The 47,784-nt window shown below is 64.6% G+C and carries 27 protein-coding genes (1 of these 27 running past the window's edge); 25 read left to right on the forward strand and 2 right to left on the reverse strand.

Annotated features, from left to right (window positions below; all coding sequences use genetic code 11):
- From HZB53_17905 to HZB53_18025, 25 genes are all read left to right on the forward strand, one after another.
- On the forward strand, window positions 1-833 hold the 3' portion of the coding sequence (locus HZB53_17905) for an ATP-binding protein (protein ID MBI5879528.1). Its footprint begins 1,306 nt before the window's first position; 833 of the gene's 2,139 nt are visible here — the last part of the coding sequence; its start codon lies off the left edge, out of view; it ends in the stop codon at window positions 831-833.
- A gap of 789 nt (window positions 834-1,622) precedes the next feature.
- Window positions 1,623-2,453 (forward strand): DUF4255 domain-containing protein, encoded by an 831-nt coding sequence (locus tag HZB53_17910; protein ID MBI5879529.1) that lies wholly within the window; start codon window positions 1,623-1,625, stop codon window positions 2,451-2,453.
- A gap of 169 nt (window positions 2,454-2,622) precedes the next feature.
- A complete protein-coding gene (locus HZB53_17915) occupies window positions 2,623-4,296 on the forward strand; it encodes a phage tail sheath family protein (protein ID MBI5879530.1) in 1,674 nt (557 codons plus the stop codon).
- A gap of 49 nt (window positions 4,297-4,345) precedes the next feature.
- Window positions 4,346-4,804 carry a phage tail protein gene (locus tag HZB53_17920; GenBank protein MBI5879531.1) on the forward strand — a complete coding sequence of 153 codons (459 nt, stop codon included), beginning with the start codon at window positions 4,346-4,348 and terminating at the stop codon, window positions 4,802-4,804.
- Window positions 4,805-4,877: 73 nt separating this feature from the next.
- Window positions 4,878-5,246: a phage tail assembly protein gene (locus HZB53_17925; GenBank protein MBI5879532.1), complete on the forward strand. Its 369-nt coding sequence runs from the start codon at window positions 4,878-4,880 to the stop codon at window positions 5,244-5,246.
- Window positions 5,240-5,422 (forward strand): hypothetical protein, encoded by a 183-nt coding sequence (locus HZB53_17930; GenBank protein MBI5879533.1) that lies wholly within the window; start codon window positions 5,240-5,242, stop codon window positions 5,420-5,422. Before HZB53_17925 ends, HZB53_17930 begins: the two co-directional genes overlap by 7 nt.
- Window positions 5,423-5,431: 9 nt before the next feature.
- Entirely contained in the window at window positions 5,432-5,614 is a 183-nt protein-coding gene (locus tag HZB53_17935) for a hypothetical protein (GenBank protein MBI5879534.1), read from the forward strand.
- Between the two features lie 10 nt (window positions 5,615-5,624).
- Window positions 5,625-6,083 (forward strand): phage tail protein, encoded by a 459-nt coding sequence (locus HZB53_17940; protein MBI5879535.1) that lies wholly within the window; start codon window positions 5,625-5,627, stop codon window positions 6,081-6,083.
- A 9-nt stretch (window positions 6,084-6,092) separates the two neighbouring features.
- Window positions 6,093-9,662: a hypothetical protein gene (locus HZB53_17945; GenBank protein MBI5879536.1), complete on the forward strand. Its 3,570-nt coding sequence runs from the start codon at window positions 6,093-6,095 to the stop codon at window positions 9,660-9,662.
- A gap of 15 nt (window positions 9,663-9,677) precedes the next feature.
- Entirely contained in the window at window positions 9,678-10,394 is a 717-nt protein-coding gene (locus HZB53_17950; GenBank protein ID MBI5879537.1) for a peptidoglycan-binding protein, read from the forward strand.
- Between the two features lie 20 nt (window positions 10,395-10,414).
- Window positions 10,415-12,202, forward strand: a complete 1,788-nt coding sequence (locus tag HZB53_17955) for a VgrG-related protein (GenBank protein MBI5879538.1) — start codon at window positions 10,415-10,417, stop codon at window positions 12,200-12,202.
- Window positions 12,203-12,211: 9 nt separating this feature from the next.
- Window positions 12,212-12,511, forward strand: coding sequence for a PAAR domain-containing protein (locus tag HZB53_17960; GenBank protein ID MBI5879539.1), 300 nt, complete (start codon window positions 12,212-12,214; stop codon window positions 12,509-12,511).
- A gap of 147 nt (window positions 12,512-12,658) precedes the next feature.
- Entirely contained in the window at window positions 12,659-13,075 is a 417-nt protein-coding gene (locus HZB53_17965) for a GPW/gp25 family protein (protein MBI5879540.1), read from the forward strand.
- Window positions 13,075-15,186, forward strand: coding sequence for a putative baseplate assembly protein (locus HZB53_17970; protein ID MBI5879541.1), 2,112 nt, complete (start codon window positions 13,075-13,077; stop codon window positions 15,184-15,186). Before HZB53_17965 ends, HZB53_17970 begins: the two co-directional genes overlap by 1 nt.
- Entirely contained in the window at window positions 15,183-16,247 is a 1,065-nt protein-coding gene (locus HZB53_17975) for a hypothetical protein (protein ID MBI5879542.1), read from the forward strand. The genes HZB53_17970 and HZB53_17975 overlap by 4 nt, the downstream gene beginning before the upstream one ends.
- Before the next feature lie 28 nt (window positions 16,248-16,275).
- Window positions 16,276-17,436 (forward strand): DUF4159 domain-containing protein, encoded by a 1,161-nt coding sequence (locus HZB53_17980; GenBank protein ID MBI5879543.1) that lies wholly within the window; start codon window positions 16,276-16,278, stop codon window positions 17,434-17,436.
- Window positions 17,433-19,073 (forward strand): methyltransferase regulatory domain-containing protein, encoded by a 1,641-nt coding sequence (locus tag HZB53_17985; protein MBI5879544.1) that lies wholly within the window; start codon window positions 17,433-17,435, stop codon window positions 19,071-19,073. The genes HZB53_17980 and HZB53_17985 overlap by 4 nt, the downstream gene beginning before the upstream one ends.
- Window positions 19,074-19,084: 11 nt before the next feature.
- Window positions 19,085-20,743 (forward strand): class I SAM-dependent methyltransferase, encoded by a 1,659-nt coding sequence (locus HZB53_17990; protein ID MBI5879545.1) that lies wholly within the window; start codon window positions 19,085-19,087, stop codon window positions 20,741-20,743.
- Window positions 20,740-21,603, forward strand: a complete 864-nt coding sequence (locus HZB53_17995) for a hypothetical protein (protein ID MBI5879546.1) — start codon at window positions 20,740-20,742, stop codon at window positions 21,601-21,603. The genes HZB53_17990 and HZB53_17995 overlap by 4 nt, the downstream gene beginning before the upstream one ends.
- Window positions 21,604-21,635: 32 nt before the next feature.
- Window positions 21,636-22,508: a hypothetical protein gene (locus HZB53_18000; protein ID MBI5879547.1), complete on the forward strand. Its 873-nt coding sequence runs from the start codon at window positions 21,636-21,638 to the stop codon at window positions 22,506-22,508.
- Between the two features lie 64 nt (window positions 22,509-22,572).
- Window positions 22,573-28,809, forward strand: a complete 6,237-nt coding sequence (locus tag HZB53_18005; protein ID MBI5879548.1) for a DUF11 domain-containing protein — start codon at window positions 22,573-22,575, stop codon at window positions 28,807-28,809.
- Window positions 28,810-28,842: 33 nt separating this feature from the next.
- Window positions 28,843-29,640 carry a hypothetical protein gene (locus tag HZB53_18010; protein MBI5879549.1) on the forward strand — a complete coding sequence of 266 codons (798 nt, stop codon included), beginning with the start codon at window positions 28,843-28,845 and terminating at the stop codon, window positions 29,638-29,640.
- A gap of 17 nt (window positions 29,641-29,657) precedes the next feature.
- Window positions 29,658-32,801 carry an FHA domain-containing protein gene (locus tag HZB53_18015; GenBank protein ID MBI5879550.1) on the forward strand — a complete coding sequence of 1,048 codons (3,144 nt, stop codon included), beginning with the start codon at window positions 29,658-29,660 and terminating at the stop codon, window positions 32,799-32,801.
- A 65-nt stretch (window positions 32,802-32,866) separates the two neighbouring features.
- Entirely contained in the window at window positions 32,867-45,016 is a 12,150-nt protein-coding gene (locus HZB53_18020) for a DUF11 domain-containing protein (GenBank protein ID MBI5879551.1), read from the forward strand.
- A gap of 14 nt (window positions 45,017-45,030) precedes the next feature.
- Window positions 45,031-45,588, forward strand: coding sequence for a hypothetical protein (locus HZB53_18025; protein ID MBI5879552.1), 558 nt, complete (start codon window positions 45,031-45,033; stop codon window positions 45,586-45,588).
- Window positions 45,589-45,669: 81 nt separating this feature from the next.
- Here the strand turns inward: HZB53_18025 and HZB53_18030 are convergent, their stop codons facing one another.
- Both HZB53_18030 and HZB53_18035 read right to left on the reverse strand, forming a co-directional pair.
- Window positions 45,670-46,155 (reverse strand): GerMN domain-containing protein, encoded by a 486-nt coding sequence (locus HZB53_18030; GenBank protein MBI5879553.1) that lies wholly within the window; start codon window positions 46,153-46,155, stop codon window positions 45,670-45,672.
- 542 nt (window positions 46,156-46,697) lie between these two features.
- Complete coding sequence (locus HZB53_18035; protein ID MBI5879554.1) at window positions 46,698-47,513, reverse strand: diaminopimelate epimerase; 816 nt, start codon at window positions 47,511-47,513, stop codon at window positions 46,698-46,700.
- Window positions 47,514-47,784 lie beyond the last annotated feature (271 nt).

The raw sequence follows: 47,784 nt of genomic DNA on the forward strand, positions 1-47,784 counted from the left end.
ACTCCAGCCCCGGACTGACCGGCCAGGCGCGCAAGATTCGCCCGCGCTTCACGTGGAGCGATATTGTGCTGCCCGATGAGCAGTCTGCCGTCCTGCGCGAGATCATCGCCACCGTGCGCGGGCGGCCGCAGGTGCTCGGCGAATGGGGGCTGGGCCGCAAGCTGACCGCGAGCGAGGGTGTCGCGGTGCTGTTTGCGGGGCCGCCCGGCACTGGAAAGACGATGGCCGCCGAGGTCATCGCCTCGGAACTGGGACTCGATCTGTACAAGATCGAGCTGTCGTCGCTTGTCAGCAAGTACATTGGCGAAACCGAAAAGAACCTGGAACGCATCTTCATAGAAGCCGAAACCAGCAACGCGATTCTCTTCTTCGACGAGGCCGACGCCATTTTCGGCAAACGCTCGGAAGTCAAAGATGCACACGACCGCTATGCGAATATCGAAATCAGTTACCTGCTGCAGCGCATGGAGGGTTACGACGGGGTCACCATTCTGGCGACCAACTTGCGCGCCAACCTCGATGAAGCATTTACGCGCCGCCTGCAGTTCGCCATCGACTTTCCGTTCCCGGACGACGCGTACCGCCTGCGCATCTGGCAGACATTGTTCCCCAGCTCCGTGCCGCGCAGCGCGGATGTCGACTTTGAGGTGTTGGCGCGCCGGTTCCGGTTGTCCGGCGGCAGCATTCGCAACATCATCGTCAGCGCGGCGTTTCTCGCGTCCGGCGCCGGTGGGGTTGTCACGATGGACCACCTGCTGCACGGTACGCGCCGCGAACTGCAAAAGATGGGACGCCTGTTGCGCGAGGGCGATTTGCAGACCAGCCAAACGTGATCGACAGGGCGTGCGTCAAAGCCTTGCACACCCTCTGCAACACATTGCCCCTGCGCGCGGGCGACGCGCCGCCCGTCGCTCCACCCACGAGCCATGCGCACGATTGATCCGACGATTCTGTTGACTGCCGTCGTGAACCACCAGCGTAGAACCGTGGAGGGCGCCCCGACCGACAGCAATTCTCATTTTGGCCTTGGGCGGGTACTTTCCATTGCTGGCGTGCTATGAACTGGCCCCCCTGGTGCTTGTCACGCATGCTGGCTCGCCAAGAAAGCGGCGTTGCCCTCTCCGTTAGCTTTTCCCCTGCTCCCCCGCGCGCGCGGGGGAGCAGGGGCCAGGGGATGAGGAGGCAACCTGGCGGCCGACTCCAAAATGAGAATTGCTGCCGACCGAAATATCCATTTGCATTTGTTGTGTGTTTGCTGTAGACTAGCCCGCATTGGCCGAGGGGCAACTCCCGTAGCCAATGCGCCCCTTGGGAGGGGGATGCGAAGTACCGCGCAGGACGCGCGGGTGGAGTTCGTTTGGTCGTCATGGTCACGGCCGAATATCAACTCACCCGCATCTTTTATTTGCGTGCACCCGCAGGCCGGCGTCGAGACGTTCACGGCAGATCGGCACGGCGCGCAGCGAGCGCACGCTTCCTCTCCCCACGGTTCGCGTATCTTGTTGGTCGCAGCACGTTGGCACTCAGTAGAAGCAACATAACACGATCACGTTGTTGCTCATGCATCCAGGTCGCCGGGCGGCGTCGTTCCGGCCCGGCTGCCATCGGCGCTCAATCGATCTATGTTTGACGATCTCGACGAAGTCTTGCGACAATTGCTGGTCCGCGAACTGCCGATCAAGAATGGCGACGTGGACATCGCATTCAACAAGCCCAACCGCGAGTGGTCGGGTCGCTTGAGCCGCCCCACGCTCAACATGTACCTGTACGATCTGCGCGAGAACATCAAATTGCGCCAGCACTCGATGGGCGCATCGACCATTTCGCGAACCGACGCACTGGTCACCCAGCGCCGCAATCCCCTGCGCGTCGACCTGCGCTACCTAATCACCGCCTGGGCCACCGAACCGGAAGACGAGCACCGCCTGCTGGCGCGCGTGCTGCTCGCGCTGTTCCGCAGCCCCGAACTGGCGGTGGGGTCGCTACCCGAGGCATTCCGCGACCAGCCGGCGCCGATCACACTGCAGGCCGCGCAAATGGAAGACATGCAGAACCCGGCCGACTTCTGGGGCTCGATGGACAACGAGTGGAAGCCGGGCATCGCATGCGTTGTGACCATGGCGCTGAATCCGTACCAGGCATTCACCGGCCCGCTGGTATCCACGGCGGAGATCCGCCTCGGTCAGAGCCGTGCACCGCACACGCGCACGCTCGACGGCGCGCCCGAAATCATCATCGGCATCGGCGGCATGTTGCGCAGCGCCGAGCCGCTGCGCAACCCGCGCCTGCGCATCCTCGAGCGCGCGCTCAACGCCGCCGTGCAGGACGACGGCCGCTTCGTCATCTTCGGGCTGGACGATGGTGACTACACGCTTGAACTGACGGCCGACGGTCGTCCGCCCAGCCGGCACCGCATCAGCGTGCCCGCCAAATCGTATGAAATCCAACTCTAAGGTCATCACATGCCACGGCGCGGCCGCCTGCACGGGAGAACGGGCGTCCGCTGCGTGGCACCCGATGCGCCTTGCGAAAGGGGGTGGATCGGGAAGCCCACACCATTTGTTTCAGGCAGCACACTAAACCTGCAACCCACCGTAAGCTTATTCCGAAAGGAGCAATGCCTTGCCAGAGTATCTTTCACCCGGCGTGTACATGGAGGAGGTCGATCGCGGCCCCAAGCCTATTGAGGGGGTTGGCACCGCAATGGCCTGCTTCGTCGGTTTCACCGAGAAGGCGCAGTTGTCCGAGCGCGTTAGCGGCGATCTGGTCACGCGCGATCTGCTGAACCGGCCCCAGTTGGTCACCAACTGGAGCCAGTACGCCGAGCGCTTCGGCGGTTTCGTCGATGGCGCTTACACGCCGCACGCGGTCTACGGCTACTTCCTGAACGGCGGCAGCCGCTGCTACGTTGTCAGCGTGCGCACGATTCCCCGCGCGCAGGCCGCCCTGCTCGGCAGCGACGGCAAGCCGCAGTTGCTCGTCCGCGCCAAAACAGCGGGCTTCGGCGGCGCCAAGCTGCGTGTGTCCGTTACGGGCGCGACGCAGGTCGCCGCGCCTGCCGCGGACAAGAAGCCCGCAGCAGCGAAAGGCAAAGAAGGCGACGGCCCCGACACACCGCCCGCTCCGGCCGCGCCGGCTGCCGGCGGCGGCGGCTTCACTCTGACGGTTGAGCGCGAGCGCTCGGGCGGCGGCTGGCGCGCCGAGGAGACGCTGAAGGACATCGCGCTCGGCGAAGTGACGCGCGAAGACGGCAGCAAGGGCATCGCGGTGATGTACAAAGATAACCGCGGCTCGTCGCTGGTCGACGTCATTGTACCGGACAACGCGACAGCCGTCGCCAGCCTGTACCCGCGCGAGCAGAGCCAGACGCTTTCGATTGAAGCCAACCTCCTGCCGGCCCCGGCCCTCTCGGAGTTCCAGGGCAACGTCGAGGAGCGCACGGGCATCGAAGGGCTCGAAGAGCTCGACGATGTGACGATGGTCTGCGTGCCGGACCTGATGACGAGCATGCCCGGCCAGAAGCTGGACCTGAACATGGTCAAGGGCGTGCAGACGGCCATGATCGCGCACTGCGAGCGCATGCACGACCGCGTCGCCATCATCGATCCGCCGCCCGGCATGTCGCCGCAGGCGATCAAGAAGTGGCGCATGGACACGGCCGGCTATGATTCGTCCTACGCGACGCTGTACTACCCGTGGGTCGAGATCATGGATCCGCTGACCAGCCAGCCGCGGCAGATTCCGCCCAGCGGCCACATGGCCGGCATCTGGGCGCGCAGCGACAACACACGCGGCGTCCACAAGGCGCCCGCCAATGAAGTCGTGCGCGGCGCGACCGGCCTCGCCTACAACATGACCAAGGGCGAGCAGGACACGCTCAATCCCAACGGTGTCAACTGCATTCGCGCCTTCCCCGGCATGGGTATCCGCGTCTGGGGCGCGCGCACGCTGGCCAGCAACCCGTCGTGGCGGTACCTGAACGTACGCCGCCTGTTCAACTTCGTCGAGAAGTCGATCGAGCGCGGCACGCAGTGGACGGTCTTCGAGCCGAACGACCAGTTGCTGTGGGGCGCCATTCGCCGCGACGTGTCGAACTTCCTGACCGTCGTCTGGCGCGACGGCGCGCTGTTCGGCCTCGCGCCGGGCGACGCGTTCTACGTCAAGTGCGACGAGGAACTGAATCCGGCGGCCTCGCGCGACCTCGGCCGGTTGATCATCGAGATCGGCATCGCGCCCGTCAAGCCGGCCGAATTCGTGATCTTCCGCATCAGCCAGTGGTCCGGCCCCGGCGCATAGTACGCGCCCACGGGATTTCACTTTTCATCCATCAAGGAGAGATTGACAGATGGCAAAGAACACAGGGCGCGATAGCGATCCGATTCCGAGTTTTTCGTTCGTGCTCGATTTCCAGGGCACCATCAGCGGCGCGTTCTCGGAGGTCGGCGGCATCGGATCGGAGAACGAGGTCATCGAGGCCAAGAACGTGGGACAGAAGGGCCAGGAGTACATCGTCAAGGTGCCGGGCCGCTTGAAGTGGACGGAAATCACGCTCAAGCGCGGCATCACGGACACGATGGACATGTGGGAGTGGCGGATGTCCGTCGAGCAGGGCGCCATGGCTAAGGCGCGCAAGAACTGCTCGATCACGATGTATGACCGCAATTTCAAACCGGCGGCGCGCTGGGACCTGGTCAACGCCTGGCCGTCGAAGATCACCGGACCGAGCGTCAAGTCGGACAGCAACGAATTCGGCGTCGAGGAAATGGTCTTGCAGCACGAAGGCATGAAGCGCGTGTCGGTCTAGTCGCGCTGGCGTGTGGCCGGCGGCGTGCGGGGTTGCCCGTGCGCCGCCGGTCGTGCGCAGAACGGGCACCCGGATGGCACAACAAACGGAGTTCGAGTTCGAGTTGCCGGTCGGATTCACCGACGCAGACGGCAACCTCCACCGCCGCGGAGTGATGCGCATGGCGACCGCCATGGACGAGATCGCCCCGCTGCGCGACGTGCGCGTGCGTTCCAACCAGGCGTATCTCGCGGTCGTGCTTTTGGCGCGCGTGATCACCCAGCTCGGTACGCTGACCAGCGTGCCGACAACGGTGATCGAGAACCTGTATGTCGCCGATCTGGCGTACCTGCAGGCGCTCTATCGCCGCATTAACGAGGATGGCAAGAGCATCATCAGCCTAACCTGCCCCCACTGTCAGAATTCGCATGAGGTCGACCTAGCCGACCTGGGGGGATCGTAGGCTACCCGCTGGACCGCCTGCACCAGGAGGTAGCCTATGTGGCGTATCATTTTCATTGGCCGCGCGGTGAGATTCTCGAAATGGAGCACGCCGAGCGCCAGCGCTGGGTCGCGGAAATCGCCGGCATCAACCGCCGGCTAAGCGCGGACAGCACCAACGAGCAGGCAGAAACATAGCACGTTCCAATGCCGCAGAATAACGATCAAACACAACACACCGAATCGCAAACATCCGGGCCGAACGGTGCGGGTCTGGATGAGTTGGATGCATCCGAGTTGCGCGAACTGGCGACGGAACTGGTCGCTCTGATGCGCGCGGAACTGCGGCGCGAGCGCGAGCGGCTGGGCGGGCCGCGCGGCGGCCGATAGGTACTCAACTATGTCGCAGACACGACAGGACCACACGTCGGTTCACAAGTTCGCGTTTGTGCTCACCCTGGACAACAACGTATCGATCGGCGAGTTCAGCGAGTGCAGCGGGCTGTCCATCGAGCGGGAAACCAAGCCGTACTCGGAAGGCGGGCTCAACGACTACACGCACACGCTGCCCGGCCGCCTGAAGCATTCGAACATCACGCTCAAGCGCGGCGTCACGACGGATTCCAAGGCGTTGTGGAAATGGTTCGATGCCGGGCGGTTTGACCTGAAGATCACGCGGCGCGACATCTCCATTAAGTTGCTGGATGTGGGTGGCGAGACGGTGCGGCACTGGGATATCCGGGGCGCCTATCCAATCAAGATCACGGCCCCCACATTGAACTCCGGCAGCAGCGAGGCGGCGATCGAGACACTGGAACTGGCGCACAAAGGCATCCAGCTTTCTTTTGAGCGCAAATAGGCACATGGTATGACGGCCGTAAACAGCCGCAATCCGGCGCGCAGCCTGGGCGAACGCGTCTTGCGCCGCCACCTGGGGCAAGCCACCGAGGCCGCCGCGATGGCCCGCAGCGCGGGAAGCGCGCTAGCGCTGGCACTGCGCATCCAGCGCAAGGTTTCACGCGCCACGTCGCTGCGCCCGTCGCTCGTCACCGAAACGGCTGACAACAGCGGCCGCTTCGCCGGCGAGGTTGAAGCACGCTTCCCGCTGGTCCAGCGCAAGTTTGTCCGGCGCGCCACGGGCGCAACCGGGGCGCCGCCGTTGTCGGATGCCTCGGCCGAGTCGTCCCCGCTGCCGCAAGACGATGCGCCGTCGATCCAGCGCAGCGTCGAGACGAGCGACGCCGACGAGGCCGACGCGCAACCCATCCGGTTGCCTTCGATGAACGATATTCGCGAGCGCATACGCCGCTCGCAGGCCGCCGCAAGCAGCCCTGAGGCTCAGGCTCCGGCCGACACGGAGCCGCCCGCTGCCGCCGAGCCGCAGCCGCGCACAATGGACGAGGTGCGACAGCGGATTCAGCGTTCCACGGCAGCCGCAGCGTCCGTACTCGGCGGAGCGCCGAGCGCCCCGGCCGCGCCGCAAACGCCCGCGGTGGATCCTTCACCACGTTTCATCGCACGGCAGGCGCGCCGGCGCGCAACGATCGAGGAGATCACGCCCAGTACCGCAAGATCGGTGCAGCGCGAGGTAGGCGAGCCGACGTCTTCGCCGCGCGAGCGGCGCACCAACACGGCAGAGGCAGCGGGCGGCGCGGACAGCGACGAGGGTGACGCGGCTGCCAGCGCGCCGGTGATACAGCGCACGTTTGAGGCGAGTCGGCCAGCCATAGATTTGCCGGCGCGGACGAGCGATGAACGCACGGAAGTAACTCCCACAGTCGAAGCAACGCGAAGCCATGTCGTAGTACGTGCACCTTTACAAACGAGCGACGCGACGGACACCGTACACCGGGCATTCGACGACAAGGCGCCGACGCTTGCATCTGGCGTTCGTGAGGTACACAACGCATCAGAACCCAGTGCGTCTCGCCCGGTCGTCACGACGCCCCAACCGAGCCTTGATACCGAGCGACCGCTGCGGCGGCAAGCGGACGGAACGGCCACCACACATCGTGAGGCAAGTGGCAATCCTCCAAGCCAAGTCGCGCCGCTGGCAGCGCAGCCGACCAACCAGGCGTCGACAAACATCCAGCGGGATGTCGCCGAAAGCGCACCAACGCTCTCGGCCCCGGCGCGGCCAGTCGCACCGTTGAGTGAGACCACAGCGGTGGTCCAGCGAATGGAAGTGCCAGCAGAGTCATTGCCCGCCGAAGCAAGCGCACATAGCGTTGAGCCGGGATCAGCATCGGACGTACAGACGGAAACGCCAAACCGCCCGTTGGCTGATGCGCCGCAAGCGCATGGGTCGGAACCCCCTGTGCAGCGCCGGGTTGCCACCGCCACGGATACAACAACACCAAGCGGCGCCGCAAGCCGCTTGAGTGAGGCGTCCTCTGTGCCGCAGGCGACGTCTTCGCCGGTGGCTGATGCGCATCCATCGGCAGAATCGATCATTCAACGCAGCCCGGAAATCGAGACGGACCCGGAGAATGAACCCAGCCAGGCAGCGATTGAAGCGCAGCCAGAGAGTCGCACGACCGTACGGCGACTGGTCGACCAGCCGTTGACGCTTGCGAGTGACACGCAGAAAACGGTGCCGGCAAGTGCGACGACCGACCGAGTAGCGCCTACGGTTGAAGGCGCGACGCCGGTTGAGACGCCCCGGCAGTCCACGAGTTCGACAATCCAGCGAGCGGTGCTGGCCGAGACCGGCGGATCAGCCCCGGCGGCGACCGCCGAATCTGCGCCGAGCGAGAGCTCTACGAGCACGACTTCGTCGGAGACCGGGCAGCGATCGGCAAGCGCTGTGGCGCCGACATCACGATCAGAGACGCCTGTTGTGTCGCAGACCGACGAGCTGCCCGTCACACGCGCGCTTGAGGAAGCGAGTTTGCCGCCGGCGATTCTGCGCCAGACGAGTGACACCGCAGGCGTCTCGACTAACGCGCCCGCGCCAGTACCCGCAGATCAGCCACCGCCATCGTCCAGGCCGAGTGCAGAGGTGGCCGGAGAGCTCTCGGCAATGTCGCCCCCGAGTGCACCATCCATCCAGCGGATGATAAGCCAGCCGTTACCCTTGCGCGCGTCAGTCACGCGGGCACAGCTTGGCGCGAGTCCAGCTCCCATATCTGGCACGGAGTCAATCGCCAACGAACCGGAGCCAGCAAGTAGCGCAAGCGCTGACGTAATTCGGCGGCTGCCGAACACGGACGCAGGTCAGACGCCAAGCAGTGAGATACCAGAGGCTCAGCGGTCATCGGACGTTCGCCGGCACTCTGACGTCGGCACGTCACAAACGCAAATTCATGTGTCACCTGCCAGTGGCAGCACGGCAGCCATTCGCCGGCAAGCCAATACTGGCCTACCGCAGACGCCGTCACCAGTGCAGTCCGCGAGTGGAGATGTCGCGAGCAGCACGGTATCGTCAGCCCAGCCGAGCAAGCCGATGGCGCAGGCTGAAGCGGGGCATGCCGATCTGCCCGCCATCCGTGCTGAAGTACCGACTTCGTCGCCACAGATCGTGCAGCGCAAACCGATATCGGAAGCGCCGCAGGACGCGACAAACGCGCCAGACAAGCATATGTCCGCTGAGAGACGCAATCCGGTTTCGGTTCAGCCCAAGGTGCCGCCCACGTCGGTGCCCGATTCGAGCATCCAGCGCGCAACGGCGTCCAATGAGGTCGCCGATTCGCGCGTCGAGCCGCCGACGGTTCCGCCCGAACACCGACAGCAAGCGGTAGGCGTGCCGCAAGCGCCGGCTCAATCAGCATCCGATCGCGCTCCCGCCGTTCAACGCGCCCTCGTAAGCGAGACCGCCAACCGGCCGTTAAGCGATGCGGCGACGCTCAGGACGGCGCCCGAAATCGCGGAGGAAGCAAGCACACCGGCGCAAGTCAGACGGACCATTTCGGCCCGTCCTGCGGGCAGTGTAACGGAAGCGCCGCTTCCGTATACGCTGCAGCCGGTAGACCGTATCGACGTGTTCCGTTCGCCGCTGTCGGTGCAGCGGACCGTCGTTCCGGCAGAGTTGGCTGCAACCGCCCCGCCGCTCCCATATGTGCCGCATGATGCGGGCCGCGCGTCGGTCATGCCCGTGGCTGTACGCCGTGACGCGTCAGCGCCAGTGCGGCGGTTGGCAGCCGCGCCGCATGCCGGCGACGGCGCAGGCGGCGAGCCGTCATTTGCGCCGCGGCAGATTCGCGAAGTACGATATGCACCACAAGCGCCGCGTGTACAGCGCGCAATCAATTCCGATGCCGGCGTCGAACAGGGCGGTAACCTCGACGCGATGCCGGAAACCCTGAACTCGGTTTCGTCGCCGCCATTCGAGCCGCAGGGGCTAATGGATACTGACCGCCTGTCAATGCAGAACCTGGCGCGCCGTGTTTACCCGTTCGTGCGTGCCCTGTTGGCCGCCGAGCGCGAGCGCCGGCCGTAGTAAAGGGATCATCCTATGAGTAATCGCAACCAGCAATCGGGCAGCCTGCTTAAGGCGCGCGTCACCCGCCTTAAGCGCACCGGGCCGGATACCTATAAGGATTCGGGCGCGACGCCAAAGAAGGACTATATCGACTGCCTGTTCAACCCGGCCGAGTTGACGCTCAGCAAGTCGAGTAGTTGGAGTCCGACGGCCGTCGCAGAGCGCAACGTCGAGAACTGGGCGTTTGGCGGCGGCAAAGGTGCGTCGCTCAAGATGCACCTGTTCTTTGACACGACCGACAGCGGTTCTGATGTGCACGTGTACTCTGATTTTCTGTTCGGTCTGCTCGAACTCGACCCAGGCACCGTGGGCTCGGACAAAACCGTTCCGGCGGAATCGTACCGTTGCCGCTTCCAGTGGGGCAAGTACCAGTTCTTCGAAGCGGTCATCTATCCGAGCGTCAGCGTCACGTACAGCATGTTCTTGCCCGACGGCACGCCGGTGCGCGCCGAGGCCGACGTAACGTTCCAGCAGGTGCGCGACGAGAACATCTACAAGAAACAGAATCCGACGTCGATGAGCCACGCGCGCAAGAGCCGCGTCGTGCTGGAGGGCGAGACGCTGGACTGGATCGCCTACCAGGAATATGGCGATCCCGCGCTGTGGCGCCATATTGCACGTGAAAACGATCTGGCCAACCCGATGGAACTGACGGCCGGACAGATCCTGCGCATTACGCCGGCGCCGTAGCCGCCAGAGTGACTTGCTAAATGTCTAACCCATACGCAATTAAACTCAACCTGAAGCTTGGCGGGCAGGACTTGCCGGAAGTCGACAAGCAGGATATTGTTGAAATAGTCGTCGACACCGACCTGAACCAGCCAAACATGTTTTCGCTGCTATTCGATGATCCGGAATTGAAGTGGGTTGACAACACTTCACTTAAACTGGGTGCCGAAATCGAAATCAGCTTTGACCGCGCTCCGGTCATGAAAGGCGAGATCTCCAGCCTGGAACCGGCATATACCGCGCAGGGTCATACGACGCTGCTCGTCCGGGGCTATGACAAGAGCCATCGCCTCTACCGCGGCACGCAGACGCGCGCATTTCTGAAGGTGTCTGACAGCGATATCGTGAGCAAGCTCGCCAAGGAAGTCGGGCTCAGCGCCACCGTCAAGGCCACCAAGCCGGTGCGTGACTATGTGCTTCAGTACGGGCAGAACAATATGCAGTTCCTGCGCATGCTGGCCGCGCGCAACGGCTATGTTGTCTACAGTGACGGCCAAAAACTGTTCTTCCAGCCGCCGGTGGCGCTGTCGACCGCTCAGGTGGAACTAGAGCACGGGAAGGATTTGTTGGACTTCCGCCCTCGCGCTTCCGGTGTCGACACCGCGCCCGACAAGGTCACGTACTACGGTTGGGACGTCAAGAAGAAGGAAGCCATCGTCGGCCAGGCCGGCAAAACAAACACGACCACCGCCATTGGACTGGGTGACGGGGCCAACGAGCTTAAGAAGGCGTTCGGCAGCAATGCCCACACGGCATCGCCGGTCGTCGTAGACATGAACGATGCGCAGACACGCGCTACAGCGCATGCCAGCGCCGCGGGAGCCGAATTTCTTCAAGCGGAAGGGACATGCGTGGCCAGCGCGAACCTGGTAGCCGGCAAGGTCGTGAAGATCAAAGGGGTTGGGACGCGGTTCGGCGGAAACTACCTGGCAACTTCCGTCCGGCACGTGCTTAACGCCGGCAACTGGTTGACGTCTTTCGGCGCTACGGGTTATGCGCCGGGCACGCTGCGCGCTTTGCTGGCGCCCGAGACGGAGCCAACCGCCCTTTCCGGAGTCGCCCCCGCGATAGTGACGAACAACAACGATCCGGAGAAAATGGCGCGCGTCAAGGTCAAGTTCCCGTGGATGCCTGGCGGCAATATCGAAAGCGACTGGTTGCGCGTGGTGTCGCTCATGGCTGGCGCCGATCGCGGCATGCTGTTCATACCCGAAGTCAATGACGAGGTGCTCGTTGCCGCGGAGTTTGGCGACTGGGCCAGGGCGTACGTTGTCGGCAGCGTATGGAATGGCAAAGACGCGCCGCCGCTTCAGGTGAGCGCGTACCAGAAGAACGGCAAGGTCATACAGCGCGTCATCAAGACGACATCGGGGCATACGATCCTGCTTGACGATTCTGACGACGCGCCCAAGATCAGCATCATCGATAAGACGACCAGGAACAAGATTGTCATCGACTCAAAAAACAACTCGATGGAGATCGCCTGCGACAAGGATCTGAAAATCACCGCCAAGGGCAAGATCGATATCGAGGCGGCGCAGGATGTGACAATCAAGGGCATGAACATGAAGATGGAAGCCAATTCCAACTTCAACGTGGACGCCAAGGCGAACGTCGGGCTAAAGGCCACGGCCAATTTGTCGGCCGAGGCGACCGCGCAATTGAGTCTCAAAGGCACCGCGCAGGCAAGCCTGGAAGGCACCGGCGGCGTCAAGGTAACCAGCCCGGCCATCGCGCAAATCCAGGGTTCGCTGGTCAAAATCAACTAGGAGAGCCATATGCCACCTGCTGCCCGCATGGGCGACACCACCGCACACGGCGGCTCAATCGTACTGGGCGCGCCAACCGTCTTGATTGGCGGTCAACCGGCCGCGCGCGTCGGCGACATGCATGTCTGCCCGATGGTGACGCCGGGCGTGCCGCCGATCCCGCATGTCGGCGGCCCGATCCTGCCGCCGGGCAGCCCAACCGTGCTGATCGCCGGGCAACCGGCCGCGCGCATGGGCGACATGGCGGTCTGCGTGGGGCCGCCCGACTCCATAGTCATGGGTTGTCCGACCGTAATGATCGGGCCGTAATACCGTTTCGGATTGATCGTGTCACGCAAAGCCTGGCGCGCCAACCGTGCAGGCCAAGTCGCAGCCGGCCAGTTTGCTACGCGCGCGAAGCATCTTTGTTAGCGCAATGAAGCTTCGCGCGTGATGCTAATCACAAGACCCATAGGCATGAAACCAGAGCAACGCGACAGACAATTCATCGGCACCGGCTGGGCGTTTCCGGTGCAGTTCAGCCCGCGCGGGCGCATCGCACTGGCCACCGGTCCGCACGACGTCGAGCAGTCGATTCGGATCGTTCTCGGCACCGTGCCCGGCGAGCGCGTCATGCGTCCCGAGTTCGGCTGCCGCGCCTGGGAACTGCTGTTCGCGCCGCGCAACCCGGCCACCGAAGGCCTGCTGATGGCGTATATCGAGCAGGCGCTGGGGCGCTGGGAACCGCGCATCGACGTGCTTAGCGTGGAGATCTCGGACGACCTGCAGAATGACGGCGCGCTGATCGCGGAAATTCGCTACGAGATCAAAGCCACTCACGACGAGCGCAGCATCGTGTATCCGTTCTACATCCTGAACGAAGAGGAAGCCTAATGCCGTTACCGGAACCAATTCTGGACGACCTGCGCTTCCAGAGCGATATCGTGGATGAGGCGCGCCGGCGCATCATCCGCTACTGTCCCGAATGGACCGAATACAACCTGAGCGACCCGGGCATCACGCTGATCGAGTTGTTCGCGTGGATGACCGAGATGATCACGTACCGCATGAACCTGGTACCGGAGAAGAACTATATCCGGTTCATGGACCTGCTCGGCATCCAACTGCAGCCGGCCAGCAGCGCGCGCGCGGAGTTGCTCTTTCGCCTCGCCACGCCGCTGCCCATCGCCCCGGACGACATCACAACCGTGCGCATCCCGCGCTCGACCGAAGTCGCCACGCGCGCCACCGACGAGGCGGCCGAGGTCATCTTCACGACCGACGCCGAACTGATGGTGGTTCCGCCGCGCCTGTCGCAGTTGCGCCGCACGGACGAGTTTCACCGTAACTTTTCGTCGCGACTCGGCGTGGAGCTGTTCTACCCGTTCTCGCGGCAGGATCCCGCCATGGGCGAGACGTTCTACGTTGGCTTCGACCCGGCGGCGGGCGACCTGCGTGGGCACATACTGCAGATGCGCTTCGAGACCGAAGAGACGCAGGCGACCGGCGTCCGCCGCGAAGATCCGCCGCTGGTCTGGGAATGCTCCACCGGCCCGGATCGCTGGGACGAGATTACGCCCAGCACGCGCGCGGGCGAAAAAGACACGACGGGCGGCCTGAACAACCCGTCGGGACAGATCGTCTTTTACCTGCCGACCACGCTGCAAGCCGCCGATGTGCAGGGCGTACGCGCCCAGTGGGTGCGCTGCCGCATTGAACAGCGGCGGACCGAACAGGGCATGTACACCCAGTCGCCGCGCATCCGTGACCTGGCGGTATTTACACTCGGCGCCACCGCCGCTTCAACGCACGCTGTGCCTGTCTATGAAGAGCTGTTGGGCACGAGCAACGGCGACGCTAACCAGGTGTTCCATCTGCGCAACACCCCGGTGTTGGACCTCGCCGCGTTCGAATGCGTGGAGATCGAAGAAGTGCGCGACGGCGAAACGGTTTTCGTGCCGTGGCAGCGCGTCGCCGATTTCTCGCAGTCCGATCGTCACGAGCGACACTTCATGCTGGATACCGCCAGCGGCGAAGTGCGCTTCGGGCCCAATGTGCGGCAGCGCGACGGCACGATGAAGCAGTATGGCCGGGTGCCGGGCGCGGGTGCAGCCGTCCGCTTCAACCAGTACCGCTTTGGCGGCGGCGTGGCGGGCAATGTCCCGGCGAACCGGCTCACGTCGCTCAAGTCGTCCATTCCGTACGTGGACACGGTGACCAATCCAAAGCCGGCCGATGGCGGGCGCGACCAGGAAAGTCTGGACGAGGCCAAGATGCGCGCGCGGCGCGAAATGCGCGCCCAGCAACGCGCCGTGACCGCCGAGGACTACGAAGACTTGAGCAAGACGGCCACCCGCGAAATCGCGCGCGTGCGCTGCAATCGCCTGCCGAACAGCGCGTTGGCCCCCGGCCAGGTTGAACTGCTGGTCGTGCCATCGTGTTTCGACGCGCTGCGCGCCGGCGACCTGTCGCGTCTCGAAGCCGACGCGAACCTGCGCAAGCGCCTGGTCGCCCACCTCGACCCGTACCGCCTGCTGACCACGACGATCCAGGTCAGCGAGCCCAAGTATATCGGCGTCAAAGTGACAGCGGAGATCGTGCCGTCCGAGTACGTCAAGCCCGAAACCGTGCGTGAGCGCGTGCTGCGCGCACTGCGCGTGTTCCTGAACCCGCTCGACCTGCGGCAGAGCGGTAGTGACGGCTGGAATATCAGCGATACGGCCATGGGCGATGCGCTGCCCGAGAACTACGAAGGCTGGCCGTTTGGCCGCGACCTTTACATTTCCGAGTTGTTCGCTTTCATCCAGAAGGTGCCGGGTGTCAAGCATGTGCGCGACATTCACCTGGCCCAGCGCGCTGTCGTACCAAACAAAGAGGTCAACCTGGCCTCCGAGAGCGGCGATAGCGGGCGCCCGCTGACGGCCGTGACCGGGCGGCGCATCGAGGTGCCGGGCGACACGCTGATCTGTTCGCTCGCGCATGATGTGCAGATCGTGGAGCTATGATCGCGCCGACCAACGCCGGGCTTCCGGTCAGCCATCGCAAGATCGCTGAATTGCCGTTCAGCGTCTCGCACGTGGCGGACGCGCACAAGCGGTATCCGGGCGAAGACGTGACGTTCTATGCGCGCGTCGACACGCACAACCCGGCGGCGTTCAAGCTGCATGTCTCGCTTCCGGACGGGCTTGAGTTCGTCTCACAGGCGACCGTCAACGCGCAGCCCGCGGGCGCGTGGGGCGACGCCATGCCGCAGATTGGCCGGATTGGCGGCGAGACGTACGTCACATGGGAATGGGTCGCGCCCGCCGCGTATACGGCGCGCATCGAGGTCTCGGTCACGGCGCGCATCATGCCGGCTGAGCGGCCGGTCGTCATCGACAGCACCGGCTATGTGACCGAAGCCGTCGAGGGCGGAGCGGAGCGGGTTGCCGCGCGCGACGTCGCGACCGTGCACGTAGCGACGGCCAGCCGGCTCATCAAATACCTGCCGGCGCTGTACCACGACGACGATCTGATGGGCCGCTACCTGATGATCTTCGAGTCGCTGCTCTCGCCAATCGAAGAACGCATCGAGACGATGTCGTACTTCTTCGATCCGCGCGTGACGCCGGCGCACTTCCTGCCGTGGCTGGCGACCTGGGCCGATTTGCAACTGGATGAGCGCTGGCCGGTCGATAGCCAGCGTCGGCTGCTGCGCGCGATTGCCACACTATACCGACGCCGCGGCACCCGCGCCGGGCTGGCGCAGTTCCTGGAGATATACAGCGGCTTTGCGCCGGAGATCACGGAATCGCGCGCGAACAATTTCCGGCTCGGCTCCGGCAACCGCCTGGGTCCAACCGTAGCCATCGGCAAGGGCAATGCACCGCAGTCGTTCCAGGTGCTACTGCGACTGCCGCCTTTCGACGGTCCGGATGCCGAGCGGCGCGAGAAAGAGCGACAGCGCGTCATCGAATCGATCATCGTGTCCGAAAAACCGGCACACGCCCATTATTCGCTTGAAATTGTGCTGGACGCCGATGCAACGCCCGCTGCTGCTGACCCGGGACCAATCCGGCCGGTGTGAACCAAGCTAAACTCAAGGATCGAGCGACGTGAACATTGACGAACTGATCAAACAACTGCCGACTCGCCGCCTGAAGGCGATGGACGGCCTGGCCGTGACCGCCGACGTGTGGGACGAGGCGCACGACTTTCACCGACTGCAGGACCAGTATCACGCAGCACTGATGCACGCCAGTGGTATCGTCGCCGGGCTCGAAGTCATCGCCGGCGACCCGCCCGATTCGACCGTGTACGTCAAACCGGGCATGGCGCTGGATTCCGAGGGTCGCCTGATCGTTCTGTCGCAGGCGACCACCTATGACATTGGCAAGACGCTGAGCGGTCCAGTACTGCTGTGCCTGAGCTATGCGGAAAGCCGGCCGACCCTTGACGAGGGCGGGCAGCAGGACGCTAACCGCATGCACGTCTTCGCGCAATACGCACTGGAGGCCGTGCCGACCCTGCCGGCGACGCCGGTGGTCGAACTCGCGCGCGTCCGGCGCTCGGACCGCAACGCGCCGATCGTGAATGCACGCGACGCCGCGCACCCCGAGGCGAACGCGATTGATCTGCGCTACCGCGCCAGCATCGCGCCCCCGCCGGCCACCGTCGTGACGATAGCCGTCGGTTATGTCGGCGGCGAGCGCAACGACCGGCACGCGCGCGGAGTCGATCTGCTGGCGCAGGCCATGTCGCGCACCGGCGGCGTCCGCGTGAACGTGGATGATCAGGTGGCACTGTCCGGTAAACTCGATGCGTATGCGCTCGTGGTTGTCATCGCCAGCGGCAAAGCCGCGTTGACCGCAGACGAAATGACCGGTCTGTACCACTACCTGCAGGCGGGCGGCACGGTGTTGCTCGAAAGCTGCCGTCACGACGCGGCGGGCGCGCCGCCGGCCGATGCGATGTTTCGCGACGCCCTGGGGTCGCTCGGCATCAAAGTGGCCGATGTACCACGGACGCATGCGCTGCTGTCGCGCCCCAACCTGTTTGGCGCGCCGCCGGCCGGTTTCGAAACGCAGGGGCCGACCAAGATCAGCGTCGCCGACGGCGTTCTCTTCAGCGAGGCCGACTACGGTTGCCTGTGGCAGGGCGAGCGGCGCGGCGCCCCGGCGTCGCGCGAAGAGATCCGCGCGGCGCACGAGTGGGGCGAGAATATCGTCACCGTCGCATTGACCCGCCGGCTGGCTGTGAGTACGAGCGCCAAATGATGGAGGCTCCGGACATAACCAGCGCCGTGCTGGCACGCAACGCCTCCATTCAGGCGGCGTATGACGCCATTCCGTATCCGAGCCTGTCGTACGCGCAAACGCACCCCGACACGCTGGCCACGGTCGCTCGGCTCGCGGGACTGTCGCCGGCGCCGGTCGAACGCTGCCGGGTGTTGGAGCTTGGCACCGGCAGCGGCGGCAACCTCCTGCCGATGGCCGAGGCGCTGCCCGACAGCACGTTCATTGGCATCGACTTGTCGGCCCGCCAGATAGAGGTCGGCCGGCAGGTCGTCGATGCGCTCGGTCTGAAGAACATCGCGCTGCGCGCTGAAAGCATCCTGGATATTGGCGCCGATTACGGCACGTTCGACTACATCATAGCGCACGGTGTCTATTCGTGGGTGCCGCGCGCGGTGCAGGACAAGATCCTGTCGATCTGCCGGACGAACCTGGCGCCGCAGGGCGTCGCCTACGTCAGTTACAACTGTTTTCCGGGCTGGAAAATGCTCGGCGCCATTCGCGACATGCTGCTGTACCGCACGCGCGACATCGACGAGCCGATGGTCAAGGCGGCACACGCCCGCGACATGCTCAATTTCGTCAGCGATGCGCTGCAGAAGTCCAACGGCGCGCACAGCTTGTTGATGAGCAGCTACGCGACATTCTTGCAGCGCGAGCTTGAGCATATCCACGAAGCCGGCGACGCCTACCTGCTGCACGACGAGTTGGAGCAGATCAACGAACCGCTGTACTTTCACGAGTTTGCAACGCGGCTCGCGGAGCACGAATTGCAGTACCTGGCGGATGCAGAAATGCGAACCGGCATGGCCAGCCAGTTCACGCCGGAGGTGTCGGAGCGACTGCAAAAGATTTCGCGCGATGCCGTCGAACTTGAGCAGTACATGGATTTCATGACCAACCGCATGTTCCGTCGCTCGCTGCTCTGCCATGCCGAAATTGAGCCGGAGCGCCGCATTACGCCGGAGCAGATCGGCGCATTCTGTGTGGCCTCACACGCCGATGAAGAAGAGGCTAAAGCCGGCGAACGGTCGGCGACATTTAAGGGCGGTGACGGCTCCGCATTCGCCAGCGACACGCCAATCACGATCGCCGCCATGCGCGAACTGCGGCGCGTCTGGCCGCGCTCCCTGCGGTTCGACGAATTGCTGGACCGCGCCCGCGCCGAAGTGGCCCGCGCCCTGCCGGAGTTCGTGACGCAGCGCGCGACCGACTACCGCAACCTGGGCGCCAACCTTCTGCAGGCGTTCGTGCACAGCCCGCAACTGGTTGAACTGCACACCTATGCGCCGTCGATGGCAACGCAGGTCGCCGAGCGGCCGCAGGCGCTGGCACTGGCGCGACACCAGGCCGTCTATGCGGAGAAAATCACCAACCTGTATCACGAACGCGTTCAGTTGGCGCCGCTGGCGCGCGCCGTCCTGCCACTTCTGGATGGTACACGCAACCGCCCGGCGCTCATTGACGCGCTGATGACCGGCCCGATTGCGGACGGGCTGCTTACGCTCACAGACAAAGAGGCGACCATTACCGACCCGGTTGCCCTGCGCAGCGGCGTCGAAGACGAGCTGGAACAATGCCTGGCCTGGCTGGCTTACGCCGCCGTGCTGGTGAACTGATCCCCCCGGCCATGACCACCGCCAAGCCGTACAGCTACGACGACATGCCGTACCCGAGCCGCGCCAAACCGGAAACGCGCCCGGCGCACATGGGCGCGCTCGCCGTCCTGCACGGCATGCAGCCCGCACCGGCGGAGTCGTGCCGCGTGCTGGAACTGGGCTGCTCCGACGGCGGCAACCTGATCCCGCTGGCGTATGCGTACCCGCACAGCACGTTTGTCGGCGTCGATCTCGGCGCCGGGCAGATCGCGCAGGGCGCGCATTTCGCCGACGAGTTAGGATTGCGCAACGTCACGCTCCAGCATGCCGATATCGCAGCACTGGGCGCGGACCTGGGCCCGTTCGACTATATCATCGCGCACGGTGTCTTGTCGTGGGTGCCGCGCAGCATCCAGGATGCGATCCTGCGGCTGTGCGAAACAATGCTGTCCCCGCAGGGCGTCGCGTTTTTGAGCTATAACGCCTACCCGGGCTGGCACATGCGCACGATGGTACGCGAGATGATGCAGCACCATGCGCGGGACGCCGAGTCGCTGCGCGACCGGACGGCGCGCGGCCGCGAGATGCTCGCCTATCTGGCCGCCGCAACCGAGAGCCTGCGCGGGAAAACGAGCCCGACGCTCGACTATGACTCGTACAGCCGCGCGATTCTCAAAGAGCAAGAAATCCAGAGCGGCTTCGGCGACTGGTATATCGCTCACGAGTTTTTCGAGTCACACAATGAGCCGTTCTATTTTCGCGACATCGTCGAACGCGCCGGCGCACACGGTCTTCAGTTTCTCTGTGAGGCGCGCTTTTCGGAAATGTCCTATGCGCACTATCCAAAGGGCGTGACGGAGCCGCTGGAGCAGTTCGCCGGCGGCGACATCATTGAGCGCGAGCAGTATCTGGACTTTCTGCGGCTGCGGACGTTCCGCCAGACGCTGCTGTGCCGGTCCAACATCGCGCTGGAGCGCACACCGCGTACCGAATGGGTTCGGTCATTGCACATCGGCTCGCAAGCGCAGCCGCTGTCCGAATCGCCGGACCTGGCATCGAAGCAGGTTGAGCGATTTCGCGGTCCCAGCGGCACGACCATGACGGTTACGAATCCGCTGGGCAAGGCCGCCATGCTGCGCCTGTGCAACGCGTGGCCCCGAACCGTGCCATTTGACGAACTGCACGACACGGCGCGGCACATGCTCAACCCGCGCGCGCCCGCTGTGCAAGCCAAAGCACAGCAAGCACAAGAGCAGCAGTTTTTGGCCGACATGCTGTACAAGGCTTTCGCGATCGACATGGTCGAAGTCAGCAGCGCGCCGGCGCCGGTCGCGCCCGCGATCGACGATCGTCCGCTGGCCAGCGCGCTGGCGCGCGCACAGTCCGCGCGCGGCAAGTCCGTTGTCAACCTGCGCCACGAGAGCGTCGACCTGGACGACGAGGTCACGCACCGGTTACTGGGTTGTCTGGACGGCACGCGCGATCGTACCGCCCTGCTGCACGAGATGGCCACGCTGGCGGCCGACGGTGTGCTGGTGGTAGAGCGCAACGGGCGGCCGATTGAAGACGAAGACGATTACATGCGGGCGCTGGACGAAGCGCTGGCGCTGCACGTCAGCCGCATCCATAACGCCGCGCTGCTCGTACCGCAGCCGGCTGTCCGGCGGACCACGAAGAGAGAACCGCAATGAGCAAGCTGGCAGTGATCGACCGTGACGGCTGGCGCAAAGAGTTTCCGCTGAGCAAGCCGATTACCTTCATCGGCAGCGACCCGGGCGACGATATCGTGCTCGAAGCAGCACGCGGCGGCGGGGTGAACCCGCGTCATGTGCAGTTGCTGTTGCAGGGCGGCGCCAGCCGGATTGTCACGCTCGGCGGCGCACTCACCATTAGCGCGCTGACCGGGCCGCAGGCCATTCCGGCCTATTCCTCCGCTCCCGTCAATCCGGGCGATTCGCTGCGCATCGGCGAATTCCAGATCAGCATCATTCTCGATGGAGTGGGAACGCCTGTCACCGCTGCGTCGCCCGCACCGGCCGCCGTTCCGATTCTTGCGCCGGCTGCAACACCGGCAACGCTCGCCACGTCAGCTCCGGCTGCGGGATACGCGCCGATTGGGTCAGTCGGCGCTGCGGGGGCGACCGTCGCGCCGGCCAGTGTGGCGCCCGCGCCGGTCGAGGCGCCATCGGCATCGATTGGCGTGCGCTTGTCGCTGCCGGGCGTGCCGCTGGCACCCAACCAGCCGCTGGAAGGCGTCGTCACCATTCGCAATCAAGGCGGACGGCCCGGCGCTCAATTCCGCCTGCAAGTCGACGGGCTTGACGCCGACTGTTACGAAGTCGGCCCTGGACCGATGCTATTTCCCAACGCGGAAAAGGACGTCTTCCTCCGCCTGATGCACCCGAAGCGGCCGCAGCCGCCGGCCGGGAGCCTGACCGTTACGGTGCGCGTCACCGCGCCAGAGGCCTATCCGGGCGAAATTGCCGGGGCCTCGCAGGTGATCACGATTCTTCCCTACTACAATCAGACCTTGCACATGACCGCGATCTAGACGAGCGCAAACGCCGACCGAGCCTGAATCTTATGTCATCAACGATTGCAAATATCTTGATCGTCATCGCCGCGCTGGCCATCATAATCGCGGTGGGGGCCATTTTTGCGGTCATCAGCCGCATGACGACGCGCCCAAAACAGCGCGTGTTTCGTCTCGAACTGAGCAATCAGGGCAATGTTCCAGGGCGTTATGAACTCAAGGCCGACGAGGCCAACGGTCAACTGCGCTTCCAGTTCATCGCCGGCGGCGCACCCCTGACCACGACCGCGGTCGCGCGTCCTGACGGCGTCCCGGACATGGCAGTTGTCCCGGTGGCGACGGCCGCGCCAACCGCGACGCAAGGCAGCGCCATGGGCGGCGTGCAGAAGACCGGCGGCTTTGTCTCGTCCATTGCCGACGTCATTCTGTCGATCGGCTACATGCTGCCGTCAGAATTCGGCGGCCAGGCTCTGTCCGGCCTCGGGCAGAGCATGAAGACAGGGACGTACACTGCCGATCGAGCCATGAACGTCCGGGACACGGTAAGCGGGCTGGGCCGGCAGAACACCGCCGGCGCCGCGGTGCCGTCAAACGCCCCTACACTGCCGGGCGCAGTTGTTGCTATTCCGGTGGACACCTGGGCGCAGACCCCAGTCATCGATGCGGGCGCACGCCTGGCGCTTGAACTGCGCGTGACCCCGCTCACGGCGCAGCACGCCGGGCAGTACCCATTCCGCGTCGTGTCGCGCATGGTCGAGCGGCCAGATGCGCCCGAAGCGGTAGAAAGCGGCACCGTCGCGTACACGGGTGTGTCGCTGTTCCAGCGCGCCTGGCCGATCGTCGCATTCCTCGCCGTGGCGCTGAGCGTCATCGCCTGCAGCACGTTCATGATCATGACGCGTGCGCTGGTGAGCGGGCAATGACCGCCATCACAGTGCGCGACTACCAGCGCGGCGCAGGCATCTATACCCAGGCGAGCCACACGGCATGAGCGGTATTCTCCCGCGCGTTATCAAAAGGAATAGTCGGCTCTTCGTCCGCGTTGCGCTATCACTGATGCTGGCGATCGTGCTGTTCGGCTCGGCGCGTCCGCAGCCTGGCATCGCCGCGCCGGCGCCTAGCCGCCCCGCCACGCCGTATACAACCACGATCTCATCCGGCGACATTTCCGCCGCCATCCCGGATAACGGTTCAGTAACGTCAAGTCGGACCGGCAACTTCCCGAACACGATCGTGACCGGCGTGCGTGTCAAGGTACGCCTTAATCACACTTACGATCATGACCTGAGACTATCGGTGATTGCGCCCGATGGTGCCACGATCATATTGAGCGATCAGAACGGCGGCAGCGGCAACAACTACGGCAGTGGCGCGCAGAGTTGCAGCGGGACATTCACGACGTTTGACGTCAGCGCCGCGACCGCAATCTCCGCTGGCTCGGCGCCGTTTGCGGGCACGTACCGGCCGGACCAAGATCTGCGCAACCTCGATGGCCACTCGGCCGACGGATCATGGAGTTTCCGTGCAGAGGATCTCGTCGGCAACGACGTCGGAACCTTGTACTGCTGGCAGGTGGAACTTGATCTGTTTCCGCTTGTCAGTATCAGCGGCAAGACGTTCGCGGACGTGAATCTGGATGGCGCTTTGCAAGCCGGTGACACGGGGGTAGCCGGCTGGCAGCTATCGCTCTACAGATATATGTGCGGGCTGGGTTGCACGCTTCAACGCGTAACGACGACCACGTCTGACGCCAACGGCGACTACTCGTTTGATAACCTAACTCCCGGAGGCTTCCCTCCCCTCTTTACGGGTATATACGTAGTCTCCGCGACACCGCCGGCCGGCTGGTCTGCCACCACGCCGGGGGAATCGACGCAGACCATTACCCAACGCACCAACAACAATGGTGTCAGTAACGTTAACTTCGGGGCCGGCCGGGCCGACCTGCGCGTCGTTGTGACGGACTCCCCTGATCCGGTCAGCCCCGGGGCGACGCTGCACTACTACTACACCGTCTATAATGACGGCCCGACCGACGCCACCAGCGTCGTTATTACCAATACCCCGCCCGCGCAGTTCACCGGTTCGATCTTTGGCGGCTGGTCGAGCGGGACGTGCGCTTTCGTAGGCGTTCAACTGGTCTGCCAGTTGAATCGCCTGTCGCCGGGCGGCTCGGCGGCCTATGACGCATGGGGCACGGTCGATGCAACGTTGCCCGATGGGACGGTCATCCAGGACAGTGTCACCGCCAATTCGAAATATATTGCCGACGCAAATCCGGGGAACAACACGATCGTCGTTGAGCAGACGACCGTGCGCCGCATCGCCGACCTGCAGGTGACCAAGACAGGGCCTGCCTCTGCATTTATCGGCGAAGACATCACGTACCAGTTGTCGTTGAAGAACAATGGCCCCGACCCGGTCGCAACAAGTGTGACTCTAACCGACACCGTGCCGGCCAATACAGTCTTCAAGTCATTTTCGGCGCCGGCCGGCTGGGTCTGCTCGACGCCGTCCGCCGGTGGGACGGGGCCGATATCCTGCGTATTCCCAGCCAGCATTCTCATGCCGTTCGTCGGAACAGCCAACTTCTCGCTGATCGTCACGGCGCGCGCGGATCTGGCAGCGGGCGTGGTCATCGCGAACACGGCGGGCGTCACCTCCGGCACGTATGACGGCAATCTCGCGAACAACGGCGCCAGTACCACGACGCGACTGGCCGGCAAGGCCGATCTGCGCACCTCACAGACGGTCAGCGCAAACCCGGTCATCGCCGGCACGGACCTGACCTACCAGGTGACGGTACTCAATGGCGGGCCCAACGAGGCCGGCACGGTCGTCTTCACCGACACCGTACCCGTCAGCATGACCTTCAAGTCAGTCACGCCGGCCGGCGGCTTTGCGTGCCCGACTCAACCCGCGGCCGGCGGCACTGGCGCGATCGTCTGCGCCGGAAGCGGACTGGGCAATGGAGGCACGGCGCTCTTCGTGCTCGTGTTCACCGTGGATCCGCTGGTGCGCGACAATACGACGCTGATTAACAACGCGACGGCCGCCGGCGACTCCTACGATGTCGCCCCGGGCAACAACGCCAGTTCGCTTGCGGTGCTTGTCCAGAACCGCGCGGACCTGGTGCTGACGGTCAGCGCCAGCCCCGACCCGGTCATCGCCGGCAGCATCCTGCGCTACAACATCTCGATCGTCAACAGCGGACCGAGCGTCGCGCCGAACGTGGTGTTCACCGACATGCTGCCGATCAGCGGCACGCTGGTCAGCGCGATCACCAACCGCGGCAGTTGCGGCGCCGGCAACCCGGTCATCTGCACCATCGGCGACATGCATCCCGGCTTCGCGAGCGGCACGGCGTTCATCGTGCTCGACGTGCTGCTGGCCGCCAATTCGCCGGACAGCCAGTTCGCCTTCAACCGTGGCGAGGTCACCTCGGACACGACTGATCCCGACATGACCAACAACCTGGTTGATACGAGCACGCACGTCATTGCGCGCTCGGATCTGCGCATGTCGATGAGCGATAGCCCGGATCCGGTCATCGCCGGCGCGAACCTGACGTACACGATCCAGATCACCAACGGCGGCCCGAGCAACGCGCCCGGGGTGGTCGTCAGCGACACGCTGCCGGTCAGCAGCAGCCTGGTGGCGGCCAGCGTGCCGGGCGGCACGTGCATCCTGGCCGGCGACGTGATCTGCACTGTTGGCGCCCTGGTCGTCGGCCAGAGCATGCAGGTCATTGTTGTGGCCCGCATCAACTCGGATGTGTCGGACGGCAGTACGCTCACGAACGTCTCGCGTGTGGGCAGCCTCGCACTCGACGACAATACCGGCAACAACGGCGCCAGCGTGTCAACGCTGGTACTGCGCCGGCACGATTTGGTGATCACGAAGACGGGCATGCCCGACCCGGTGGAAGCCGGCGGACGGCTGACTTACACAATCGCGTACGTCAACAACGGACCATCCGACGCCTTTAACGTCACGATCAGCGACACCTTACCGCTGTACACCAGTTACTTCACCGTATCGTCCACCGCAGCCGACTGCGCGGGTGGGCGTGTGATCAGTTGCACCGTGGGCACCCTGCCCTACGGGTTCGGCGGGCTGGTTGTCGTCAGCGTCGATGTCGATGCGGCTGCGCCAGACCGACTGACGATCACCAACACGGCCGCGATTACGTCATCGTCGATCGATCTGAACTATCCAAACAACTGGGATTCTACACCAACGCAGTTGCGCGGCTGGGCCGATCTGGGCATGTCCAAGACCGACGCGCCCGATCCGGCGCCGGCGGGCACCGTCGTCACGTACACGCTGGTCGTCACGAACGCTGGGCCAAGCCGCGCGCTCGATGTCGTCATCACCGATCCGCTGCCGTACAACGAAACGCTGTTGAGCGGGTCGTTCGTGACGGTCGAAACCACCACCACGCGCTGGCAGGCGTTCAGCAACACGCCAGCGGTGACGTCCACGGCCACATTGACCGGCTCCGCGTGGCTGACGTCAACCAGCGGGCTGACGCAGACGGCGCTCGTCTCGGTCACGTCCGTCGTCTCCTCCTCGCTCGGCGTCACGACAACGACGACCTTCACCGCCACCAACTGGCGCACGGGATTCTGCACCGGCGCGCTCACGGCAACCTGTGCGCTGGGGCGCATGCTGGCTGGCGATGCCGTGACGGTCACGCTGGCGGCCGCAATCGACATCACCCCGCCGCCGCTAACGATCGTCACCAATACGGCGACCGTGACGGCATTGACAAGCGATCCGGTCACCGCCAACAATAGCGCCTCCGCCATTACGCGCATCATTCCGCAGGCCGACCTGGCCGTGGTCAAACGTGGGCGGCCTGATCCGGCGGCCGCCGGTACTAATCTGACCTACACATTGGTCGTGACGAACTACGGCCCGCATGCAGCACAGAATATCCAGTTGCTCGATCCGATTCCGGCTGGCACGTCGTTCATCACCGTGTCAGCCCCGACAGCTTGGGCTTGCGCGCTGCCCGTGCCGAATACGACGGTCGTGTGCGTTACGCCCGTTCTGGCAGTCGGCGCCGTGAGCAGCATCGAGATCTACCTGCTGATCGACCCGGCCGGCGTGGATGGCGCGCGCGTCGTCAACACCGTCAGCATCAGTTCAGACACGGCGGATATCGCGCCGGGCAACAACGTCTACACGGCGACGACCCTGCTGATGTCGCGGCCGGACCTGTCGATCATTAAGACCGGCACGCCTGAGGTGGTCGTAGCCGGCACCAATCTGACCTACACGCTCCAGATCAGCAACGCTGGGCCGTCCAAGGCGACTGTCGTGCGCATGACCGACCTGCTCTCGCCAACCGCGATGAGTCTGGTCAACGTGTCCACGACCGTCGGCGCGTGCAGCGGCACGACGAACTTCATCTGCAACTACGGCACGCTTCAGCCGGGCGCGCTGGCGACCACGACCATCGCCGTCTTCGTCAAACCCGGCGTGCGCGGCACCCTGTCCAACACAGCCAGCGTCTTCTCCAACGAGGCTGATCCGTTTACCGACAACAATATCTCGTCCATGGCGTCGACGGTCATCGGGCTGGTCGACTTGCAGGTCACGCAGTCCGACAACCCCGATCCCGTCGTGGCCGGCAAGCCAGTAACTTACACCGTCGTCGTGACGAATGCCGGTCCGTCAACCGCCAACGGCGTTACCATGGCCGAGGCGCTTCCCTGGTACTATTCTGTGTCGTCGATCACGCTGACGCAGGGCTTCTGCACTCTGGCCGGAACGCTGACGTGCAACCTGGGCAGCCTGACGCCCAACACGGGCGCCGTCGTCACGGTCACCATGTTGGTCGATCCGGCGGCGCGCGATATCGTCACCAGCACGTTGTCCGCCACCGCGGTAGAGACCGACACGAACAACCTAAATGACACGACGGTCGAGACGACCACTGTGCTGGTTCTCACGGATCTAGCCATCAGCAAGCGCGCCGGCGCCGATCCGGTCATCGCCGGCACGACGCTTACCTACACGCTGATTATTAGTAACGCCGGTCCATCGGCTGCGCTGGCTACCGTGGTGACCGATACACTGCCAGCCGGCACGACATTGTCCGGCTATCTGTCGCCGCAAGGGTCATGCACCGGTACGATACAGGTCGTGTGCGACATCGGCACGGTGCAGCCCAGCCAGCCGATCACCGTGCTACTGTTCGCAGCCGTTGATCCGGCCTGGCGCACGGCGCTGCACAACGATGTCATCGCCGTGTCGATCGATCCGGATACGGATCCGACGAACAACACGGCGGCGACCGACACCGCCGTGACTGCGCTGGCCGATGTATCTGTGCGCAAGACGGCCAGTAATGCCGGTGTGACGCTGACGTACATTGTCAGCGCGCAAAACGCCGGCCCGTCGACGGCCACGGGCGTGGCGCTGACCGATACGTTGCCGGCGGGCATGGTCGTGACGGACCTGCACACGTCGCAGGGATTCTGCGCGGGCTTGACCATCGTCGCGTGCATGCTCGACACGCTGCCACCCAATACAACCGCGAGCGTGACGATCACGGCCGTGATCAGCCCGGCGATGCCCGGCACGTACACGAACACCGCGCTGGTCGGCGCGATCGAAACGGATCCAGACCTTGCCAACAACAGCGCACAGGCATCGACGCACATTTACGGCACGTATCTGCCTCTGATTCTTCATCGCTATGTGCCCGGTCCCGACCTGATCGTGACGCATATCGATGCGACGCCTGCGAATGTCACAGTGGTGGTTCGTAACGTCGGAGACCGGCCGGTCGCCAGCACGTTCTGGGTGGACTTCTATGTCAACCCGAATCCGGTGCCGGTGAAGGTGAACGACCGCGCCGACGACGGTCGCTCGTCGCAATACATTGTCTGGGGCGTCACCGAATCTGCACTGCCAATTCAACCCGGCGGCACGCTGACCCTGACCTATGGTGACCGGTATATGTTCGGGCCGCTGACCAAGTTCACGCCAGGCACCATGGCGGTTGGCGCGCTGGTCTATGCGCAGGCCGACTCAGCGAGTGAGAACAGTTGGTTTGGCGGCGTGCTGGAGAATCACGAAATGGTTGGCGGTCTGTACAACAATATCTACGGACCGGTAGCAGTGGTTCCGGGAAATGCGCCCGTGACGCCACAGGCACCGGCGTCGAGTTCCGTGCCGTCGGGCACGCTGCCGCCGAGGCGTCAGCGATAGGCGGTGCCGCATACTATGAAAGCAAATACATCTTTGAAACGCGTACCGTTTGCCGTGCTGCGCTGCGCCGTGTGGCTGGCCATCGTCGTTGGCATTCTCGCCACGGCGACCAGCGCCATGGCGGTCGCGCCCGGCCTGCCGCCGCGTCCGATGCCGGGTGACGGCGACAATGGTGACGATGGGGGCGGCGGCGGCATGGGCAGTCAGATTGTTCTGATCATTCACCTCTCGACTGACGATACGCGAAACCTGAGCGCGTGGCGCGCACTGTGGACCATCGTGCAATGGCAGGACGGTACCGGGCAGTGGCATGATGTGGACAACTGGCAGGGAGCGCCGAAAGGCAACCCTGGCGACGCGTATCACCAGGCCTACGCGATCGACGAACGCAATTACGGCAAAGGACCGTTTCGCTGGATCGTGCGCACAACCAAAGGCTCGACCGATGCAGCCGTGAGCCAGCCGTTTAACTTGCCGCGCAACACAAGCGAAGCCGTGCGCATCGACGTGGCCGTTGCGTTTGCGCCGCCCACAGCGGCCGTGTTACGCGTACTTGGCGCCGCCGCACGCGCAGCTTCGCTCATTACAGCGCTCGAATGGTCGGACGGTTCGACGCAGTGGTACGAGGTCGTCGGATCGATCAGTGTGCTCGCCACCGATGGCACGGCCGCTGTCTGGACCTATCGCGTCCCCGACGGGCTGCGCGGCCAGGGAACCTTCCGCTTCGTCGTGTACCTGGACCGCACGCGCGGCCCCGCCGCTGTCAGCACGCCGTTCAGGATGCCGGCTCAGGCCGGCCAGAGCGTGACTGTTTCTGCGGTCTTGAATTGAGAGGAGATCTGCTCGGCATGGCGCTGCAGTCGTATCTGGAAGTTATCGGTCCCGGCGGGGACGTCCGATTCATTGATATCGCGCAAAAGCGCGGCATCGTGAACGTCGGTCGCCACGCGGACAACGATATCGTGATTGACCGGCCAGGCGTCGCATCCTTTCATGCGGTGATCGACGGTCGACAGACGCCGTTTCAGATCATGCTGCTCGCGCCCGAAGGCGTCCTGTCCGTGCGCGGCGAGATGCTCACGACAGGCGCGGCGCGCGCACTGAACACCTGGGACGCGTGCGAAATCGGCGGCTACACTATCATGGTGTGCGAGGGCGAAGCCGGCGCACTGCCGGTTGTCGCTCCCCCCGCGCGCGGGTCGGCGGCCGCGGCCAGGGCGGCCAAGGCGCCGAGAGCGGCTGCGCCGGTTGCGCCCGCGGCAGCCGCCGCTGCGGCCAGCCAGGCACTTCCACCCGCCGCTACCGGGCTGGCTGGCGCGCTCGGCAAGCTGGGCATCGGCAAATCGGCTGGCGCTGGCGAGACCGACGCCGCGGGCGGTTCCCTGATGCCTACGCCGGTGCCGCCCGCGACAGTCGCGCCGCTGCCATCGCTGCCGGCCGACCGCAAAGACGACAGCCTGCTGCTCGAGATCGGGACGCGCGAGTGGACGATCGACGTGGAGCAGACGATCGAGATTCCGCTGACCGTGGTCAACGGCGGCAACATCGTGGCGCAGTTCGACATCAGTGTCCAGGGCATCGAGCCGGCCTGGGTGGAGATCATCCCGCCGAGCGTGAACCTGAACGAGCGGCAGCGGGCCGAAGTCACGGTGCGCATTACGCCGCCGCGGCTGCCCACCAGCCGTGCCGGCAAGCACTTCTTCAGCATCTCGGTCCGCTCGCCCAACTACCCCGATCGCGCAGCCGTGGCCGGCGCAACGTTCACGATAAATAAATTCTACGGTTTCGATGTGGGCGAACTGTCGCCGCGCCAGCAGAGCATCTCGTACCATAAGCACGTTGGTGAGGTCAAACTCACCATGATCAACCGTGGCAACAGCGAGATGGGTATTCGACTGATCGGCGAAGACCTCGAGCACGGTTTGCATTTCGAATTCAGCACGCCGACCCACACCGCCAGCCTGGCTCGACAGGCGGAATTTCGCCTGCCCAGCAACGCCCCGGTCGAAGTGCCGGTACGCATCACGCCGATACATCGCCGTATGGTCGCCCTGCGTAACCACACGTATCAGATGTCCGTCACCGCGACGCCGACCGAAGGTCAACTGACGCCGCGCGCCATCATCGGACAGGTCACGACCAGCCCGTTGTTCGGCAAGCTCTCGCTGCTGCTGATGACGGTTGCGATTCTGGCGCTGGTCGTGGCGATTTTCCGCCCATGGATCGACGACTTCAGTTCGGACCGGCTCACCGTGATCGCCAAGCAACCGGTGTTGCTGTCGTGGCGCGCGTCGCCGTTTGCCAACCTGCGAATAAAGACGGAAACCGGCACAACCGTGCTGCAATCCGCCAACGGTTCCACACAAGTCTTCCCGGAAAAAGATGGCACGACGTACGTACTCGAGGCCGATAACTTGCTGACGCGAATCAACGCACAGTGGTTCGGCGCATCGTCCAACCCGGTGACGATCAAGGTTGTGCCAGTCTTGCCGAAAGTCTCGTTTGCGCTCACGATGCCCGACGGCAAGCGCAACCTCGCGCCGTCCACGGCCACCATGACGATCATACGCGGCGAGTCGGTGACTCTGGCCTGGGAAATTCAGGATGCCGATGCAATCACGCTGTCATCGAACGGAGCCGGCGAGACGATTTCGAGCGGGGTTGACAAGCGGCAGTTGTCGCCCGAGCGCGATACGACATACATCCTCGTCGCCCGCAACAAGTATGGCGAGGAAACGCGCAACCTGGCCGTCAGCGTCAAAGAGCCGCCGACCGGCACGCCGACGCCGACGCCGACCATCGCGTCGCCGGTCATCGTGCGCTTCGACGTGGTGCCGCAGGTCATCACTGCCGGGCAGACGATCAAGCTCGATTGGGAGGTCTCCAACGCGAATGAGGTGGCAATCCAGGGTGTTGAAGGCGCTAACGTGTTCCCTGCTAAGGGCACGACCAATCAGACGCCATTGAAGGACACGTCGTACGTGCTGAAGGCCGTAAACGGGCCGAACGTGGCCGTTCTGCAGGTGGCCGTAGTTGTGCAGCCGGCGCCCACACCGACGACGACGCCGGTGCCGCCCAAGATCGAGCAGTTCCAGTTGACGCACACGGACGTGGTGCGCGGCAGCCCCGATGCCGCCGACCTGAAGCTAGTCTGGCTCGTAAGCGGACAGACCTCCAATATTTCGATCAGCGGACCGGACTTCCCGGTCGTAGGCAACCTGAGCACCTCGGGCCAATTGCCTGTGGTGGCGACCAAGTCGACGATCTTCGTGATCACGGCACAGAACGGCACGCTCGTCGCCAGCCAGAGCGTCACGCTCAACTTGATCGAACCGACGCCGACGCCGACGCCGCTGCCGCCGCCACCGCCGCTGCCGAGCATCACCTTCTTCCGGCTGGAGAGCGCCAGCGGCAGCACGACAGAGGTTATACCGCTGCCCAGCAGCGTGACGAATACCGTCAAGTATTCGGTCATTGCCGGCACCAATGTGAAGTTCTCGTGGGACGTGCAGAACTCGGCCAAGGTGACGTTTGTCGGCATCGGCGACCAGCCGCCGAACGGCAATTTACTGCTCAATATCCGGCAGCAACGCTCGCCGTACCAACTGCAGGCGTTCAACGCGGCCAATCAGTCGGTCAGCGTGTTTATCGACATCACAGTGCTGCCGCAGCCGGCGCCGGCGGCGCCCATCAACGTAACAGGCACCAATGGGCCGAATGGCGGACCGCCGCTGACCGTCCAATGGTCGTATGCCGGATCAGCAACGATTCTCGGCTTCCGGCTGTACCGGGCAACGGTGCCCAGCACCGCCTATTCACGGATCGTCGACGAAAACTCGTTGAAACCGACCATCTTCCAGTTCGCCGACCCGGTTCTGCCGGCGTGCGGGCGGTCATACTATGTCGTCGCCGTATACCAGGACATCCTGACCGGCGATATCAAGGAAACCGCACGCAGCGTGACAACCTGGTATAGCCGGGTCTGCCCGTAGCGATGACACCTATTACCGGCACCGGCGCGCAACCGCAGGCCAGGCGCCAGACCGGACACGATGACATGACAAGAAGCCACCGGCCCGTTTCGCGGGAGTTCAAAACATTCTTACTGATCGGCGTTTCGCTGTGCGCCGCGCTCTGGATGGCCGTCTTGATGGCCGGGAGCGGCGCGCAGGCCTCGCCGCTTGCCGCCACGACGCCGACGCCAAGCCCGGCGCCGACGGCAGGCACCGGCGGGCGACGCGGCAGCCAGGCGGCGGCCGACTCGCTCGACGTCGCCAAGACGATCAACACGGGTACCGGTGACAATTCATTCGTCTACGACGGCGGCGTGCTCACGTACACCATCGCCGTCACGAACACGACCGGCGGCACGATCACCAACATTCTGATTCTCGACCTGTTGCCGCCCGACACGCTCGACAAGTCCAGTATTGTCTGTCTCAGCGCCTGCGAGTACATCGTCGACACACAGGTTATCCCGCAGCCGATCGGCGGCACGATCGTCGTGACCGTCACGCGGCAGATCAGTTGGACCATCGATGCGCTCGGGCCAGGCAGCAGGGCCCAACGCTCGTTCGTCGGGCGGCTGGCCGGCCAGGCCGACGGCACGAGCTTTACGAATCGCGCCTTCGTGGCCTATCAGTCCGGTGGATTGCCCGGCAACGCCTCGGTACAGTTGGACACGACAGCGCGCGTCCGGCCGATCCAGACCGGACAGGCCAGTCTTTCCGCCGCTCCCACCTGGCTCAGCGGCGACCTGGGCGGCACGATCAATCAGGACTGGGGCGATTTTGACCGCGACGGCAACCTGGACATGGCGCTCGGCTCGTCCATCGGAACCACAGTCTATCGCAACGAGCAGGGCCGGCTGGCGCGCTTCTGGGGCAACAACCGGCAGACGTTCGGCGTCGTTTGGGGTGATTTCGCAGGCGACGGCTCGCTGCAACTCGTGTCCGTTGGCGACAGCACGGACGGCACGCCGACTTCGAGCGGGCTGAACTACATTTACAAGCGGTCGGGCAGCGCCTTCGTGCAGACGGGGGTGTTCACCAGCGAGTTCCAACTCGTGCGTGTGATCGCCGGCATATTCGGCGGCAACGGTAACCGCATTGACCTGATCGCCAGCACCAACACGCTGAATGCGTCGTGCCCGGTGCGTCTGTTCCGCAACGACGGCGCAGGCGGCTTTGTCTCGCCGGGTGAGTGCATCAGCGACTCACCGACCGCGGCGTTGAGCGCGGCCGACTTCGATAACGACGGCCATCTCGATCTGGTGCTCGGACGCTTCCCGAACTCGGTGGTGCTGCTGCCCAACGATGGCGCGGGTCATTTCAACGTGCGTCCCCCGGTCAAGGTGGACTCGAGCATCACGTTCCTGCCGTATGAGTTGAAGTGGGGTGACTACGACGGCGACGGCTATCTCGACCTGGCGGCCGCCTACCCGCTACAGCGCGAAGTGCGCATCTATCATAATGAGCACGGCAGCGGCTTTGCAGCCGCGCCGGTCATCAAGCGCACCAATACATTCCTGACCCCGCTGACCGTCGAATGGGGCGACTTTGACGGCGACGGGCGTCTCGAGCTCGCCGTCGGCGATTCGCCGCCGGTCGTGTACGACTACGAAAACGGCGCTTTCACGTCATTCATCCGAGTGCCCTCCGGGTTGCTCAACGGCCAGTTGTGGAGCATGCGCGCCGTGCAGGTGCGCACGGACAACAGCATCGATCTGGCTCTCACCAATCGTGACGGTCCGACCATGTTGTTTGACTCGTTCACGCCACGGCTTATGCCGGCGTTGTCCCCCATCGACGGCTTTTCAGCCGGCAGCGTGTCGCTGGGCGATGCCAACGGCGATGGCACGATCGATGTACTGTTGGGCGCGGGCAATCCGCCGGCCGTCGGCGCGCGCATCTACTACAACGCCAATGGCACGTTCAATCCGGCCAGTCGCATCGAACTGCTGCCGAGCGGTCTTGGTTCGCAGTCGGTCGCGCTCGGCGATATGAGCGGCGACGGCACGCTCGATGTCGCTGTCGGCACGCCGAACAATAACCAGGTCTATCTATCGGCCAGTGTGCTGCCGACGTGGACCACGGCCGCGCCGGGCGGCTCCAATCACATCGTGTCCTGGGGCGATGAGAACGGTGACGGCCTGCTTGATCTGGCCGTGGGCAGCACGCCGGGTCCGGTTGTGATCTATCGCAACATCAACGGGCGACTGGAGACCACACCGGTCTATACGACGCCGCAGTATTTCTCGAGCGTGCGGGCGATCGCCTGGGCCGATTTCGACCGCGATAATTATCTCGACCTTGCCGTGGCCTCGTACGGCGAGCCCGTGCGCATCTATCACAATAATCACGACAATACGTTCACACTGGCATGGACGTCTCCGCCGCTGTCCAACAACACGTCCGTCGCCTGGGCCGACTTCAACAAGGATGGGTTCCCCGATCTGGCGATTGCCGGATACGGCCAGCCCGTCGTCGTATTTGAGAATCGTTTTGGCTCGTTCAGCCAGACACCGTTGTGGCAATCGCCCGTCAGCCACAAGGCAACGAGTATCGCCTGGGGCGACTGGAATAATGACGGATATCCGGAGCTGGCCGTTGGCAACGACGGGCAGCCGGCGGTGGTATACGCCAACCTGAATAGCGGGTACGGCGAAGCGCGCCTGCTCAAGTTATGGCAGTCGAACGATGCGCCGCAGACTACCGGCGTCGCCTGGGGCGATATAAACGGTGACGGGCAGCTTGACCTCGTGATCAGCCAGAAGGCCGGCGGGCAGAACGGCATCTACTTCAATTCGACGGTATTGCCGTCGCATCTCACGGGCGCTTATACGCAGACGATGCCCTTGCCGTTCAACCCGTCCTACGTGTCGGTCAATCGTCCGGGGACGACCAAAGACGGCTACTTGTATTCCTCGTCGGAACAGTTGTCGGGCATGCTCGTGCCGACCGTCACGGTGAACTACCGCGTGTACGACCCGGGCGGCTGGCGCAGCGCGTCCCAGCCGACGGTGACGACCAACATCGTCAAGACGCTGTTTGAGTTCTCTATCGATGGCGGCAGCAATTGGCAGGCGGCTACCGCTGATCCCGCGTCGCCTACGCCGTTCACCCAGACGACCCGACTCGGGCAGAGCGGCACATTCATCTGGAATGCCGCCGCCGACCAGGCGATCAGTGACGATGCGCGTTTCCGAGTGCGCGTCGTTCACAGCGACCGGGTCGGTCCCCTGCAACGCTCGTCGAGCACCGCGATCAGCCCGCCGTTCCGCGTCATCGGCACCACCTGCCGCTGGCCGACTGATCCGTCGATTATCGCCGTGCCGCCGAATGGCCTGCCGGATATCGGATCGCCATGGCAGTTCGCCGGCACCGTGCAAGAAGGCAGCGGCGTGCTGACATACTACTGGGATTTTGGCGATGGCACGCCGATGCAGCTCGGGCAGTTCGCATCGCACACCTACGTTGTCACTGGCACCTATACGATTCGCATGCTGGTCGTCGGCGAGCCGTGCCCGGTGGCCCGCGATGCCGCCGCGCTGCTGACCGTCAGGCCGGGCGGTGGTGCGCCGATCTTTACGACGTACCTGCCGCTCATCCAGCGCGGCAGCGTTACCGCCGCGCCGAATACGGGGCCGGGCACGCCGGTTCCGCCTACGACGACGCCGACGCAGTCGCCCACCGGCACGCCAACAGCAGCCAGCACACCGTCAGCGACAGCCACGGCGACCGCTACGGCTTCGCGCACCGCCACGGCAACCGCCGCCGCGGCGCCATCGGCGACGTCAACGCCAACGGATACACCAACGCCAACGGCCACGCCGGCAGCATCCGCGACAGCCAGCGCTACGTCGGCGGCGACCGCGACGGCCAGCGCCACGTCGACGGTGGCCCCGGCACCATCGGCGACTTCAACGGCCACGCCGACGGGCACACCCGCTGCACGCGCCACCGTTGCCTCTGCCCCGCTGCCTCTCAAGTGGGTGGTTGACGCGCAGCCGGAACCGGCTGCGCGCAATTCACTGACAGCGCTTTTGGCGACTTACGCACGCGTGCCGGGCATCGCGACGGCCGCGCAGCGGCTGGCGGCCGCTCAGGGCGCGCCGCGCCCGCCGGCAGCAACCCAGCCGGTCGCGTGCACGACGACCCAGTTGACGTTCTCGACACTTGGTATCAATAACCAGCCGGTCGTGAACGCCACCGGAACGCGTGTGGCCTTCTGGTCCACGAACAATCTGACCGGCAACAACGCCGACGGCAATATCGAACTGTTTGTCGCCACGGTGAGTGGCAGTACGATCGCCTTCACGCAGGTCACGTCATCGACCGGCAGCATCCTGGGCGGCTTCAACCTGTCGCCCTCGATCAGCGCGGACGGCACGCGCGTGACGTTCTTCTCGGACCGCGACTTGAAGGCCGACGGCGAAAACGCCGACGGCAACTTCGAAATCTTCGTCGCGGCCATCGGGCCGAGCAGCGGTGTAACGCTGACTCAGGTCACGCACACCACCGGCAACCTCAATGTGCTGCCGGCCATCAGCGCCGACGGCCGTTACGTCGCGTTCATTTCGGATGCCGACCTCGCAGCCATCGGCAACACAACCGGCAACGCCGAGATCTTCCGCGCCGACCTCAATGCGTCGGGCGGACCGGCATTCATGCAGATCACGCAAACGCCGGTTGGCACGCAGAACGACCTGCCTTCGATTAACACCGACGGCACGCGCATCGCCTTTGTGTCCAATGGCAACCTCAGCGGCGGCAACGGCGATGGCAACCGCGAAATCTTTGTGGCCCAGATTGACGCCAGCCTGACGTTCCAGCAGGTCAGCAACACAGCCTCGGGCAGCAATGAAACACCGGGCATCAATGGCGACGGCTCGCTCGTGACCTATGAAGAGGGCGGCAATATCTTCCTCGCGACGGTCGGCAATCCAGTGCCGCAGCAACTGACGACGGACGGCGCCAACAGCCAGCCTTCTATCAGCGGCGACGGCACGCGCGTCACCTACGCCTCCGGCGGCGGACTAGCGATTGACGTTTACGACACGGTACTGGCAGGCGCCAGCCCTCTCGCGTCCACGCCCGGCGGCGGCGCTGCCCATCCGCTGATGAGCCTGGACGGCACACATACCGCTTACGTTTCCAACCGCAACATCTTCCTCGCCAACTGCCCGTACGGCGAACTATCGGTGCAGAAGTTCGCGCCGGCATCGATCCTCGCGGGCGGCAACGTCACCTACACGGTGGTCGTCAACAATGCGGGGCCATCGGTGTTCACGGGTGTCGTGTTGACCGACGTGATGCCGGCCTCAATCATCAGCATCACCGTCTCGCCCGATCAGATCGACGACGACAATACGGCGACCGGCTTTGGCGGCGGCACATTCCAGGGTACGCAATGGAACGCCGTCAACAACACGCTGGAACTCGGCAACGGGGCGTGGAACTTGCCCGACGGCGGCTCCAACACGGGCTGGACGAGCATGATCAGCAACGTGCTGCTGCTGCACCTGAACGAGACCGCCGGGGCTACAACATTCGCAGATACATCCGGTCACGGACACAGCGCGACATGCTCGGGCCTGAACTGCCCGATCGCTGGCGCCGCTGGTCAGATCGCGACCGCGCTGTCGCTGGACGGCGTTAATCAGTATGCCAGCATCCCGGACAGCGCCGACCTGAACTTCGCAGCCGACCAGGACTTCTCGATCATGCTGTGGGTGCGCATCCCGGCCAGCCAGCCGTACACGGCGAGCACCGAGAACAGCATCCTTGAAAAGTGGTCTACCAGCAGTGTGTCCGGCTTCCCGTACGTCGTCCGCTACCTTAACCAGACCAGCGGCAATGCCGGCAAGGTGCTGGTTGGCCGTTACGACGGCACGAACTTCCCGGGCATTTTCTCAACCCGCGTCGTCGGCGACAACCTCTGGCACCAGATCGGCTTCGTCAAGTCCGGCGGCTGGCTGTACCTGTACGTTGATGGCACGCTGGACAACGCCGTCTCCGATACGACCAGCGGTGCGACAGCCAACAACATCCCGCTGTACATCGGCCAGCGCGGCGGCGATACGAACCGCCTGCTGGGCACGCTCGACGAAGTATCGATGTTTAGGCGCGCACTCACCTCACAGGAGATCGCCACGATCTACGGGCGGCAGACGCTGGCCGGGTTCGGCCAGTTCGACTCACGCGTTATGACCGGCGCTTCGCTGCCCGTGCCGTGGCAGGCTCTCTCTTGGGTGCCGCTTCAGCCACAGGGCAAAGCGCTACCGGACTTCGGGCAGAATGAGTTTGGCTATCCGCGCGGCGGCGTGGCGATGACGAACACACGGCTGCTGCTGCATCTGAACGAGCTGGCGGGCGCAACATCGTTCGCCGATACGTCCGGAAACAGCGTTACCGGCAGTTGCGCCGGCGCCGCCTGCCCAACGGCCGGCGTTAGCGGGCGCTTCGGCACCGCCGCTACGTTTGATGGTGTGGCCAACTATATCAGCCTGGGCAACCCCGCGGTGCTGAACAACCCCGGCGCCATTAGCCTTGAAGCATGGGTCATGCCACAGGCGCTGGGCGGCACGCGCAACATCATTGCACACGGTTTCGCGACCTCCCCGTCCAATGCGGAAGTGTTCCTGCGTATCAATAACGGTTTCTACGAGGCTGGCGCCTGGGACGGCGCAAACCACATGGCGTCGTCGCCCATCCCGACCGGCGACGTGGGCCGTTGGGTGCATCTGATCGGCGTGTACGATGGCGCGTCGTGGCGACTGTATCGCAACGGTTCCGAAGCGGCAGTGACCGCGGACCCCATTGGCGCGCTGGCGGTCAACGGCAACTGGGCAGTCGGCGCGCGCGGCACGGGCGCCGAGCGATTCTTCGCCGGAACGATCGACGAAGTGGCGGTGCTGGCGCGGCCGTTGTCGGCCGCTGAAGTCGCCGACCACTATAACCGCGGAGCGCTGCGCGCCCGCTTGCAGGCCCGCTCGTGCGCCGACGCGCTGTGCGCGACCGGCGGCCCGTTCCTCGGCCCCGACGGCGACTCGGCCACCTATTTCAGCGAGCAGGACAACGCCACGCTGACGACGCCGGGCGCAGCATTGGCCGGCGTGGTGGACAACCCGTATTTCCAGTACCGGGTACTGCTGGAGTCGGATACGAATACCGCGGTGCCGGCCATCCGCGGCGTTCGCGCCGACCCGCAGCACTCGGGCTTCTCGGCGTCGCAGGGCACATGCAGCGGTCAGACGATCATCGTCTGCAATATCGGCAGCATGGCGCCGAGCACATCGGTAACCATTTCGATCATCGCTCAGGTGGACCCGATCGCACGCGGGAATCTCGTGAACACCGCGGCCGTGATCGGCAACGAATTTGATCGCGACCAGTTCAACAACAACGCGCTGCGCTCGACGTTCATCAACACGAGCGCCGACCTGGCGGTGACCAAGATCAGCGACCCGGCTCTCATTGTTCCGGGCCAGCCCCTGACCTACACGATCGTCGTCACGAATCTGGGCGGTCCGTCGATCGCCACAAACGTGACGCTGAATGACAAGTTGCCGGCGGGCATGTCGCTGACGGCGCTGCCGCCCGGTTGTACAGCCACCACGGGCGGTGTGTCCTGCGGCCTCGGCTCGATCTACCCATTCAGCCACACCACGACCGTGCTGCACGTGCAGGTCGCCCCGGGCGCGCGCGGCGTGCTGACGAACACGGCCTCGGCGTTCGGCGAGGATAGCGACCCGAACCTGGCGAACAACACGTTTGCGCTCAACTCGTTTGCGTTGCCGGTGGTCGATCTGCAACTCGGCAAGCTCGCGTCTGCCGATCCGGTCATGGCCGGCAACACACTGACGTACACGCTGATCCTGACCAACGGCGGACCGTCGCTGGCGACCAATCTGGTCGTCACGGACGCCTTGCCGGGCGGCCTGACGCCGACCGGCCTCCCGGCCGGGTGCGCCTTCAACAGTGGGTCTGTCAACTGCATGATTGCGTCGCTCGCGCCAAGTGTCACCACGTCGATCGCGCTTGTCGCGCCAGTCGATCCGGCAACGCCCGACCTAACCTCGTTTGTCAATGTGGCGACCGTCGCGTCGGACGAGCAGGACTCCAACCCGGCCAGCAATACGGTCACTCGCACCATCACGGTGCGGTCCATCATCGACCTGGCCGTGCAGACCGGCGTTTCCGCGCCGGTGGTTGCCGGTCTGCCGCTGACGTACACGGTCGTCGTCACCAACGGCGGCCCGTCGGCGGCCGGCAGCGTGCTGTTGACTGTCACGCTTCCGTCCGGCGCCGCTTTGGCAAACGCGACCGGCTGTGTGACCGCAGGCAGCAGGTTCGTATGCGATATGGGCCCGCTGGCGCCGCAGGGCAGCCTGACCCAGACGATCACGCTCGACGTGAACCCGAACACGCGCGGCGCGCTGACCAGCGTGGCCAGTGTGACCGGCGGCGGGCTGGAAAGCTCAAACACCAACAATTTCTATACCGCCACCGTCAACGTCAATGCGATAGCCGATCTGGCCATTGGCCAGGAGGCTTCGGCTACCACGGTCGTTGCTGGCACCCCGATCACGTACACGCTGTACGTGACCAACAGCGGCCCATCGCAGGCACAGGCGGTGGTCGTGACCGACACGCTGCCGGCCGTGCGCAATGTCACACCATCCGTGCCGTGCACGGTCGCCGGCGGTCTGGCCGTCTGCGCGCTGGCTCCGATCGATCCCGGCGCGGTCGTGTCGTTCACAGTTTCCGCCCAGGTGCTGCCGAGCGCGCGCAGCACGCTGGTCAATGCCGTGGCCGTGGCGAGCACCGAGCAGGATCCGGTGCTGGGCAACAACGGCGCAGTCGTCACATCAACGGTTGACACGCTTATCGACCTGGCACTGGCGAAGACCGCGTCGCCGGAACCCGCATTGGTCGGCGCCGCACTGACCCACACGCTGGTTGTGGCGAATGCCGGTCCGTCCATGGCTACCGGCATCGTGTTGACGGACTCGTTGCCCGCGCCGCTGACGTTCCGGGCGGCGGGCACAACCGCCGGTTGCGTCGTGAACGCGCCTGGCGATTTGGTGAACTGCGCGGTGAGCTCCATCGACGCCGGCGCCGCCTTCACACTGACGATCGTCAGCACGGTGGGCGCTGCTGCCGACGGCACCGTCATCACGAACACCGCGAGTGTCGCGGCAACCGAGCCGGAAGTGAGTACAACGAACAACCAGGCGTTTGCCGTCAGCACCATTCAGAACGTCGGCGACCTGGCTGTGACGAAGTCGGCTCCCGCAACGGTGGTGGCCGGCACGCCGCTGACATACACGATTAACATCACCAATCTCGGGCCGTCGCCCGTAGCGGGCGTGGTCATTACCGACCAACTGCCCGCCGGCGTCACGCTGCAAACGGCGACCGGCTGCACTTTGGCCGGGACACTGACGTGCGCCGTGGGGACGCTGGACCCGGGCGTCAACCCGACCGCGACTTATCTGGTCGTCGTGGCCACCGACAGCGCGACGGCCGCCGGCACCGCGCTGGTCAACACCGTCACAGGGGCCGGCGATCAGACGGATCCGATCCTCGCGAACAATAGTCGCACCGTGACGACGACGGTCGTGCTCTCCGCCGACCTGGTCATCTCGAAGGCCGGCCCAGGCGCGGCGACCGCCGGCACGCGCATCACCTACACGGTGGCGATCACGAACCACGGGCCGTCGCAGGCGACCGGCGTGGTCATTACCGACGCGCTCGACGCCAATCTGTCCAACATCGCTGCGCAGGCCGCCCAGGGCAGTTGCGGCGCCGCGCAGACCGTCATCTGCAACATCGGCACACTGGCCGTGGGCGCTACCACAGCGGTCACGATCGGCGCCGACATCAACCAAGCGGCCACCGGCACACTGGCGAACGCGGCCACCGTGGGATCCGCAGTCAGCGACCCCGTGACCGGCGACAATACGAGTGGCACCGTCAACACAGTCATCAACTCGTCGTCGGTGCTCTCGCTGACGAAGCTGTCCCAGACCAATCCCGTGATTGCCGGGACGCCGATCACCTACACGGTAATCGTCACCAACCACGGCCCGTCGCGCGCCCGCACCGTGCAGATGACCGACACGCTGCCGGCCGGCCTCACTTTTATCACGGCGACGAGCGCCAGCGCCGTTTGCACCGCCGCCACCGCCGGCGTGTCGGACCTGGTGTTCTGCAACTTCGGAACGCTGAATAACAACGCGAGCGCTACGGCGACCATCTACGCGATGGTGCCGTACACGGCCGCCAATGGCGCAGCCCTGAACAACCAGGCGACGGTGACGACGGGCAGCACGCCCGGATCGGTATCGACGTCCCTGAACACGAATGTTGTCCGTTTGGTGGATCTGGGTCTGATCATGTTCGACCGGCCGGATCCGGTGCTGGCTGGCGAAGCGTTGACATACACGATCCACATCACGAACAACGGGCCATCACTGGCGTCGGGTTTCGCCATCACGCAGACGGTCGCGCCGAACGTCACGATAGGCAGCTACCAACTTAGCGGCGCCACCGCAACATGCAACTCGGCAGGCGCGCAGACGCTGCACTGCGCCGGGTTCGCGCTGGCGCCCGGCGCGAGCGCGCAACTGGATGTTTTCACGCTCGTCTCGGCCAGCACGCCCAACTTACTGTCGCTGGGCAGCGTGGTGACTGTCACGACCAGCGAGTTGCCGTCGGCGCGCACCGACACGGCGGCCACGCTGGCCAGCGCCGTCAGCCCGGTCACCATCAGCAAGCAGGCCGCGCCATCGCCGGCGATCGCCGGCTCGGTGCTGACCTACACGATCCAGTTGGTGAACACGTCGGCCAGCCCGGCAACGAACGTGACCGTGCGCGACACACCACCCACGATCGGTACCTACGGTGTAGTCGCCACGGCAGGGATGGTCTGCAACAACCTGGCAGGCGCCTATACCTGCACCAGGGCCAGTCTGGCCGCCGGGGCGACGGCGGTTATTACACTTACCGCCAACGTCAGCGCGACCATCGCCGATGGCACGGTGGTGACCAACACCGCGTACCTGACGACGAGCGAAACGCTGCTCGGGACGAGCGACATGGTCGTGACGACCATCAACCGGCAGGTCGGCCTGCTGATCAGCAACTCCGCTGCGCCGGAACCAGTCGCGGGCGGCACGCTGCTGACGTACACGCTGAACGTGACGAACGCCGGCCCATCCCAGGCCACGAACGTCGTCATTAGCGATTCGCTCCCGTCCGTGGTCAGCTTCAGTTCGGCCGCCGGCTGCACGCAGCCGGGCGCGCTTGCCGTGCGATGCGTACTGGGCGATATGCTGCCCGGCGCATCGCTCGCCCGCACCATCGTCGTCACCGTCAGCCAGTCGGTGGTGTCGGGCACACTGCTGGTCAACACCGCCAGCGTGACCGCAACCGAGGACCTGAGCGGGGCGTCGCGTGACATCGTGACGTCAACCGCGTATGCGGAAGTCGCGCTGGCTGTTTCGAAGAGCGACCAGCCATCCACGGTGAACGCCGGGAACCCGCTAACCTATACGGTGCGAATCACGAATAGTGGTCCGTCGCGCGCCAACCAGGTAACACTGGTTGACACACTGGCGGCCAGCGTCACCGTGAGCGTGCCAGGTTGCTCTATCGCCAGCCAGGTCTTGCGGTGCGTGATTGGCGCTATCGACGGCCACAGCACAGCATCGTTTACGTACAGCGTGACGACGAACGCCGCGCTGGCTGACGGCGCGGTGTTGACCAATACGGCCCACATCACCGCGTCGGAGGATCTGATCGGCGTAACGGCGGTCATCACAACCAGCGTGGCGCGCAGCGTGGCGCTGGCCATCGGCAATGCCGCCCAGAAAGTTGGCTCGTTTAGCGCCGGCGACATCATCACTTACACGGTTCGCCTGACGAATACGGGGCCGTCGCTGGCCAGCGTCGTACAGGTGACCGACACACTGCCGGTCAGCGTCACCTTCGGCGCGCCAAGCCCGGCGGGCGCGTGCGCCCTGAATGCGCTGCAAATGCTGTGCGGTTACGCGACGCTCAATCCGTCTACGAGCACGTCGATCATCGTGACCGGCACGCTTCAGGCCGGCGCAGTCGGCCCGCTGGTTACGACCGCGACGGTGACGGCCAACGAAGCGCTGATCGGCGCCGGCGCTACCTACACGAACACGGTGAAATAGTGGCACAGCGGTCCATGCCTGAGGTTACAATCCGGGGCGGTGCGCTACGCGTGCTGCGCACGCTGTTATGCGCATGCGTGCTGATCGTTGCCATAAGCGCCTGCGACGCCGAGGCGCCGGCAGCAACGGCTGTGCCCGCTACGCAAGCGCCGACGGCGGTACTGCCGACCGTTACGCCAACGCCGGTACCACCGACCGCGAGCCCGACCGCTACGGCCACACAAACACCACTCCCGCCCACGCTCACCCCCACCGCGACGGCGTCCGTCACTCCGACAGCGATTCCGCCGACGGCAACGGTAACGCGCACGCCGGCGCCAACGCCACGATTCACGGTCCCGGCCGGGCGAAGCGGGCTGCTCATGCGCAACTTCGCCGACCGGGCGGCCAGCGTCAAAGTCGGCGCCCGCGCCTACAGCGTGCCGGCGCGCGGGGCCGCCGGCCCCGGGGAGTTGTTCGTCGCGCTCGAACCCGGCACGTATGGGTATTCGGCTGATGTGCCAGCCACCGGACGGTCCGGCGAGATTGTCCTGGTCGCCGATCGCGCGTACGTGCTCCTGCTGACGCCTTAGCCCGTCTGCTCTTCTCGACAAAAGCCAACCGCCGCGACCGAACATCGGTCACGGCGGTTGGCTTATCGTACTGAAGAGCGCTTACTTCTGCGAGAGCGCCTGCTCAATCGGCACGCCGTTCAACAGCGTGGTAACCGTCTTCACGGCGGGATTCTGCATCGCGGTGTACTTGATCTGAGCGATGACGCGCGGCGCATCGCAAGTGCCGTCAAGCTTCGTCGTGCCGATCAGCCGGACAGTGACCGCCGAACCAGCCAGCACAACGCTGTCCACGGATAGATTCGACTGCCAGAGCGCATTGTACAGTCCAGACTGGCCAATATTCTTGTCCTTGATCGACACAAGCTCTTTCTCCGCGGCCGTCAACAGGCCGCTGGACTGGGCAACTGTGCGATCGACGGCAACGATGCTGTCATCACAGCCGATCTTGGGGCCTGCCTTGCCCGCATCGCCAAGCGCGACCACGTAGACTTTGACGGTCATCGTCGGGCCGGATATGGCCTTCGTCGGGGTCGCCGTGGGCGGGACCGGTGTGGCTGTCGGTTGCGATACCACGCGGGTAGCCACTGGCGTCACCCCAACCGGGCCGGCGGTCGGCGCACGCGTTGCGCTGGTCGTGGGGCCAGCCGCCCCGGGCGTGGCGGCTGGCCGGCTCGCCGACGGTGTTCCAGCGGGTCCACCTGTGCCGGGAGTAGCCGGACGACTGGCCGATGGCGTGCCTGCGGGTGCAAGGGTTGCCCCGGAGGACGGTGCAGTCGTCAAACTACCCGGTACAGGCGTGAAACGTGAGACGGGCTCGCTGCCGGGGCGTTCGCAAGCAGCCAGCAGAAAAGCAACAAGCAAGAGAACAAACGCGCACGCCAACTGGCGGCGCCGATTGGGGGCGATACGGGGCTTCAACAGGTCCTCCTCATTGAGTCTGGTTGTCCGCTCGTGTCGATGCCATTTTAGTGGAGTTGGCGCGAAAATGCCAATTGCGCGGCAGGGCTACAGCAATTCTCATTTTGGCCTTGGGCGGGTACTTTCCATTGCCGGCTTGCTATGAACTGGCCCCCCTGGTGCTTGTCACGCATGGACGGCCGACTCCAAAATGAGAATTGCTGGCAGGGCTACAGATACCACTCGCCTTCGAAGACGGTAGTGGCCGGTCCGGCCATCATGACTTCGCCTGTGCCGTCCCAGCCGATGGACAGTGTGCCGCCGGGCAGGTGTACCGCGACCTGGTCTGCCACCGCGCCGCGCAGTCGCGCCGCCACCATGGAGGCGCAGGCGCCGGTGCCGCACGCCAGCGTAATGCCGACGCTGCGCTCCCAGACGCGCACACGGAGTTCGCTGCGGGACAGCACGTTGACAGCTTCAAAGTTCGTGCGGTTGGGAAACAGTGTGTGCCGCTCGATCTGCGGCCCAATCGATTCCATCGGGAAGTCCGCCAGCGGCGTATCGACCAGCGCCACGGCATGCGGGTTGCCCATATTGACGGACGCCAGCAACAGTTCGCGCGCCGGTGCGCCGACCGTCACGGCATGCCCGGTGAACTCGATGCGCGGCACGCCCATCGCCACATCCGCGCCGGTCACGACGCTGTTCTGAATATGCAGCCGCAGGCGCTTGATGCCGCCAAGCGTATCGACGCTCAGTTCCGGCTTGCGGACGATGCCGCGGTCGTAAACGTATTTGCCGATGCAGCGCACGCCGTTGCCGCACATTTCGGCCTCGAAGCCGTCGACGTTGAACAGCCGCATGGTGATATCGGCGCGCGGTGACGGCGCAACCAGCAGCAACTGGTCGGCGCCCACGCCGAAGTGGCGCTCGCACATGGCGCGCGCCAGCGCGGCCCAGTCGAGATCGCGCGGCGCGCGCGCGTCGACGACGATGAAATCGTTGCCCAGCCCGTGCATTTTGGTGAATGGGAGCGTGCTTGTCATAGAGCGGATTATACCCCGGCGAAGCACATCTGTCATGCCGCGCACTTCTGGCTCAGCAATTCCCATTTTGGCTTTGGACGGGTACTTTCCAATGCGGGCTTGCTATGAACTGGCCCCTTGGTGCTCATCACGCAAGCTGGCTCGCCAAGCAAGCGGCGTTGCCCTCCCCCCGACCCCCTCCCAACCTTGCTGAGAGGGGGCGAGATTCTAAGGGGAGGTGCGCGGCGGCTGCGCCGCCGCGCACCTCCCCGTTAGCTTTTCCCCTGCTCCC

This window comes from Chloroflexota bacterium, assembly GCA_016235055.1.
Classification (GTDB): Bacteria; Chloroflexota; Anaerolineae; order JACRMK01; family JACRMK01; genus JACRMK01.

Excerpts from the sequence above, each read along its gene's own strand:
- HZB53_17955 (MBI5879538.1), top strand. The coding sequence starts at position 10,415 with ATGTCTAACCCATACGCAATTAAACTCAACCTGAAGCTTGGCGGGCAG.
- HZB53_17925 (MBI5879532.1), top strand. The coding sequence starts at position 4,878 with ATGGCACAACAAACGGAGTTCGAGTTCGAGTTGCCGGTCGGATTCACC.
- HZB53_18005 (MBI5879548.1), top strand. The coding sequence starts at position 22,573 with ATGAGCGGTATTCTCCCGCGCGTTATCAAAAGGAATAGTCGGCTCTTC.
- HZB53_17910 (MBI5879529.1), top strand. The coding sequence starts at position 1,623 with ATGTTTGACGATCTCGACGAAGTCTTGCGACAATTGCTGGTCCGCGAA.
- HZB53_17995 (MBI5879546.1), top strand. The coding sequence starts at position 20,740 with ATGAGCAAGCTGGCAGTGATCGACCGTGACGGCTGGCGCAAAGAGTTT.
- HZB53_17960 (MBI5879539.1), top strand. The coding sequence starts at position 12,212 with ATGCCACCTGCTGCCCGCATGGGCGACACCACCGCACACGGCGGCTCA.
- HZB53_17970 (MBI5879541.1), top strand. The coding sequence starts at position 13,075 with ATGCCGTTACCGGAACCAATTCTGGACGACCTGCGCTTCCAGAGCGAT.
- HZB53_18015 (MBI5879550.1), top strand. The coding sequence starts at position 29,658 with ATGGCGCTGCAGTCGTATCTGGAAGTTATCGGTCCCGGCGGGGACGTC.
- HZB53_17965 (MBI5879540.1), top strand. The coding sequence starts at position 12,659 with ATGAAACCAGAGCAACGCGACAGACAATTCATCGGCACCGGCTGGGCG.
- HZB53_17945 (MBI5879536.1), top strand. The coding sequence starts at position 6,093 with ATGACGGCCGTAAACAGCCGCAATCCGGCGCGCAGCCTGGGCGAACGC.
- HZB53_18020 (MBI5879551.1), top strand. The coding sequence starts at position 32,867 with ATGACAAGAAGCCACCGGCCCGTTTCGCGGGAGTTCAAAACATTCTTA.
- HZB53_17950 (MBI5879537.1), top strand. The coding sequence starts at position 9,678 with ATGAGTAATCGCAACCAGCAATCGGGCAGCCTGCTTAAGGCGCGCGTC.
- HZB53_17975 (MBI5879542.1), top strand. The coding sequence starts at position 15,183 with ATGATCGCGCCGACCAACGCCGGGCTTCCGGTCAGCCATCGCAAGATC.
- HZB53_17985 (MBI5879544.1), top strand. The coding sequence starts at position 17,433 with ATGATGGAGGCTCCGGACATAACCAGCGCCGTGCTGGCACGCAACGCC.
- HZB53_17920 (MBI5879531.1), top strand. The coding sequence starts at position 4,346 with ATGGCAAAGAACACAGGGCGCGATAGCGATCCGATTCCGAGTTTTTCG.
- HZB53_17935 (MBI5879534.1), top strand. The coding sequence starts at position 5,432 with ATGCCGCAGAATAACGATCAAACACAACACACCGAATCGCAAACATCC.
- HZB53_17990 (MBI5879545.1), top strand. The coding sequence starts at position 19,085 with ATGACCACCGCCAAGCCGTACAGCTACGACGACATGCCGTACCCGAGC.
- HZB53_17940 (MBI5879535.1), top strand. The coding sequence starts at position 5,625 with ATGTCGCAGACACGACAGGACCACACGTCGGTTCACAAGTTCGCGTTT.
- HZB53_18000 (MBI5879547.1), top strand. The coding sequence starts at position 21,636 with ATGTCATCAACGATTGCAAATATCTTGATCGTCATCGCCGCGCTGGCC.
- HZB53_18035 (MBI5879554.1), bottom strand. The coding sequence starts at position 47,513 with ATGACAAGCACGCTCCCATTCACCAAAATGCACGGGCTGGGCAACGAT.
- HZB53_18025 (MBI5879552.1), top strand. The coding sequence starts at position 45,031 with ATGCCTGAGGTTACAATCCGGGGCGGTGCGCTACGCGTGCTGCGCACG.